At 60.1% G+C, this 56,015-nt stretch carries 57 protein-coding genes (2 of these 57 running past the window's edge); 26 read left to right on the top strand and 31 right to left on the bottom strand.

Annotated elements, in window-relative coordinates:
* On the top strand, nt 1-256 hold the 3' end of the coding sequence (locus PMI11_RS31720) for a PAS domain-containing sensor histidine kinase (protein WP_007825685.1). 1,280 nt of this gene lie to the left of the window's left edge; 256 of the gene's 1,536 nt are visible here — the last part of the coding sequence; its start codon lies off the left edge, out of view; it ends in the stop codon at nt 254-256.
* Nucleotides 257-262: 6 nt separating this feature from the next.
* Here PMI11_RS31720 and PMI11_RS31725 read toward each other — a convergent pair whose 3' ends face one another.
* Both PMI11_RS31725 and PMI11_RS31730 read right to left on the bottom strand, forming a co-directional pair.
* Nucleotides 263-679, bottom strand: coding sequence for a response regulator transcription factor (locus PMI11_RS31725; protein WP_162137087.1), 417 nt, complete (start codon nt 677-679; stop codon nt 263-265).
* Between the two features lie 20 nt (nt 680-699).
* Nucleotides 700-1,347 carry a response regulator transcription factor gene (locus PMI11_RS31730; protein WP_037072576.1) on the bottom strand — a complete coding sequence of 216 codons (648 nt, stop codon included), beginning with the start codon at nt 1,345-1,347 and terminating at the stop codon, nt 700-702.
* Nucleotides 1,348-2,233: 886 nt separating this feature from the next.
* Here PMI11_RS31730 and PMI11_RS31740 point away from each other — a divergent pair.
* Both PMI11_RS31740 and PMI11_RS31745 read left to right on the top strand, forming a co-directional pair.
* Nucleotides 2,234-2,884, top strand: a complete 651-nt coding sequence (locus tag PMI11_RS31740) for a response regulator transcription factor (protein WP_007825693.1) — start codon at nt 2,234-2,236, stop codon at nt 2,882-2,884.
* Nucleotides 2,885-2,945: 61 nt separating this feature from the next.
* Nucleotides 2,946-5,225 (top strand): PAS domain-containing protein, encoded by a 2,280-nt coding sequence (locus PMI11_RS31745; protein ID WP_007825695.1) that lies wholly within the window; start codon nt 2,946-2,948, stop codon nt 5,223-5,225.
* A gap of 68 nt (nt 5,226-5,293) precedes the next feature.
* Here the strand turns inward: PMI11_RS31745 and PMI11_RS31750 are convergent, their stop codons facing one another.
* The 6 genes from PMI11_RS31750 to PMI11_RS31775 form a co-directional block, all read right to left on the bottom strand.
* Nucleotides 5,294-5,776 (bottom strand): helix-turn-helix domain-containing protein, encoded by a 483-nt coding sequence (locus PMI11_RS31750; RefSeq protein WP_157179717.1) that lies wholly within the window; start codon nt 5,774-5,776, stop codon nt 5,294-5,296.
* 115 nt (nt 5,777-5,891) lie between these two features.
* Nucleotides 5,892-6,881 (bottom strand): ABC transporter permease, encoded by a 990-nt coding sequence (locus tag PMI11_RS31755; RefSeq protein WP_007825703.1) that lies wholly within the window; start codon nt 6,879-6,881, stop codon nt 5,892-5,894.
* A 3-nt stretch (nt 6,882-6,884) separates the two neighbouring features.
* A complete protein-coding gene (locus tag PMI11_RS31760; protein ID WP_007825705.1) occupies nt 6,885-7,739 on the bottom strand; it encodes an ABC transporter permease in 855 nt (284 codons plus the stop codon).
* Nucleotides 7,736-9,544 (bottom strand): ABC transporter ATP-binding protein, encoded by a 1,809-nt coding sequence (locus PMI11_RS31765; RefSeq protein ID WP_007825707.1) that lies wholly within the window; start codon nt 9,542-9,544, stop codon nt 7,736-7,738. Before PMI11_RS31765 ends, PMI11_RS31760 begins: the two co-directional genes overlap by 4 nt.
* Before the next feature lie 34 nt (nt 9,545-9,578).
* Nucleotides 9,579-11,132: an ABC transporter substrate-binding protein gene (locus tag PMI11_RS31770; RefSeq protein WP_007825708.1), complete on the bottom strand. Its 1,554-nt coding sequence runs from the start codon at nt 11,130-11,132 to the stop codon at nt 9,579-9,581.
* A gap of 190 nt (nt 11,133-11,322) precedes the next feature.
* Nucleotides 11,323-12,837 carry an FAD-dependent oxidoreductase gene (locus PMI11_RS31775; protein ID WP_007825709.1) on the bottom strand — a complete coding sequence of 505 codons (1,515 nt, stop codon included), beginning with the start codon at nt 12,835-12,837 and terminating at the stop codon, nt 11,323-11,325.
* Between the two features lie 49 nt (nt 12,838-12,886).
* On the opposite strand from PMI11_RS31775, the gene PMI11_RS31780 reads away from it, so the two are divergent.
* Entirely contained in the window at nt 12,887-13,372 is a 486-nt protein-coding gene (locus PMI11_RS31780; protein WP_007825710.1) for a MarR family winged helix-turn-helix transcriptional regulator, read from the top strand.
* 89 nt (nt 13,373-13,461) lie between these two features.
* Here the strand turns inward: PMI11_RS31780 and PMI11_RS31785 are convergent, their stop codons facing one another.
* From PMI11_RS31785 to PMI11_RS31810, 6 genes are all read right to left on the bottom strand, one after another.
* A complete protein-coding gene (locus tag PMI11_RS31785; RefSeq protein ID WP_007825713.1) occupies nt 13,462-14,235 on the bottom strand; it encodes an SDR family NAD(P)-dependent oxidoreductase in 774 nt (257 codons plus the stop codon).
* 11 nt (nt 14,236-14,246) lie between these two features.
* Nucleotides 14,247-14,972 carry an SDR family oxidoreductase gene (locus PMI11_RS31790; protein WP_007825715.1) on the bottom strand — a complete coding sequence of 242 codons (726 nt, stop codon included), beginning with the start codon at nt 14,970-14,972 and terminating at the stop codon, nt 14,247-14,249.
* A 24-nt stretch (nt 14,973-14,996) separates the two neighbouring features.
* Nucleotides 14,997-16,271 carry a D-tagatose-bisphosphate aldolase, class II, non-catalytic subunit gene (locus PMI11_RS31795; RefSeq protein ID WP_007825717.1) on the bottom strand — a complete coding sequence of 425 codons (1,275 nt, stop codon included), beginning with the start codon at nt 16,269-16,271 and terminating at the stop codon, nt 14,997-14,999.
* Nucleotides 16,271-17,248 (bottom strand): tagatose kinase, encoded by a 978-nt coding sequence (locus PMI11_RS31800; RefSeq protein ID WP_007825718.1) that lies wholly within the window; start codon nt 17,246-17,248, stop codon nt 16,271-16,273. The genes PMI11_RS31795 and PMI11_RS31800 overlap by 1 nt, the downstream gene beginning before the upstream one ends.
* Before the next feature lie 26 nt (nt 17,249-17,274).
* Complete coding sequence (locus tag PMI11_RS31805; RefSeq protein ID WP_007825720.1) at nt 17,275-18,489, bottom strand: ROK family protein; 1,215 nt, start codon at nt 18,487-18,489, stop codon at nt 17,275-17,277.
* Between the two features lie 64 nt (nt 18,490-18,553).
* A complete protein-coding gene (locus PMI11_RS31810; RefSeq protein WP_007825726.1) occupies nt 18,554-19,438 on the bottom strand; it encodes a sugar phosphate isomerase/epimerase family protein in 885 nt (294 codons plus the stop codon).
* A gap of 294 nt (nt 19,439-19,732) precedes the next feature.
* Between PMI11_RS31810 and PMI11_RS31815 the strand changes: the two genes are divergently transcribed.
* From PMI11_RS31815 to PMI11_RS31840, 6 genes are all read left to right on the top strand, one after another.
* On the top strand, nt 19,733-21,166 hold the full coding sequence (locus PMI11_RS31815) for an extracellular solute-binding protein (protein ID WP_007825728.1): 1,434 nt from the start codon (nt 19,733-19,735) through the stop codon (nt 21,164-21,166).
* 97 nt (nt 21,167-21,263) lie between these two features.
* On the top strand, nt 21,264-22,139 hold the full coding sequence (locus tag PMI11_RS31820; RefSeq protein ID WP_007825729.1) for a carbohydrate ABC transporter permease: 876 nt from the start codon (nt 21,264-21,266) through the stop codon (nt 22,137-22,139).
* Between the two features lie 4 nt (nt 22,140-22,143).
* Entirely contained in the window at nt 22,144-22,980 is an 837-nt protein-coding gene (locus PMI11_RS31825) for a carbohydrate ABC transporter permease (protein ID WP_007825730.1), read from the top strand.
* Between the two features lie 4 nt (nt 22,981-22,984).
* Complete coding sequence (locus PMI11_RS31830; RefSeq protein ID WP_007825736.1) at nt 22,985-23,191, top strand: DUF2160 family membrane protein; 207 nt, start codon at nt 22,985-22,987, stop codon at nt 23,189-23,191.
* Nucleotides 23,192-23,252: 61 nt separating this feature from the next.
* Nucleotides 23,253-24,314 (top strand): ABC transporter ATP-binding protein, encoded by a 1,062-nt coding sequence (gene ugpC, locus PMI11_RS31835; RefSeq protein ID WP_007825739.1) that lies wholly within the window; start codon nt 23,253-23,255, stop codon nt 24,312-24,314.
* A gap of 12 nt (nt 24,315-24,326) precedes the next feature.
* Nucleotides 24,327-25,052, top strand: a complete 726-nt coding sequence (locus PMI11_RS31840) for an SDR family oxidoreductase (protein ID WP_007825741.1) — start codon at nt 24,327-24,329, stop codon at nt 25,050-25,052.
* A 20-nt stretch (nt 25,053-25,072) separates the two neighbouring features.
* On the opposite strand, the gene PMI11_RS31845 is transcribed toward PMI11_RS31840, so the two are convergent.
* From PMI11_RS31845 to pobA, 4 genes are all read right to left on the bottom strand, one after another.
* The gene (locus PMI11_RS31845; RefSeq protein WP_007825742.1) at nt 25,073-25,867 is read right to left on the bottom strand and encodes an HpcH/HpaI aldolase family protein; all 795 of its coding nucleotides are present in this window, start codon (nt 25,865-25,867) and stop codon (nt 25,073-25,075) included.
* Nucleotides 25,868-25,877: 10 nt separating this feature from the next.
* Nucleotides 25,878-27,356 carry an NAD-dependent succinate-semialdehyde dehydrogenase gene (locus tag PMI11_RS31850; protein ID WP_007825745.1) on the bottom strand — a complete coding sequence of 493 codons (1,479 nt, stop codon included), beginning with the start codon at nt 27,354-27,356 and terminating at the stop codon, nt 25,878-25,880.
* A gap of 36 nt (nt 27,357-27,392) precedes the next feature.
* A complete protein-coding gene (locus tag PMI11_RS31855) occupies nt 27,393-28,520 on the bottom strand; it encodes a tartrate dehydrogenase (protein ID WP_007825746.1) in 1,128 nt (375 codons plus the stop codon).
* 145 nt (nt 28,521-28,665) lie between these two features.
* A complete protein-coding gene (gene pobA / locus PMI11_RS31860; RefSeq protein WP_007825748.1) occupies nt 28,666-29,838 on the bottom strand; it encodes a 4-hydroxybenzoate 3-monooxygenase in 1,173 nt (390 codons plus the stop codon).
* Nucleotides 29,839-29,952: 114 nt separating this feature from the next.
* Between pobA and PMI11_RS31865 the strand changes: the two genes are divergently transcribed.
* The gene (locus PMI11_RS31865; protein WP_007825750.1) at nt 29,953-30,843 is read left to right on the top strand and encodes a helix-turn-helix domain-containing protein; all 891 of its coding nucleotides are present in this window, start codon (nt 29,953-29,955) and stop codon (nt 30,841-30,843) included.
* Here PMI11_RS31865 and PMI11_RS31870 read toward each other — a convergent pair.
* Both PMI11_RS31870 and PMI11_RS31875 read right to left on the bottom strand, forming a co-directional pair.
* Nucleotides 30,840-31,700: a sugar phosphate isomerase/epimerase family protein gene (locus tag PMI11_RS31870; RefSeq protein ID WP_007825752.1), complete on the bottom strand. Its 861-nt coding sequence runs from the start codon at nt 31,698-31,700 to the stop codon at nt 30,840-30,842. The two genes, PMI11_RS31865 and PMI11_RS31870, sit on opposite strands and share 4 nt — an antisense overlap.
* A 69-nt stretch (nt 31,701-31,769) precedes the next feature.
* Nucleotides 31,770-33,140 carry an amidase gene (locus PMI11_RS31875; protein WP_007825753.1) on the bottom strand — a complete coding sequence of 457 codons (1,371 nt, stop codon included), beginning with the start codon at nt 33,138-33,140 and terminating at the stop codon, nt 31,770-31,772.
* Between the two features lie 272 nt (nt 33,141-33,412).
* On the opposite strand from PMI11_RS31875, the gene PMI11_RS31880 reads away from it, so the two are divergent.
* Both PMI11_RS31880 and PMI11_RS31885 read left to right on the top strand, forming a co-directional pair.
* Nucleotides 33,413-33,706, top strand: coding sequence for a hypothetical protein (locus tag PMI11_RS31880; RefSeq protein WP_081493320.1), 294 nt, complete (start codon nt 33,413-33,415; stop codon nt 33,704-33,706).
* Between the two features lie 73 nt (nt 33,707-33,779).
* Nucleotides 33,780-34,220: a DUF1810 domain-containing protein gene (locus tag PMI11_RS31885; protein WP_007825755.1), complete on the top strand. Its 441-nt coding sequence runs from the start codon at nt 33,780-33,782 to the stop codon at nt 34,218-34,220.
* On the opposite strand, the gene PMI11_RS31890 is transcribed toward PMI11_RS31885, so the two are convergent.
* Nucleotides 34,217-34,402, bottom strand: coding sequence for a hypothetical protein (locus PMI11_RS31890; RefSeq protein ID WP_007825756.1), 186 nt, complete (start codon nt 34,400-34,402; stop codon nt 34,217-34,219). The genes PMI11_RS31885 and PMI11_RS31890 overlap by 4 nt on opposite strands.
* 84 nt (nt 34,403-34,486) lie before the next feature.
* Entirely contained in the window at nt 34,487-35,110 is a 624-nt protein-coding gene (locus PMI11_RS31895; RefSeq protein WP_007825757.1) for a TetR/AcrR family transcriptional regulator, read from the bottom strand.
* A 130-nt stretch (nt 35,111-35,240) separates the two neighbouring features.
* Here PMI11_RS31895 and PMI11_RS31900 point away from each other — a divergent pair, with 130 nt between their 5' ends.
* From PMI11_RS31900 to PMI11_RS31905, 3 genes are all read left to right on the top strand, one after another.
* The gene (locus PMI11_RS31900) at nt 35,241-35,456 is read left to right on the top strand and encodes a hypothetical protein (RefSeq protein WP_007825758.1); all 216 of its coding nucleotides are present in this window, start codon (nt 35,241-35,243) and stop codon (nt 35,454-35,456) included.
* Between the two features lie 181 nt (nt 35,457-35,637).
* Complete coding sequence (locus PMI11_RS37540) at nt 35,638-35,955, top strand: hypothetical protein (protein WP_157179718.1); 318 nt, start codon at nt 35,638-35,640, stop codon at nt 35,953-35,955.
* A gap of 39 nt (nt 35,956-35,994) precedes the next feature.
* A complete protein-coding gene (locus tag PMI11_RS31905; RefSeq protein ID WP_007825759.1) occupies nt 35,995-36,828 on the top strand; it encodes an IclR family transcriptional regulator in 834 nt (277 codons plus the stop codon).
* 39 nt (nt 36,829-36,867) lie between these two features.
* On the opposite strand, the gene PMI11_RS31910 is transcribed toward PMI11_RS31905, so the two are convergent.
* The 7 genes from PMI11_RS31910 to PMI11_RS31940 form a co-directional block, all read right to left on the bottom strand.
* Entirely contained in the window at nt 36,868-37,680 is an 813-nt protein-coding gene (locus tag PMI11_RS31910) for a c-type cytochrome (protein WP_007825760.1), read from the bottom strand.
* A complete protein-coding gene (locus PMI11_RS31915; RefSeq protein ID WP_007825761.1) occupies nt 37,680-39,302 on the bottom strand; it encodes a b(o/a)3-type cytochrome-c oxidase subunit 1 in 1,623 nt (540 codons plus the stop codon). Before PMI11_RS31915 ends, PMI11_RS31910 begins: the two co-directional genes overlap by 1 nt.
* Entirely contained in the window at nt 39,292-39,849 is a 558-nt protein-coding gene (locus PMI11_RS31920) for a cytochrome c oxidase subunit II (protein WP_007825763.1), read from the bottom strand. Before PMI11_RS31920 ends, PMI11_RS31915 begins: the two co-directional genes overlap by 11 nt.
* Complete coding sequence (locus tag PMI11_RS37830; RefSeq protein WP_007825765.1) at nt 39,849-40,016, bottom strand: hypothetical protein; 168 nt, start codon at nt 40,014-40,016, stop codon at nt 39,849-39,851. The genes PMI11_RS31920 and PMI11_RS37830 overlap by 1 nt, the downstream gene beginning before the upstream one ends.
* Before the next feature lie 7 nt (nt 40,017-40,023).
* On the bottom strand, nt 40,024-41,277 hold the full coding sequence (locus PMI11_RS31930) for a cytochrome c (protein WP_037072581.1): 1,254 nt from the start codon (nt 41,275-41,277) through the stop codon (nt 40,024-40,026).
* Between the two features lie 8 nt (nt 41,278-41,285).
* Nucleotides 41,286-41,909 (bottom strand): c-type cytochrome, encoded by a 624-nt coding sequence (locus tag PMI11_RS31935; protein ID WP_081493321.1) that lies wholly within the window; start codon nt 41,907-41,909, stop codon nt 41,286-41,288.
* Nucleotides 41,910-42,281: 372 nt separating this feature from the next.
* A complete protein-coding gene (locus PMI11_RS31940; protein ID WP_007825771.1) occupies nt 42,282-43,151 on the bottom strand; it encodes a sigma-70 family RNA polymerase sigma factor in 870 nt (289 codons plus the stop codon).
* A 165-nt stretch (nt 43,152-43,316) separates the two neighbouring features.
* Here PMI11_RS31940 and PMI11_RS31945 point away from each other — a divergent pair, with 165 nt between their 5' ends.
* The 4 genes from PMI11_RS31945 (at nt 43,317) to PMI11_RS31960 (ending at nt 46,605) form a co-directional block, all read left to right on the top strand.
* Nucleotides 43,317-43,979, top strand: a complete 663-nt coding sequence (locus tag PMI11_RS31945) for an HAD family hydrolase (protein WP_007825773.1) — start codon at nt 43,317-43,319, stop codon at nt 43,977-43,979.
* A 32-nt stretch (nt 43,980-44,011) separates the two neighbouring features.
* Nucleotides 44,012-44,701: a RibD family protein gene (locus PMI11_RS31950; RefSeq protein ID WP_007825775.1), complete on the top strand. Its 690-nt coding sequence runs from the start codon at nt 44,012-44,014 to the stop codon at nt 44,699-44,701.
* Nucleotides 44,702-44,747: 46 nt separating this feature from the next.
* Nucleotides 44,748-46,016, top strand: coding sequence for a flavin monoamine oxidase family protein (locus PMI11_RS31955; RefSeq protein ID WP_007825777.1), 1,269 nt, complete (start codon nt 44,748-44,750; stop codon nt 46,014-46,016).
* Nucleotides 46,017-46,146: 130 nt separating this feature from the next.
* Nucleotides 46,147-46,605 (top strand): carboxymuconolactone decarboxylase family protein, encoded by a 459-nt coding sequence (locus PMI11_RS31960; protein WP_007825779.1) that lies wholly within the window; start codon nt 46,147-46,149, stop codon nt 46,603-46,605.
* 18 nt (nt 46,606-46,623) lie between these two features.
* On the opposite strand, the gene rhaI is transcribed toward PMI11_RS31960, so the two are convergent.
* The gene (rhaI, locus tag PMI11_RS31965; protein ID WP_007825781.1) at nt 46,624-47,916 is read right to left on the bottom strand and encodes an L-rhamnose catabolism isomerase; all 1,293 of its coding nucleotides are present in this window, start codon (nt 47,914-47,916) and stop codon (nt 46,624-46,626) included.
* Between the two features lie 50 nt (nt 47,917-47,966).
* Nucleotides 47,967-50,063 carry a bifunctional rhamnulose-1-phosphate aldolase/short-chain dehydrogenase gene (locus PMI11_RS31970; RefSeq protein WP_007825783.1) on the bottom strand — a complete coding sequence of 699 codons (2,097 nt, stop codon included), beginning with the start codon at nt 50,061-50,063 and terminating at the stop codon, nt 47,967-47,969.
* A gap of 209 nt (nt 50,064-50,272) precedes the next feature.
* Here PMI11_RS31970 and PMI11_RS31975 point away from each other — a divergent pair, with 209 nt between their 5' ends.
* The 6 genes from PMI11_RS31975 to rhaM all read left to right on the top strand — a co-directional run.
* Entirely contained in the window at nt 50,273-51,085 is an 813-nt protein-coding gene (locus tag PMI11_RS31975) for a DeoR/GlpR family DNA-binding transcription regulator (protein WP_007825784.1), read from the top strand.
* A 47-nt stretch (nt 51,086-51,132) separates the two neighbouring features.
* Nucleotides 51,133-52,128: a rhamnose ABC transporter substrate-binding protein gene (rhaS, locus tag PMI11_RS31980; protein ID WP_007825786.1), complete on the top strand. Its 996-nt coding sequence runs from the start codon at nt 51,133-51,135 to the stop codon at nt 52,126-52,128.
* A 72-nt stretch (nt 52,129-52,200) separates the two neighbouring features.
* On the top strand, nt 52,201-53,736 hold the full coding sequence (locus PMI11_RS31985) for a sugar ABC transporter ATP-binding protein (protein WP_037072583.1): 1,536 nt from the start codon (nt 52,201-52,203) through the stop codon (nt 53,734-53,736).
* Between the two features lie 10 nt (nt 53,737-53,746).
* A complete protein-coding gene (locus PMI11_RS31990; protein WP_007825791.1) occupies nt 53,747-54,736 on the top strand; it encodes an ABC transporter permease in 990 nt (329 codons plus the stop codon).
* Entirely contained in the window at nt 54,733-55,758 is a 1,026-nt protein-coding gene (locus PMI11_RS31995; RefSeq protein WP_007825792.1) for an ABC transporter permease, read from the top strand. Before PMI11_RS31990 ends, PMI11_RS31995 begins: the two co-directional genes overlap by 4 nt.
* A protein-coding gene (gene rhaM / locus PMI11_RS32000; RefSeq protein ID WP_007825794.1) for an L-rhamnose mutarotase crosses the window boundary here: on the top strand, nt 55,755-56,015 show its 5' portion. Its footprint extends 60 nt past the window's final position; only the first 261 of its 321 coding nucleotides appear in the window; it begins with the start codon at nt 55,755-55,757; its stop codon lies beyond the right edge, outside the window. The genes PMI11_RS31995 and rhaM overlap by 4 nt, the downstream gene beginning before the upstream one ends.

Here is a 56,015-nt window from a genome sequence, read left to right on the forward strand (position 1 = left end):
GCACATTCGCGCCCGCCGTGCGACAGATACCGTGCAGATAGAGATCAGCGATCGCGGCCCGGGCGTCGAATTCCCCGATAGAATATTCGAGCCCTTCTTCACGACAAAAGGCCAAGGAATGGGAATGGGGCTGGCAATCAGCCGCTCCATCGTCGAATCTCACGGCGGGCGGTTAAGCGTTGAGCAAGCCGACCCGCACGGAGCGAAGTTCGTCTTTACCCTGCCGGTTGAAGTGGAACAGGCCGCTCACGCATGATGACGACTAGCCTGCGCGATACTCGCTGATCGCGCGCTCCAGCCACGACATGAGCAAGTCGGCATTGACGGGTTTTTTTAGAAAGGCGATTGCGCCCGCCTGAAAGACAGCGGCCTCGACGTCTTTGTCCCCGTGCGCAGTCATGATGATGACCGGCGGGTGGGATGGCATCCTGCTCAATGCCTGGAGCATCTCGACGCCGGACATTCCCGGCATTCTGACGTCGGCAAGAATACAATCAACGAGCGAATAACCTTTTTCGTTCAGGAATCTCTCGGCCGACTCGTAGAGCTCGCATTCATAACCGGCCGCTTCGAGCAGGTCCTTGAGGGATTCCCTGAGATAGCGATGGTCATCAACGACAGCGACAGTCTGATTGGAGGAACTTGCCATTGCGTCAGTACAATTCTTCTTTTCGGGCAATGAGCTAGGCGCCGCGCAGGTTACTGATACAGTTTGAGATCCGGTTTCAACATGTCAAATTTGCGGACAAGCTCCGCAAGGGAGCCTGCCTGCATCTTTTTCATCATTCGTCCCCGATGCAGTTTCACCATGATTTCGCTGATCTGCATCTCATGTGCAATCTGCTTGTTCATCAATCCGGCTGCGACATAATGCAAGACTTCCCGCTCGCGCGGAGTAAGCCTGGCTTCACAGCTTTGCACCTGGGCGCGGATAGCGGCCTCTTTCCGGTTCTCTGCATCCCGCCTGATCGCTTCGCCAACTGCGGCGATGACGGCGCTGCCGGCGAACGGCTTGATCAGGAAATCCGTTGCTCCCGCCTTCATCGCCTTTACGGTCAGGGGGATACTTCCGTGACCCGACATGAAGATAATGGGCATGGTGTTGCCGGCGGCGGCGAGTTGGTCTTGGAAGTCAAGGCCACTGATGCCGGGCATCCGCACGTCCAAAAGAATGCAGCCCGCCTGCCCCATATCGCAGCGCTCCAGAAAATCCGAAGCGCTCTCGAATGCGATGGCCTTCATCGCCACCGACTCGAAAAGGTCTACCAGCGAGGCCCTGACAGGGCCTTCGTCGTCAACGATACAGACAACCGGTTCGTCCCTCGTGCTGACTTGATCGATCGTCATGGCTTTCTGCGCCTCCAAACGACGGCTTTGCATATCTCCCCTACTGCCGCATCGCGGCCAATTTGACACTGCCTCGTTCGGCAGCATTCATGAAGGGATTCCCGTCCGCCAAAGGCCCACGTCGGACTTGCGCTTCGCGACGCGGTAACCTGCCTGTCACACTACCACGCGGGGCCCATCACAAAAATACGCCAAGGGTCTAGGTTGGGCGGAAAGATCGATCCAAAGGTCTGTCAAATTCTCTCGTAATTGCAAACAGGTAGTTCCGACAGATGCGTCGGGCGACCCAAGCTCGATACACCCGTGCAGAACTATCACAAGACACACCTTCGTTGTCCCTGCGCACACCTTGGTATAGCTCCCCGGCCCGCAAACCGCCTGTAAGCTGATCATGTCGAAGATCGATCAAAGGCGATGATCATGAGGCATGACCCAAGCTCTCCGTACAGGCCTCTCGAGATGCCGAGGTTTCCGCTTTTGGTCATCGGCGGCCTGATCATCGGGATACTGGTGTATCTCGGCTATGGAGCGATATCGGCGCCCAAGGCGTCCGCGAAAATCTACGTGCCGCTCGCGACATCCTCCTCATCGCAAGCCGAACCGAAGGTCGCATATTTTGTCGTGAATGGTGAAACGCTGGCCGTATCGCTCCAGCATCGGCCGACGGCATTCAGGGTTGCATCTCGCTAGCTGAACTGAGGCGCGTTTCAGCAAGGCTTCACTCCCTCAAAGGTAGAAAGAGAAGCCACAAGAAACCAGAAGTATAAAAATGCACTTCGACATATATATTTGGTTTAGTCACCCCCTCCTTCAATTTCCTCGCCTGTAACTGTATCCTCATGCGGTTCAGGGAAGCGGCATGTCTGCTGGCAATGGAGGATCATGCATGGGGGTGACCACCTCCAAGGGGTCGAAAAGTCCGATCGCGATTTTGGTTGATGACGATGCGACCGTTTGCGCGGCTCTGGAGAACCTGCTGAATTCGGTCGGCATCGACGCGATGACATTTTTATCGGGCCGGGAATTTCTCGAAGCAAAGCTGCCCGACCGCCCGAGCTGCGTCGTGCTGGATGTCCGTATGCCCGGCATCAGCGGTCTGGACCTGCAGCATCATCTGACCCGAAATGGCGTCACGACACCCGTCCTGTTTCTGACGGCGCATGGCGATATCGCGATGAGCGTGCAGGCGATGAAGGCCGGGGCGCAGGATTTCCTGACCAAACCTGTGCGAGACCAGACCTTTCTCGATGCCGTGTCCAAAGCCATTGCCACCGATGTCAGCCGCAGGAACGCGCTGTCTGCAGCCGATCGATACGTTTCCCTGTTTGAAACCCTCACCATACGCGAGCGCCAGGTTCTGAAACTGGTCGTCTCCGGCGCGGTCAACAAACAGATAGCCTTCTCCCTCGGGATCAGCGAATTTACCGTGAAGCTTCACCGCAGCAATATGATGAAGAAAATGCAGGTCAGTTCGGTGGCGCAGCTTTTCAATGTCTGGCAGGCGCTGCCTTCGCATGTTCGAACGAGCGATGGCTGAAATTACCCACCAGCGCTAGGTCACGGAAAGAGTAACGACAGAAAAAGCAAAGAGGACTTCCATGCAGTTGACATCGTCAAAAGAACGGATCGTCACGGCCATGGCTATTGGCGGCAGCGGCATCCTGCTGGCAGGGCTTTTCGCGGATCCCTCCGGCATTCTCGTCGCAATGGTCGCCATCTGGCTCTATACAAGCTGGCGCACAGGTCTGGCCGTGCTGCTCATCGGCTGTTTGCTGACAGCGGCTGTCGTTCTCTCCCCCGCCAATTTCGGCAATAACGAACAGACCCGGGTCGTCATGTTCGCCTGCTGCGCCACCGCGCTCTGGTTTTTCATCAACGTTTTCAAGCCGCAGAGCCTCTTCGACCGCGTTTACAAGAATATCCAGCCCAATATCGAAGACATTCCCGGCTTCGGCTGGTCGGCCTATCCCGACGGCCGACTGCGCTTCCTGAATCCGAAAGCGCTCGATTTTGTCGGCGTGAGTGCCGAGGAAATGAGCAGGATCGCCAAGCTCGACAACCATTCATGGTGGAGCCTTTTCGTCCATCCCGACGAAGTCAAAGGATGCATGGCAAGATGGGAGCACAGTCTCAGGACCGGAGAGCCGATCTTCGAAGAACAGCGGGTCCGGCGCGCCGATGGAACCTACCGATGGCTGCGCGATTCCGCTATCGCGTCGCGTGACGAACAAGGCCGCATCACCGCCTGGTTCGCGACCTCGGTCGACATCGACGATCAACGAAAGGCGGAAGCTGCCCTCAGGGAGAGCCAGCAGCAACTGCAGCAGATGATCGATACGGTGCCAGCCCTCATCTGGTGCGCAAACTCCGCCGGCGAGACCTCTTATATCAACAAGCCGCTTATGCGCTGGACCGGGATTTCGCTTGCGAGCAACGATCCCGCGGACACAAAGAGGCTCGCAACGGCGATCATCGAGGCCATTCACCCCGAAGACCGAGTACTATTCCAGAGGAGCCTGTCGCAGGCCTTTGAAACCGGCGAACGCTTCGCGCTTAAATACCGGCAGCGGCGGTTCGATGGCGTCTATCGCTGGATCGACGGCAAGGCGGAGCCACTGCGCGACGCTGACGGTCAGATCATTCAGTGGTACGGCGTCTGCCTCGACATCCATGACGAAATGGAAGCGCATGAAGCTGCGCGTGAGCGTGAAGCAGAATTGCGTCTGATCGTCGATACGGTGCCGTCACTGATCTGGCTGATGACGCCCGAGGGGCTCCCCTGCTATTTCAACAAACGCTTCTCCGAATGGGCTGGCCTCGATGAAGGCGCGATTCACTCGAAGACTCCGAAAGACGTCGCCGCCCGGGGGGAGCTGGTCCACCCCGAAGACCGCGCCGCGGTCACAGAGGCATTCAGAAACGCCATTGCGACGGGCCAGCCTCTCAACCACAAAGGCCGGCTTCGCCATAGGGATGGTCAATACCGCTGGATGGATTCGCGCGTTGAACCCCTGCGCGACGAAAACGGCAAGATCATCCGCTGGTATGGCGTTAATCTCGACATCGATGATGAGGTTCGTGCGCAGGAGGCGCTGCGCCAGTCCGACGAGAGACTGGCAAGGGCATTGCGCGCCGCCAGCATGTCCGAACTTTCCGTCTCGATTGCGCATGAGCTCAATCAACCGCTGCAGGCGGTGGTCGCGAATGCGAACGCGTTCCGCCGATGGCTGAGCGCGGAACCGCCGAACCTCGAACGCGCCCTACGTTCCGCCGACTGGATCGTGCGCGATGCTGATGCGGCCGCCGAAGTGGTCAGCCGCATCAGGGCGCTGTTCGGCAAGACCGCCTATCCCAGAACCGCCGTAGATCTGAACAATCTGATCAATGATGCCTGCGAATTGATCGCCGACAAGCTCACCTCCAACAAGGTGAAGCTCGATATCAATCTCGACCCTTGTCTACCTGTCACCAGCGCGGACCATGTCCAGCTAGAGCAGGTAATACTCAACCTCATCCGCAACGGCATCGAAGCGATGCACGATATCGAGCCCAGAGCCCGTACCCTGAAAATCGAGTCCAGGCTGCGGGACGACGCTACGGTCGAGGTGGAGGTGAGCGACCGGGGTACCGGGATCAGCGACACCGAGAAAATTTTCGAGGCGTTTTATACGACAAAGCAGGACGGAATGGGCATGGGCCTTGCGATTTGCCGCTCCATCATCGAATCCCACGGGGGACGACTGTGGGCCGAGGATGGCGTTCGCGGCGGCGCATCGATCACGTTCAGCCTGCCGTTGCGGGACCTTCAGGCCAAGCCGGCACCGCGCGAATTCCACATCAGGCCGCCGATCAGGGAACTCGAATCCCTGTCAGCATGACCGGTAGCGACGCCAGCAGCACGACTGGTTCTCGCGGATCGGTTGATCGTGGCGAAAGGTGATCCGGACTACCGGATGCCGTCTTGAGAGGCGCTTTGCCTCGCGAGTTGATGCCGCCATTGGCTGGGTGTCGTTCCGACGAAACGCCGGAACAGCCGGCTGAAATGCGCATGGTCCGACAAGCCGCAAGCAAAGGCGATATCACCCATTTCGCGCTCGGAGGCGAGCAGCAATGTCCGGGCGCGTTCGATCCGCTGCTGCATGACGAAGGCGTAGGGCGACATGCCGAAACTGATCGAAAAGGCGCGGCGGAAATGGCCAGGGCTAAGCTTTGCCGCAGCCGCCAGATCGTCGACGCGAACTGGCCCTTCCAGCCTTGCATCGACATAGTCGGTGACGCGTTTGACCTGCCAGTTGCTGAGCCCAGTCCTGCGGCCGCTCTTCTCCGGAATATTTACCTCTGAGGCCTGCGACCGAACACGCGATTCGGACGAATGACAGCATTGGGATACCACCGAAACGCCTTGCTTCAACCTGATCTCATCATCCATCAGACCGCCCCATGCAGCTGGCGGGATCGCCATATCCAGATGAACTCTGATCGTCCGGGAAATCCATAAGATTGAGGTCTAGCGCACTACGCCGAAGGGATAGGTTTCAGGCGTGTTAGAGCTCGATACGCGGATCGGCGAGCGTCTGCAGGATTTCGACGATGATGTTCACGAGGATATAGAAGGTTCCAAGAACGATGGTGACGCCGAGAACGGCCGGAAGATCGGCGCTGGTTAGGGACTGGACCATATAGAACCCGAGGCCGGGCCACCCGAAGACAAGCTCGACGATCAGCAGGTTGCCGAACAGAAGCCGGATCTGCAGACCGATCATCGCCAGAGTCGGCGAGGCGGCGTTGCGAAGACCATGGCGCAAGACCACCGCTGTCTCTCGAAGCCCCTTCCCCCGCGCAGTCCCGATATAGGCCTGCTGCATTACCTCGCGCAGCGCGCTGTTGAGACTTCTCCCCACCGCGACGGCGATCGGCAGTGCCAAAGCGCAAGCAGGCAGAAGCAGATGCCGGATTGCATCCAGGCTGAGGTCGCCGCTGCCGCTGATCAGCGTATCGATGAGATTGAAGCCGGTTGGGCCGGCGAAATCAGCATCACTCATCCTGCCCGACCCGGGCAGCCAGCCGAGACGGAACCAGAAGACATAGACCAGAAGCAAGGCGGACATAAAAATCGGCACCGAACCTGCCGCAATGAAGAGAAGCCGCAGCCCGCCGGAGCCACCGACAATATGAGGCAGCACCGCGAGAATACCTACCAACAAAAGCCCGATGCAGAGAGCCGCGAATAACAATTCGAGCGATGCAGGCAAATATTGCCTGATGTCGGCGGCCACCGGCTGACGGGTCCGGACCGAGGCCCCGAGATCGCCCTGCGCAAGCCGCGACAGGAACCGCCCATACTGAACGACGATGGGATCATCGAGGCCGAACTGCTGGCGAAGCGCATCCACTTTTGACAGAGGTGTGAGCGGCCCGGCGATGGCGCGAGCGGGGTCGGCGGGAATGATGCTTTGCAGGCAGAATACCGCAAAACTCATCGTCAGGAGAACGGCAGCCAGACCCAGTATGCGCCTGAGGAAATAGACCAGCATATTCTAGGCCCCTCGCAATGCAGTCCGCAGACCATCTCCTGCGAGATTGGCGAAGAGGCAGATGAGGAAAATGACCGCCGCCGGCAACATCGGAAGCCACCAATAGGCAGAGAGGCTATCGAGCGCACGGGATGTCATTGCCCCCAGTTCGGGTGCCGGCGCCGGCTGGCCGAGCCCGATGAAGGACATCAGCGACATCGTCATGATCACGTTGGCGACATCAAGCGTCGCGGCGACCAGCAGCGCCGGAATGGCACCGGGAAGGATATAGCGCAGCAGCAGGCGTGGGCCGCCGATGCCGGCAATTCTTGCAGCCTCCACATGCGGGCGGGCGTTCAGTCGGCGCAATTCGTCGCGGGATATACGCGCGTACCAGGGCCACCAGGCGATGCCGATCGCTATCATCGTATTGGTCAGCCCCGCGCCGAGCGTTGCGATCACCGCCAGAGCCACAAGTGTAGACGGCAAGACGAGGAAAAAGTCGACCAGCCATTGCGCCAGCATGTCGAGCCTACGGCTGACAAGGCCGGGGATCATGCCGATGCATCCACCGACGATCAGGCTGACGAGAATGAGGACAATTGCAGGCAGCCATGTATATTGGATACCGAGGACAATGCGCGAAAAAAGATCGCGCCCGATCTCATCCGTCCCGAACCAGTGTTCCCACGAAGGCGGCAGATAAGCGGCGGCAACGCGAAGCTGTGGATTGAACGGCGTCAGCCACGTCGCGAACAGGGCGATGATCGTGATAGCAATCGCTCCGAACACCCCGATCCGATCGATCCAGCCGATGCGCCCAAGGATGACGGGCCAGCGGACGAGCCGCTCCTCGGGGAGGAGTTCCGGAACGTTCATGTGTCCTGCCCGCCCGTGCTCGCATGCATTCTCGATATCGAGGCAACAACGGCGTTCATCGACAGAGGATTGAAGCCGGCAGTTATTGTGTCGGGATCTCCTTCCTGCGCCACCCTGCCCTCTCCCAGCACGGCGATACGATCGGCGATTATTCTGGCGGCGGCCAGATCATGGGTAACGAACAGCACCGCCATGCCGAGCCGCCGCCTGATCTCTCCGAGAAGGTTCAGCGTGGTGGCAGCAAGCGATACGTCGAGCGCGCTGATCGGCTCGTCGCAGAGCAAGAGTTTCGGCGGCACGACGATCGCGCGGGCAAGCACGGCGCGCTGACATTGACCGACGGAGAGGCTGGCGGGCAGCGAAGACATCAGGCCCTCATCGAGGCCGACCAACTCAAACGCTTCGACGACCCTGTCGAGACGCTCTTTCTTGCCGAGACCGAGAGGCCGCAACCGATCGCCGATCTGCTCACCGATCGTCAGCCAGGGTGTAAGCGAGGCAACCGTATCCTGAAAAACAACCTGTGGGGCATCGTCGATCCGGACAATCTCGCCACTGTCGGGCGACAGAAGCCCGGCCGCGAGCCTGAGGATCGTCGATTTGCCCGCGCCGCTCTCGCCGAGCAGAGCGACGCATTCACCAAGCCCGACCGATAGATTGACCGAGTCCAGCACCTTCCGCTGCCGGCGCCGGCCGAACAGACCGACAGTCGACGTGAAGCTTTTGCTGACATCGGACAGTCGCAGCACCTCCACCGGTTTTGCTGTTGCCACGGTTGGCCAGACTTCCGTGGAGCGATACTCACGTGCGCTGGATTGCGCCAAGTCAGGGAAGAAGCAGGCGGCAGTGTGTCCGGTAGCCGAAAGTGACATGAGTTCGGGCCGACTGGTTATGCACTTGTCCCTGATGACGGGACACCGGGAGGCATAGCAGCAAACATGCTCAGGATCGGCAAGGCTCAGTCGCTCCGCCGGCAGAGTGGGCAAGGAGCGCTGGCGATCCGCATCACAATCGAGCTGGATCGCAAGCAGGCCGGCCAGATAGGGATGGCCGGGATGGGTCAGGGCATCGCCGGTTCTGCCGATCTCCAGGATGCGCCCCCGGTAGAGCACGAGTACGCGATCGGCGAGCGATGCTGCAGCGGTCAGATTATGCGTGATGAAAAGTATTGTGGCCTGCTGCTCCCGCGCCACCTTGCGCAGCAGTTCGAGAACCTTGCTTTGCAGGGCGAAGTCGAGCGCCGTGATCGATTCATCGGCAATCAGGACCTGCGGCTGCGCCATCAGCGCCATTGCGATCAGGATGCGCTGGCGCTGCCCGCCCGATAGGCGATGCGGGAATGCATCGAGTATGGCGTCCGCATCCAAAAGTCCGACCCGGCTCAGCCAATCCCTGATGAATCTGTCGTCTCCGTCGGCCGATTCTCGCAGCTGATGGCGAATCGTCATCGTCGGGTTGAGCGCACCCATCGGATCCTGCGGAATGGCGCGAACGAGCCCGTGACGGGCAGCCCGCAGCGTCCCCGGCGCTGCACCCACGATCTCGGTACCGGCAACACGAATGGAGCCGATGACGTCAGGTTCGCTGGAAGCCGGCAGCAGGCCCTGGATTGCCGCTCCGAGGGTGGTTTTGCCGGAACCACTTTCGCCGACGACCGCAATGATCTCGCCCGGCATCGCCTCGAAGCTGATGTCGTCGAGCACCAGATGGTCGCGACCATTTCGCCGAAGGACGACACTGAGATCGGCGATGGAAAGCGCAGCCCCGGTCACGGCCTCCGCAGCTCCCCGCAGGTTGAATTGCAACCATGAATCCTACCGAGAGTCCCGCGCTCAACCATCAACGCCTCACACTTGAAAAGTCGACGCTGCCTCTCGGGAAGACTGGACGAAGACCGAGATCCTTCAGACCCTTGCGATGGACAACTACATCGTCGACATCGACGAGTGGGACGAAATGGCCGGCATCGAAATACATCTGCCCGGCCTTTTCATAAAGCGCATTTCGCTTGGAGACATCCGTCACGGAAGCGGCCTCCGCAACAACTGCATCCGCTTCGGGAAGGACAATACCATAAAGGTTCAACGGCGCGTCCTTGGTGAAGAATGCCTTTGCCTGATTATCAGGATGAGCCGCATCCGGAGAGGCGATGATCAACAACATATCCGGAGCCGTCGGATCGCCCTTCATGGCATAGGCTGCCCCCGGCGGCATGATATGGGAGGTCGCCTTAACTCCGATCATCGATAGCTGCGCGATCATCAGGTCGGCGATACGCCCATAGCTCGGATTGGCGCTATAAAGCCCGATGTCGAGCGTGACAGGGCCGTGCTTGGCGATAGCGGACTTCGCAGCATCGAAATCGGTCGGAAACTGGACCGGTTGCGCCGCTTCCAGCATGATGTTCGGAAAGAGCGATTTCGAGACATGGGCATATTGCCCGAAGGCATCGCTTACCCAAAAATTCGGATTGATTGCGGTCAGAACCGCCTTGCGTACCTCGGCATCTTCAAGCGGTGATCCCGGCTTAACGAAAGCCTCGAACTGCGTCATGCTGGGGGCGGATGTTATTTCCAGATCGGCCGGCAGGCTGCCGAGCTGTGCGAAGGGGTAATTGGTCGGCACGCCATCGATTTCGCCAGCCTTCAGCTTGAGAATTTGCTGGCCGATGTCGGGGATGACGGGCAGTTCCACCCTGCTGAAATAGGGTTTAGCGCCCCAATAATCTTCGTTGCGTGCGAGCACATAATGTTCGCCACGCTTGAACTCGACCAATTTGAACGGCCCGGTCCCAGCTGTATGGTCGGTCAGCCATCCCGTCGCAAGATCGCCCTTGGCATGATCAGATATTGCGGCCGGGCTAATGATTTTCGGCCCCCAAGGGCTTGCAAGGCCATCCAGGAAAGAGGGCTGCGCGTGCCGGAGCGTGACGACGACGGTGGAACTGTCTGACGCTGCGATATCCGCCATGTTGGCGAGCGTGTAATTCTGCACAAAACCGCCGTCGCGGCGGCGCTTGAACGAGGTGACGACGGCATCGGCGTTCAAGGCTGTGCCGTCGTGGAACTTGACGCCCTCAACGAGGTGGAAGGTGTAGGTCAAGCCATCGCCGGAGATCTCCCAGCTCTTTGCCAGCGATCCGACAATCCTGGTCGAGCCTGCCTCGTATTTGACAAGGCCCTCATAGATGTTGTCCAGCGCGGTCAATCCGGCGACTTCGAAACCATTATCCGGATCCAGGGTGCCGATATCAGACGAATAGGGAATTCGCAGGATATCTTCTGCATGACCGGCCGCGACGCAGATCAGCGATCCAAGCAAGAATGCAAGCAGTCGAAGACTGATAACCTGGTTGAAACGTGAGAATATCGAAGCGAACAAGATTATCGGCATTGCGTGATCCGTGATTGCGTCATACCGGCCGCGGATGGCGGAAGCGCAAGGCAGCTATTGCCCAGCGCGCAATCGTCATCGAACGCCCATCATCATCACAATCATAGCGGCGTGTGACTGAAAAGCTTTGAAGATTCCGCGCCATAAATATTTCTGCTTTCGCTGGCGAGGCGATGCCGCGGTGGCGTTTTCATCGCTTGGCGGTCGTCCTCGTTTTCAGCCCGACATCATGAAGATAGGCTTCCAATGCCGCCACGTCGCCCTGCGAGACGATCGCGCCGACATAGCCATCCGGACGGACAAGAATCCGGTCACCTGGGGCAACTTCGTAAGTGTCGCGGAATCGGTGCTCGTTATCGCTAAGGTCGCCACCTTGCCCGATGCTATGGATATGCAGTCCTTTGCGTGACTTGACGGGAACCGTCTCCACTTCAAATTCCAGCAACGTCCAGTGAGGGCCTTTAAAGAGGTCGAACAACCGCGCGGGTTGCCCTGCGGCGCCCTTCAGCAGCGCGTCGGGAGCGCGGTTGCCGGCAAGGATGCGAGTCTGACGCTGGGGTTCTTCGAGCGACAGGCTCGAACCGGGATAGCCGATGTCCAGTTGCCGTACCTCACGGCCACGCCGAAGGTCGCCACGCTTCATATCTTCGAGCAGTCTGGTGGCAAGTCCGAGCATGCTCGCCGCGATCGGACGGCGCTCTTCTTCATAGCTATCGAGAAGCGTCTCCGGGGCGCCCGATAGGACGGCTGCCAGCTTCCAGCCGAGATTGTAGGCGTCCTGAACACTGGTGTTCAGACCCTGGCCGCCCGTCGGCGGATGGGTATGGGCGGCGTCTCCGGCGAGAAAGACACGGCCGACACGATAGCTGTCGGCAAGCCGGGCATTCATGTTGAATGCCGAGGCCCAGGAGACGGACTGGATAATGATGTCCGTGCGGCCGGTGCGTTCGGCAGTCAGCGCCGTAAGCCCTTCGGCCGACAGGTCGATGTCGCCTTCGAGAGGCACTGGTCCCTGCAGTTGGAAAGACCCTTCTTCGACCAAGGGACAAAAGGATATCTGCGTCTCCATCGACCCCTCGTTGAAGCGATGCCAGACATCGCGGCTGAGGCCTGTCAGTGTCACGTCGGCAACGATGGCGCGAACGCCGAGCGTCTTTCCGGGAAAGCCGATGGCGAGCGCCTGGCGCACAAAGCTTCGGCCGCCGTCGGTGCCGACGAGATATGATGCGCGGATCGTCTGTTCTTCACCGCCACTGGCAAGCCTTGCTGTTACACCCTGCCCATCCTGTTCGAAGCCGACCAACGCGCAGCCGAGCTCCGGAGCATGGCCGAGTTCGGCAAGGCGCTCCCGCATCGCTCCCTCCGTCAGGAATTGAGGCACGAGCAGAGGCATTCCGTAGGGTTCCGATGGGACCGGCTCACAGGCCTCGACAAGCGCGACATCTTTCACGCTGCCGTCGCCGTGATATTCGCGCTGATGCGGATAGTAACCGCCGGATGCGGCAATCTTGTCGACAATGCCAAGGTCCTCGAACACTTCCAGGGTTCGAGGCTGTATCCCCTTGCCGCGCGAACCTCGGAACGGATCATCCATCTTCTCGATCAGCCGGAAAGATACACCCCGCCGGGCGAGATCGATCGCCAGGGTCAGGCCAGCCGCGCCGGCACCACAAATCAATACATCGATTGCATCATCTTCTGTCATTGCTGCTGCTCCTATTTATGTGTATTATGCACATAACAGGAGAGCAGAATTGCCGTCAACAAAAAATGTGCAAAATACACATATCTCAAAACGCATCCATGAACTTCATGGATCGCTGCTTGAGATCGTCAGCGTCATGAACCGGCCGCAACGGGATGAGGCAATGGTCAAGGAGGCAGGGATTTCGCTCGACCGCGCCCTCTTCCCCTTGCTGGTAGGCATTGAAAGATTGGGGCCGATTGGCGTGGTCGATCTGGCCGACCGCGCCGGCCGGGACTACACGACGGTCAGCCGTCAGGTCGCCAAGCTGGAGAGCCTCGGCCTCATTCAACGCCAGCCGAGCGCGACGGACCGGCGCGTCAGCGAAGCAGTCGTCACCGCGAAGGGAAAATCGATGACAGATCGCGTCGATGCGGCGCGTGAGAGGATAGGGATCGAGATATTCAAGACATGGGATCCCGATGATCTGGACAATCTGGTCCGCCTGATGCGGAAGTTTGCCGATGCCGTGAAGGATGATCCGGCCAAGCGCTGACTAGCCACGATATAGATGGGCAGGCGAACGGACGGAAGTGAGGCGCCGGCGGGATCGCATGCGCCTCGACACTCTCAACCGAAGCCGGCCTACCAGCAGGTGAATCCTGCATCGACGTTGACAATTGCCCCCGTCATCAGGCTTGCCGCACCGGATGCGAGGAAGAGAACCGCGCTTGCGACCTCTTCCGGCGTACCCATTCGCCCCATGGGCGTATCGGCGAGCCAGATCGGAATCCGCTCGCGATTGGCTTCGACTGCCGCGACCATCGGCGTCTCGATATAGGTTGGCGCGACAGCATTGATCCTTACACCGTGCTGAGCCCATTCGGCGGCCATGGAACGGGTGAGGTGGTGAACGGCAGCCTTGGAAACGTTATAGGCCGTCTGCGGCTGCGGCCGGTTGCAGATGATGCCGGACATCGAGCCGAGATTGACAATCGCCCCGCGTTTCATCGCCACCATATGGCGGCCGAAGGAGCGCGAGCACCAGAAGACGCCATTGACGTTGACATTCATCATCCGCAGCCAATCGGCGTCCGTGACATCTTCTGCTGCAATCCCGTTCTGGCCGATCCCGGCATTGTTCACCAGGATCGTCGCCGGGCGGCCACTGTCGGCGAGTTCATTGGCGATCGCCTCCATGCGGGTGGAATCGGTCACGTCACCGAGACGCAGCTCGACGTCGTATCCCTTGTCTTTGAGCGCCAGCGCCTGCTCGGCGTCGGATTCATTGCGCTCGATGACGACGACGGCTGCACCGGCTTCGGCGAGTGCGTGAGCGCAGCAAAGCCCGATGGCCCGCCCGCCGCCGGTGACGACCGCGCGTTCGCCATCGAGACGGAACTTTTCCTGATAGCTCATGGTTCAGCTCCTCAGATATCGAACGCGCTGGGCAGAACGACGATGTCGCGGATCGTCACGTTGCGCGGACGCGTCAGCATGAACATGATCGCGTCAGCCACCTCCTTGGGTTCGATCAGGGCGCCGGCCTCCTTCGCCTTGCGCAGGTTCTCCTCCGGCCAGTCGGCCAGCAGCGCGCTGATGACCGGTCCCGGCGAAACCGAGCCGACACGAATGCCGCTTTTCAGCAGCTGGCGGCGCATCGTCTGGACAAAGCACGTCATCGCCCATTTCGACGGTGAATAGACGGGCTCCCATGGAACCGGCGAATGGCCCGCGACCGAACTCGTGACGACGATGTCGCCTGTGCCGCGTTCGACCATGTGCGGAATGACGGTCCGCACGTTCTTGATCACCACATTGACGTTGAGGTTGAGCATCCGGTCGATGGCGTCGAGATTGGCATCCGCGAGGTCGCCGCCGATGTAGGTGCCCGCATTGGCATGCAAAATGTCGAGCTGCCCTACCTTCGACAGCACGCGGTCAAGAAGCTTAGCGCATGCCTCCGGATCCAGCAGGTCCAGAGCGAGAGGTATCGCCTGCTCCCCGAGACGTTCGCAGGCTGCTTTTAACGCCTTCTCGTCGCGGTCAACGAGAACGACCGTGGCGCCTGCCGCAATCATCGCCTCCGTCGACGCCATTCCGATACCCGACGCCGCGCCGGTGATCGCAGCGATCTTCCCTTTCAACTCGTTCATTCTTTCCTCCTCGGTTAGGCGGCCTCATCTCGCTCCGCCGCATGCTGCATGATATTCCGCAAGGCTCTTCGTCACCCGCCAGATCAAGACCTCCTCAGGATCGAGCGGCCTGTCGGAAAACCGCTCGGCCGCCGGCATATGCTGCCAGAACAGCGGAAGCGGTACGAACTTTCCGGCAAGCGCGTCGCATAGACGCGCGACGGCAGATTGAGCCTGTTCAGCCGTCCAATAGTACCGGATGCGATCGGACAGCGAATAATGCCGAAGCCAGCGCTGCTCGCCCTCCGTACCGTGATAGTGACGGCTCCAATGCTCCCGATGCGCCAGCATCAAAGCCTCCATCGCAGCGTACAGGGGACGCTCCCCATAATCAGGCACGAGGTCGGATGCGATCAGGTCCAGCCCATAGAGGGCCTCGCGCAGGACGAAAGTTAGTTCCGGTCCGACCTTGAGGATCGGAAAACCGTCTTCAACGAGCGCGGTCAGCGGACCAGTGCCCTGATAATCGGTGGAATGTGCCTCGAACACGAACTGCGGCTCGTCCTCGAGCACTTGCTTCAACGCGTCGATCTTGCTGCGATCGTACCTGATGACATTGTGGTTGCCGAACTCGACGCCCGGCTGCACCACCAGGCCGATGGCACGCGCAAACGCCTCCGTGAGGCCGGCCTCGGCGAAGATACGGCGATGGACATCGATCGTCCGCCTGGCGGCCGAAGCCGCAGTCGGCTCGATCGTGGTCAGCGCGTGATCCGCGCCACCGGGAGGAGGAACCTCCGTACCGATCACATAGACCGGCATGGCGCCCCCTGCCCACCTTGCCGAGGTCTCTGCGACAGCGGCAAGCCGTGCAGCGCGATGAGCGGTCGTCTCGTCGTCCAATGCGGCGGGTTCACCCATGCAGCCCATCGATGCGTCCAGATGGATCTTGCGGAACCCGGCATCGACATAGGCCGCAACCATCCTCTCAGCCTCCGCTATGGCCTCTTCGGCCGCACGGTCCCGCCAGGGATTCGGTCCGAGATGGTCGCCGCCGAGCACGATGAGGTTTTCCGGGCAGCCCTCCTCTTTGGCGATGCGCAGCACGAGAGCCGCAAAGTCCGCAGGGGTCATTCCGGTATAGCCGCCCAGATGATTGACCTGGTTGCAGGTGGCTTCGATCAGAACCGTGCTCGAATGGTCACGCCCGTGACGCAGCGCTGCCCTCAGGACGATCGGATGGGCCGAGCAGACCGAGGTGATCCCTGCAGGGTGGCCCAGAGCCCTGAGCGCAGCCAGTTCGTTCAGCTTTATCTGCATCAGGAGCGCCTTTCCGTCGAGGCGATGAACGCGTCGAGCTCCTGGCGCGTGCCGGCACCCTCCATCGGACCGCGGATCGCCACATTGCGCGCACCTGCGGCCGAACCATAGGTGAGAGCCTCGCCTGGAGACATTCCGAGCCGCCGGCAGGTGAGGTAGGCCCCGCCGAAGCAGTCGCCGGCGCCGGTGGGATCGACCTCTTCGACGAGAAACGCAGGAGCGTCGATGCGGTCTCCGTCCCTGCCGAAATAGGTCGCGCCCTCCGCTCCACGCTTCAGCACGATCTCCTTCACGCCTATTTCGAAAAGACGGCGGATCGCCTCGGCTTCGCCCGAGATGCCAGCCGCCCGCTCAAGCTCTTCCCCTGACGGCAATAGAAGATCGGCGGCGGCGACAAGCCTGGCAAATCGGCGCTCGGTATCCTCATCGAGCTGCAATTCCTTGCGGATATTCGGATCGACCGAGAGCGTTCCGCCTCGCGCCTTCACGATGTCCACAGCCTTGTCGATTACTTCCCGAGCGCTCGGAACGGAGAGAGCCGAACCCATCACATGGAGATGTCCGCTGCGGTTGATGAGATCGCTGACGCCCTGAGACCAGCCGAAGCGGGCGGCCGCGGACTTCGCGATATTGTAGACGAAGTCGCGGGAGCCGTCCTTGCGGTAGCGGACGAAGGCGCTTCCGGTCGGATAATCTGGGTCGATGGAAATGGTCGACACATCGACGCCATCACGCCTGAGGCGGTCAACATTGACGTGACCGAAGTCGTCGTTGCCGACGGCCCCGACCATCGCCGCCGCTCCGCCGAGCCGGCCGCATTGCGAGATAAAGATCGCCGGTGCCCCGCTGGCAAACGGACCGACGAGCGGCTGAGCCTCACGGAAGCCGTCTCCCACCGTCGTGGCAACGATCTCCACGAGGATCTCGCCGACGCAAACCGTGGGACCGAGATGGTCCGGAGCCAGCACTGAAGCCATTGCAATCCTGCTTTCGATAGGTGTCGCTAAATCGCTGTTGATCGTTGTATTGCACCGTCTTCGCCACCGAATTCCTCGTTTTCGAGAGAGAGGAAGCGCTGGTGCAGCATGCACGCCGCCCCGAAGGCGGAACCAAACTCCGCGTCGCCATCGACGACGATCTCGGGGGTCGGAAAAGGAATGTTCTGGCCTTCCGACATGTGGACCGCCACGCGGGCCGCTACCATCGGATAGAGCGACGCTACGGAACCGCCGAGCACGATCCTGTCAGGATCGAGCAGACGACAGGCCTGCAGCAGCGCGTAGGCAAGATGCCGCGACCAGATCTCCGCTATGTTCACAGCATCAGGAACACGATCGCGAACATCGGTGAGGAAATCCTGCAGATCGACGTCGGTGCGACCGGTCGCCTCCCGGTACTGCCTGATCAGCACCTCGCGGCCGATCAGTTGCTCGAATCTCTGTCCGCCGCTTCCCGGCACGAGGGTATGGCCGATTTCGCCGGCAAGCCCATGACCGCCGCGAAACAGCTTTCCATCAATCATGATCCCGCCACCGACGCCGGTCTCCATGAGCAGAAAGAGCGTCACGCCGGAAACGCCATGACGATAGCTGTCACCGATCGCGAAAGCATTGGCGTCGTTTTCCACCGCGATCGGCACCTCGGCCGGAAAAGCACTGCGGCCGATCTCTTTCAACGGCACCTCTCGCCAGCCAATGATCGGCGCAAGCGTGACAATCCCTTCCGGCCGGATATGCGCCGGCGCGGATATGCCAAGCCCCTTGCAGCGCTGGATCATGTCTTTCGCCATGGCACCGATGATGAGCTCGACGCCGCATGCCACGGCATCCTCCACTGTCGAGGACTGCGCGTGGAAGGCCAGCCTGCGACAGGCCCGGACATCGGCGGAAAAGTCCACAACGACAGCAGATATATGCTCAACGCCAAGTTCGATCCCGACGAAGAATGCGGCATCCGGAACCAGTTCGAGCATGATCCCCGGACGGCCGGCACGGGATTGCTCCGAGCGCTGTTTGCTGCTCTCTTCCGACTCCTGGACAAAGCCGCTTTCCGTCAGTTCGGCAACGATCTCCCCTGATGATGAACGGTTCATCCCGAGCTTCCGCGCCAGATCGGCCCGGCTCAGGCGGCGATGGCTGTAGATCGTCTGCAGGGCTGCGACGATGTTGTTCTGCCTGATCCTGCGCGGCGAGCTTCCTATGGAAACGGTGTCGTTCATGTTCATTTCTCTTCAAATCGACTGCTCCAGCCTACACTTACGAAGCAGATCGGCAGAAGGATTATCAGGGGCGTGCGTTCGTGACGCGGCGCCGTTTCGCTTCTTCATATTTCAGTTCGATATAGCGTTTGGCATGGGCCGCCAACGGGTCGTTATCGGTCCACGTGTCGCGCCAGATTGCGCAGGCGAGTGACAGGCCTTCATCGACAACAGTGGTCGAAAAGCTTTCGAACACGATGTCGCGCTTGTAGTCGACATCGAGCAAGGCATCGAAGATGAGATCGAAGTTGATGACGCCGTCGCCGAGATAGCCGCGGTTGCTCTCGCCGATGTGGAAGTAGCCAATCTTGTCGCCGGCAAGCCGGATCGCGGCAGCCGGATTTGCTTCCTCGATGTTCATGTGAAAGGTGTCGAGATGCAGTCGGACATGGTCCGATCCGGTCTCGGAGATGAACTTCAATCCCTGGGCCGCCGTGTTCAGAAGGTTTGTTTCGAAGCGGTTCACGATCTCCAGGACGAGATCGACCCTCGCATCCTTCGCGACATCAGCAGTCGCAGCGATAGTGGCGACGCTGTTGTCCCAGCCCTTCTTCGTCGGCTGCCGGTTGTACTTGGTGTGCGCGGAATAGAGGATGCCGCCGAGCTTGTTTCCGCCGATGTCGCGGACTGCACGCACGGCATCGGCCAGCGTCTGTCTGCCGGCGGAGACGGCCGCCGTATCCTCGCTCGAAATATCCTTGTCGATCGGCAGGCCCATCGTCACGCCGATCTCGACATCAAGCGATTGCGCGAGCTTCGCCAGACGGTCGAGATTGAACTTTTCAGGGCGCAGATAAGCGAATTCGATTGTGCGATATCCGTGCTCGGCCGTTTTGTTAAGGGCCATTTCGAGGCCCTCCTGCGTTTGGCCGCCCGTCCATACAAATGAATGGATACCCAATCGACGCATAGCCGTTTTCCTCCGCTGAATGCCTTTTGTTGCGCAACAGTTATGTCAGTTAGTATGGCAAAGCAACAAATAAATTCGCAGATCGTAATTTTGCTCCTGCGAAAAACTCGTTGCATCGCAGCAATTTATTCTCGACTTTCGGATATGACCACACTGATGGAAATTACTTTCCATCGAAATCAACGACATAGTTCTCATATTTGCAGGTTTAGACAACAAATATTGCGCGGATAGCATTATTCCTCTACACAATGGCCCGGCGAAATGATCTCGCCGCTATCTGGGAGGATTGAAATGAATTACGCTTTGAAAGCCAGCGCGCTTGCGCTGACGCTCAGCCTTGCCACCACCGCTTCACCGGCATGGGCAGACTTCTGGTCCGACGCCGGCGCCAAGTTCAAAGGCGTGACCCTGCACGGCGTGACCGAAAGCACGCCGCCATCGAACTACATCAAGAACGTGCTCGCGCCGGAATTCGAGAAGAAGACCGGCATCAAGGTCGAAATCGAGACGACGTCCTGGGATCAGATGTACGACAAGGCCATCAAGGACATGGAGGCCAAGACCGGCATCTATGACATGGTCTACATCGAACAGGACATCATCTATTCGTATCTGTCCCGGAATTTTCTCGTCAACATCACCCAGACGCTCAAAGATCAGGCGGGTCTGAAAGCGCCGGCCTACGACGACGCGAACTTCACCAGCTTCGCCGACTACTTCAAGGACAAGAAGGGCGATCTCTTCGGCGTACCGATGGAAGCCTTCCTGAAGACCTACCTTTATCGCAAGGACCTTTTCGACGATCCGAAGATCAAGGAGGCCTTCAAGAAAGAAACCGGCAAGGACCTCAAGCCGGCGACTACACATGAGGACTACACGCAGATCGCCGAATTCTTCACCAAATACGGCAAGGATAACGGCATCGAGCTTTGGGGCACCACCGCTCAGGCCCATACAGGTCACGCCGCGTCCTGGTACGAATATTTCGAATCCATCGCGCCGACTTTCGGCGTCTACAACTGGGGCATCGACGCCAGCAACAACTACGCAGCGACGGTCGAGCATGGCGGCGCAATGAACAGCGACAAGGCGAAGGCCGCGCTGAAATACTGGCTGCATCTGCGCGACATCGCCCCGCCGGAATCGACCCAATCGACCTGGACGGAAACTGCAACGACCTTCGCTGCCGGCCGTGTCGCTCAAGGATTGATCTACGGTGAGAACGCCGCATGGATCGCGAGCGATCCTGCACAGTCGAAAGTGGTCGACAAAGTAGGTTTTGCCCTGCCGCCACTTGAGCCGGGTGTCCTGGAGGATGCGAAATCCGGAAAGGGCTACATCGGCTACTATGACGGCGGCGCCTTCGGCCTGCCGATTACATCCAAGAACAAGGAAGCAGCTCTGCTGTTCCTCGAATTCATGGGTCAGAACGACGTGCAGCCCGACTGGGCCATCGCCGCTCCGCGCATCACCAACAAGGCGACCTTCGACGATCCGAAGGTCAAGGCGATGGATGTCAAGCTCGGCGGCTTCTACACGATGCTGAAGGACGAGGGCAAGCTGTTCGCCGGCGCGCCCCCGTACCCGTTCCACGCTCAGGTGCGTGAAGCGACCACGCCGATCTTCTTCGATATCCTGACCGGCAAGATCGCGCCCGACGAAGGTCTCGACCAGATGGCTGCCAAGACCGAAGAAGAACTCACGTCACTCGGCTATCGCAAATAAATCATCCTCCCCACCTTGGCGGGTCGTCTTCGCTTGGCGACCCGCTTCTTTCCCGGCTCTATAGGCCGCCCCAGGGGGTGCCAAAGAGGATGATGCAATGCATTCACAAAAGCTTGGATGGCTGTTGCTGTCACCGACGATCCTGATCCTCGGGCTCTTCGGCATCTTTCCTTTCATCTACGTCGTCTGGGTCTCGTTTCACCAGTGGAACCCTTTCGCCGCTAATCCACTGATGGTCTTCAACTGGGCATCGAATTATCGAACCCTCGTCTTCGACCCACAATTCCTGGCCTCTCTTGGCATCACCATTGCATTCGTCTTTTTCGCGGTCGTGTCCGAACTCGTGCTCGGATACGTGCTCGCGCAGGCGCTGATGAAAGACTTTCCGGGAAAAGCCTTCTTCCGCACCATCCATACCCTTCCTCTGATCATGGCACCCATCATCGTCGGGTCTGTGTGGAAGCTGATGACGACGCCGTCGATCGGCATCATCCCATATCTCCTGCGAAGCTGGTTCGGATACGACCTGAACATCGGCCAGAGCGCCACCGCGGCCTTCATCATCACCATCATCATGGACGTCTGGCACTGGACGCCGCTGGTCACCCTCTCTCTGATCGCCGCCCTGGTCTCGCTTCCGCCTGACCCCTTCGAACAGGCTCAGATCGATGGCGCCGGCAAGAGCCAGATCTTCTGGCACATCACGCTCCCGCTGATCCGCCCTGCCCTCCTGGCCACGGTGTTCATCAGGCTCATGGACGCGCTGCGCACCGTCGACGAAGTCCTGATGCTGACCGGCGGCGGTCCGGGGTCGGCGACGCGCTACCTCGGTGTCCACATCTTCAAGGAAGTCTTCCCCAAGACCAACTACGGCTACGGTTCGGCGATCTCCGTCGTCGTGCTCTACCTCACCATCGTCGTCTGCTGGCTGCTCTATGTCGGCCTGATTGCTCCCCGCGCGAAGAGAGGCTGAGGCGATGAAGCGACATAATCCCTGGCTTTCGGTCCTCATGTGGACGCTGATCAGTTTCGCAACCCTTTTTCCTATCTACTGGCTCTTCGTCATATCGGTAAAGCAGCCCTTCGACCTGTTCTCGACACCGGATGTCGTGCTTCGCAGCTTCTTCTGGAAGAATTACCAGGACGTGCTGACAAACGAGACTTTGCGGCGATACATGCTCAACTCGCTGATCATCTCGTCGGGCAACGCGCTCCTGGTGACGACCCTCGGCTTTCTTGCCTGCTACGCGCTGACACGGTTCGATCTCGCGGGCAAGGAAAGCATCTTCTTCTGGACGATCACCAACCGCATGGCGCCCCCGGCGGTCTTCCTGCTGCCGCTCTTCCTGCTGCTGACGCAGGTCTACAGGATCGGCGACTTCTCGCTTGCGGATTCCAGGCTCGGCATGATCCTGGTCTACTGCTCCTTCAACCTCCCCTTCGCCATCTGGACCCTGCGTCCGACGGTGGAGAGCATTCCGAAGGAGCTGGATGAGGCTGCCTATATGGATGGCGCAAGCCCCTGGATGGTCCTCTACGACATCGTCTTTCCCTTGGCGCGACCGGGACTTGCGGTGACGCTCATCCTCACCTGGGTCTTTGCGTGGAACGAATATCTGCTTGCCGCGACACTCACCAACTTCAACGCCCGCACGCTCACAACCGGCCTGTCGGAATACGTAACGACGACAGGGACGGCGTGGGGCATCATGGCGGCGATCTCGATGCTGACATTGATCCCGGCACTTATCGTCTTCTCGGTGGTGCAGCGTCACATCGTTGCCGGCCTGACCTTCGGCGCGGTGAAAGGATAGCAAAATGGCTTCGGATTCTCAGAATAACGAAAAACAGCCGGGCTTCCTGCCGATCGAAACGAACTGGTTCGACCGGCTGTTCATCTCCGTCGTGATCTGGGTCGCTCTCTCCCTGTTCTGGATGCGGTTCATCGAACCGTTTGGGCTTTCGGTATGGTTCGCCGTGGCAATCTCCGCCGTGCTTGGCGCCTACATCGTCTGGAAGGGGTGAGCCGGTGAATTCCATCAACACTATCAAGACGCAAGCCGTGCTGGGTTAGGGAGAAAAGACATTGGCAAACGTACAGGTCAGCGACGTCACCAAGAGATATGGCGCTCTTCAGGTCATGCACGGCGTCAGCGTCGATATCGAGGATGGCGAGTTCGTCGTGCTGGTCGGCCCTTCGGGATGCGGCAAGTCAACACTGCTGCGCATGATCGCCGGTCTCGAGACCGTCAGCAGCGGCGATATCCGCATCGGCGGCCGCGTGGTCACCAACGCCCCGCCGAAGGAGCGCGACATCGCCATGGTCTTCCAGAGCTACGCGCTCTACCCGCACAAGACGGTCGCCGAGAACATGGGCTTTCCGCTGAAGATGGCGAAACGCCCGAAATCGGAGATCGACGAGAAGGTCGGCAAGGCAGCCGCAATCCTCGACCTGACGCGTTATCTCGACCGCTATCCGAAGCAGCTGTCGGGCGGACAGCGGCAGCGCGTTGCCATGGGCCGAGCCATCGTCCGCGACCCGCAGGTCTTCCTGTTCGACGAGCCGCTGTCGAACCTCGATGCCAAGCTTCGCGTCACCATGCGCGTCGAGATCAAGGAACTGCACCAGCGGCTGAAGACGACCACCGTCTACGTCACCCACGACCAGATCGAGGCCATGACGATGGCCAACAAGATCGTCGTCATGCGCGACGGAAGGGTGGAACAGGTCGGCAAGCCGCTTGATCTCTATGACTTTCCGGCAAACCTCTTCGTCGCCGGTTTCATCGGCAGCCCGTCGATGAACTTTCTACAGGGCAAGATCGCAACTCGTGACGGAAAGCAGGTTGTCATCACCGATCAGGGCGTTACCCTCCCAGTAGACCGCGTGAACGCAGAGGAGGGCAAGGCCGTAACCTATGGCATTCGCCCGGAACACATAACCATCAGCGATGACGGTATTCCGGTGGAAGTGTCGGTATACGAGCCGACCGGCTCAGAAACATTGATCTTCGGCCGTGTCGGCGGAGTGCCGATCGATGCCCTGATCCGTGAGCGCATCGAGGTCGAGCCCGGTCGGACGCTGCATTTTCATATTGATCCGCGCCGTGTTCACATCTTTGATCAGGCAACGGGTCAGCGACTGTAAGGTGAGGAACAAATGAATTTCGAAGGAAAAAAAGTGATCGTCACCGGTGCCGGCAAGGGCATCGGCCGCGTTGTCGCAGAGATACTGGTGAAGCGTGGTGCCAAGGTTACGGCACTCACCAGAAGTGCTGCCGATGTCGTTTCGCTACGCGAAGATCTTGGTTGCGAGGCCATTCAGGTCGATCTTGCCGATGCAAAGGCGACGCGAGAGGCCGCGCGCGCCGCACTTCCGGCAGATTTGCTTATCAACTGCGCTGGAACGACCGAGCTGCAGCCCTTTCTCGAAACCACAGTCGAAGCCTTTGACCACCTGATTGCGGTCAACACGCGCGCCCCGATGATCGTCGCGCAGGAATATGCACGGTCCCTGATCGAAGACGGCCGCCACGGCGCCATCGTCAACGTCTCCTCCGTTGCCGCTTTCGTCGGCATCCCGGATCATGCAGCCTATTGCGCTTCGAAGGGCGGTCTGGACGGCCTGACGCGCGTCATGGCCAAGGAACTGGCGCCGCAGGGCATCCGGGTAAATGGCGTGCATCCGACGGTGACGCTGACGCCGATGGCGATCAAGGCCTGGAGCGATCCGGAGAAGGCGGCCGGAATGCAAAAGCGCATCCCGGTCGGCAGGTTCGCAGAGCCCGAGGACGTGGCAGAGGTGATCCTCTTCCTGCTCTCGGACGAAGCTGCGATGGTCAACGGCATCTCCATGCCTATCGATGGCGGCTACATGATTGCGTGAGACCCTATATTGCCTGTGGATCAGCCGCCGAAAGCAACCTTCCTGGCGGCGTTGATCTGTTTGCGGGCACCGGATCGCAAGTGCGCGGTTTCCGCTCCGGCAATGACGAAAGCGAAGCCGAATTTCAGAAGCTCGCCGGCACGCTCGCCGTCACCGGCAAAGGCGCAGGCGAATTTTCCGTGCGCGCTGCAACGCGCGACGGCATGCTGCATGGCACTGTCGATCTCGGCGGCATTCGGCGCCACCTGATCGCCGTTCGACAGGGCGATGGAGAGATCCGACGGGCCGATGAAGATACCGTCGATGCCGGGGACTCCGAGGATATCGTCGATCGCTTCGAGCGCCGCGCGCGTCTCGATCATGGCGATTGCGACCGTCAAATCATTGGCGGTCTTGAGATAATCGTCAGCCGAAAGGCCGGTGTGATTGAGCGCCAGAGACGGACCCCAGCTGCGCTCGCCGACCGGCGGATATTTTGTGGTCTTCACGAAGGCCTTCGCATCCTCGGCCGAATTGATCATCGGCGCGATGATGCCTGACGCACCGGCATCGAGCAGGCGCGAGGCAGAGGCGAAATCGCCGACCGGAATGCGGGCGAGCGCCGGCTTGCCGGCGATACGCACATGGCCGACGGCGGCAGCTGCCGACGGCAGGTCCCACATACCGTGCTGCATGTCGAGCACAACGGCATCGAAGGCTTCCTGAGCCAGATGATTGACCAGCAGCGGATCGGGAATGCCCACCCAAGCGGAGATCATCCGGCTTTCGTGGTTCCGGATCCGGGCTGCAAAGCCGTCGATATCAGCTGCACTCATGGCATTCTCCTCAGTTCGCCAGGCCATCAATGGCCATGTATTTGACCTCGAGGAACTCTTCGATGCCGTATTTCGAACCTTCCCGGCCGATGCCGGACTGCTTCATGCCGCCAAAAGGAGCGACCGCCGTCGAGATGAGTCCCTCGTTGATACCGACAATGCCGAATTCGAGAGCCTCGGCAACCCGGAAGATGCGGCCGACGTCACGAGCGTAGAAATAGGCAGCAAGACCGAACGGCGTGTCATTGGCCATTTCGATCGCCTCTTCCTCCGTCTTGAAGCGGAAAAGCGGGGCAACCGGACCGAAGGTTTCATCCGAGAAGATTTCCGCCTCGCGGGAGACATCCGAGAGAATGGTGGGCAGGTAGAAATTGCCGCCACGCTGATCACGCTTGCCGCCGGAGACGATCTTCGCGCCATGCCTGACGGCATCCTCGACATGCGTCTCGACCTTCTTGAGCGCAGCTTCGTCGATCAACGGGCCGAGGGTGACGCCCTCCTCCATGCCGTCGCCGAGCTTCAGTTTGGCAACGGCGGCTGCGAGCTTTTCGGCAAAGGCGTCATGCACCCTGTCCTGTACGAGAATGCGGTTGGCGCAGACGCATGTCTGCCCGGTATTGCGGAACTTCGAGCCCATGGCGCCCTTGACCGCCTCGTCGAGATCGGCGTCGTCGAAGACGATGAAAGGCGCATTGCCGCCAAGCTCCATACTGGTCTTCTTGATGGTCGGCGCGCATTCGGCGAGCAGCTTGGCGCCGACCGCCGTGCTGCCGGTGAAGGTGAGCTTGCGCACCTTCGGACTGGCGGTGATCGCAGGGCCGGTTTCCGACGAGGGGCCGGTGATGACGTTGCAGACACCGGCCGGAAAGCCCGCCTCTTCGGCCATGACGGCAAGCGCCAGCGCCGAATAGGGCGTCTGGCTTGCCGGACGGATGACGCCGGTGCAGCCTGCGGCCCAGCCGGGACCGGCCTTGCGGGTGATCATCGCCGAAGGAAAATTCCAAGGTGTGATTGCCGCAAAGACGCCAACCGGTTGCTTCTGCACAATCAGACGTCGACCCGGAACCGGCGAAGGGATCGTGTCGCCATAGACGCGCCTCGCCTCTTCAGCGAACCACTCGATGAAGCTTGCGGAATAGACGACCTCGCCGCGGCTTTCGGAGAGCGGTTTGCCCTGCTCTATCGTCATGATCGCCGCCAGATCCTCGAGATTCTCGTGCATCAGCTCTGCCAGCTTCCAGAGATGATTGGCGCGCTGCTCGGCAGTCAGTGTCGCCCATGCCTTTTGCGCCTTGTAGGCGGCATCGATCGCGCGGTTCGTCTCGACAGCACTCATGGCCGGCACGGTTCCGATCACCTCACCGGTTGCAGGATTGGTCACGTCGTAGGTACGGCCGCTATCGGCCTGCACCCATTGGCCGCCAATATAATTCGCTTCGCGAAAAAGCTCCGGACGGCGGAGCTTGTAGCCCGAAAGTCTATTGCTCATGACTGGATACCTTCCTTGAAACGCGGTTGTCGGGGATCAGACGGTCGGAATATTCTCGTCATCGGGGGCGAAGCTCGATCCCCGCAGCGCTTCGCAAACAGCCCGTGTCACATCCGCCGTAGTCGCCTCACCGCCGAGATCTGGAGTGAGAATGCCGGCAGCGCAGACCTGTTCCACCGCTGAAATCAGTATCTTTGCCGCAACTGCCTCGCCCAGATGTTCCAGCATCAGCGATGCCGTCCAGAAACTTGCGACGGGGTTGGCGATGCCCTTGCCGGTAATATCGAAAGCCGAACCATGGATCGGCTCGAACATCGAGGGGAAACGGCGTTCGGGATCGACATTGCCCGTCGGCGCGATGCCGAGCGAGCCGGCGAGCGCAGCCGCGAGGTCAGAGAGAATATCGGCATGCAGGTTGGTCGCAACGACCGTGTCGATGCTCTTTGGTTTTGCGACCATGCGGAAGGTCATGGCATCGACCAGTTCCTTGTCCCAGGTCACATCGGGAAAGTCCTTGGCGACCTCGGCGGCAATCTCATCCCACAGCACGAGGCCGTGGCGCTGCGCGTTGGACTTGGTGACGACCGTCAGCAGCTTACGAGGGCGTTTCTGCGCCTCGCCGAAGGCAAAGCGCATGATGCGCTCGACGCCGCGCCGCGTGAAGATCGAGGTTTCGGTCGCCACTTCCTCCGGCAGGCCGACATGGGCGCGGCCGCCATGGCCGGAATATTCGCCCTCGGAATTTTCGCGCACGATCAGCCAGTCGAGATCGCCTTCCTCGACGCCCCTCAGCGGGCTTTTCACACCGGGGAAGATACGGGTCGGGCGGATATTGGCGTATTGGTCGAGACGCTGGCAGATCGGCAGACGCAGGCCCCAGAGTGTCACGTGATCGGGCACGTCAGGTGCGCCGACGGCGCCGAAATAGATGGCGTCGGCTTGCCTCAGCAGAGACAGGGCATTCTCCGGCATGAAGGCACCGGTCTTGCGGTAGCGCTCGCTGCCCCAGTCATAGTGATCGACGTCGAGCACAAAGGCGCCGCTGCGGGCGGCCAGCACTTCGAGCACTTCGAGGCCGGCGGCGATGACTTCGGGGCCAATGCCGTCGCCAGGAACGGAGGCGATGCGATAGCGGCGGAGCGGCGTATTGGTATTGGCGTTCATGGGACCCCCTTAATAGTCAGATGAGGCCGCCATTGATCAGCAGCATCTGCTCGGTCATCATGCGGCTGTCGTCGAAGGCAAGCAACAGGCATTGGCCACGTCCTCGACCTTGAACTCCTCGGGAATGGTCAGCCGGCACATGCCGTCAGAACGGCAATCCGACGTAGTTTTCCGCAAGCGCCGTCGAGGCGGCGTGGGAATGGGTGAGATAGTCGAGTTCTGCTTCCTGGATCTTCTGGTCGAAATCACCGGTATCGGGAAAACGATGCATCATCGTCGTCATCCACCAGGAAAAGCGCACGGCCTTCCAGACACGGGCAAGCGCCTTTCGCGAATAGGCGTCGATGCCGGCGCGCGAGCGATCACCGTAGAATTCCCTCAGGCCCTCGAACAGGTAGTGCACGTCGCTCGCAGCAAGATTCAACCCCTTGGCACCGGTCGGCGGCACGATATGGGCGGCATCGCCGACAAGGAACAGGCGGCCGAAGCGCATCGGCTCGGCCACGAACGAACGCAGCGGTGCGATTGATTTTTCGAAGGATGGTGCGGTCTCAAGGGCTTCCGCATGATGGGCCGGCAGGCGGCGGCGCAACTCGTCCCAGAAGCGGTCATCGCTCCAGTCTTCGACCTTCTCGTCTAGTGAACACTGGATGTAATAGCGGCTGCGGGTCGCAGAGCGCATGGAACAGAGTGCAAAGCCACGCGGATGATTGGCGTAGATGAGCTCATGATTGACCGGAGCAACATCGGCCAGGAGGCCGAGCCAGCCGAAGGGATAGATCTTCTCGAAGGTTCTGATCGCCTTTTTCGGAACCGCCTTGCGGCTTGCTCCATGGAAGCCGTCACAGCCGGCGATGAAATCGCAGTCGATACGGTAAGTAACGCCATCCCTCTCGTAACTCACGAAGGGAGAGCGGCCATCGAAATCATGCGGCGTCACATTGCCGGCATCATAGATGGTCAATGCACCACTTGCCTCACGCCGTTCCATCAGATCACGCGTCACCTCTGTCTGGCCGTAAACCGTGACGCGCTTGCCACCGGTCAGGCCGTAGAGATCAATGCGATGATCGCGCCCGTCGAATGCCAGTGAAAAGCCATTGTGCGGCAGGCCTTCATTGTGCAGCCGGGCAGCCGACCGCGCCTCATCCAAAAGACGAACGGTGCCCTCTTCCAGGACGCCAGCGCGAACTCGGCCGAGAATGTAGTCCTTTCCCACCCGATCGAGAATGACGTTGTCAACGCCAGCTTCTGTCAGAAGTTGGCCGAGCAGCAGGCCCGACGGGCCTGAGCCAATGATGGCGATTTGCGTGCGCAATTGCTTCCTCCCTGCAATTTGCTTTGCCAAATTCTGACCCTTAGCCCTTCAAGCGGCAATGGACTTTCCCACCGAAAAATTGCACAAAACGAACATGAGAACGGGAGGAAGCCCATGACGAGGCATGTGCCAACCTATGAGCTCTACGGCGAGACATCGGGGAAGGAACCCGATTTCTGGCTGCACTGCGAAACAATTCCCTCGCGTAGCAGCCTACACCATTGGGAGATCAAGCTGCATCGGCACGCGAGCTTCTTTCAGATATTGTACATCGATGCCGGCGCAGGTGATGCCATTTTCAGCGAGCGGAGCCACGCCATCCAGCCGCCAGCGGTTGTCACGATTCCTCCCGGGCTCGATCACGGCTTTCGTTTTTCGCGGGATGTCGACGGCCTCGTCATCACCATGCTGAGCGCCAATCTCAACCACCTTCCCGGCGACCGCAGCCGGCTCGGTGAGTGGCTTGCAGCCCCGCATCTCACCGCACTCGATCCTGATGATCCCGACGCCGCCTATCTCATGCAGAGCCTGAGGCGGCTCGGCGATGAATATCGGTACAACCGCAGCGGCCGCAGCGAGCTTCTCACCTCCTATGCCGCATTGGCGCTGCGGCTGACGGCGAGAATTTCCCATCAGGAGGATATCAGCCAGTTCCCTGCCGATGAAAACGAACGGCGGATGGAGCAGCTGACTGGCCTCATCGAGCAGCATTTCCGTTCGCACAGACCCGCTTCATTCTATGCTAGAGAAATCGGCATTTCGCCGACCCATCTCAATCGCATCGTCCGCTCGATGACCGGAAAGACGACTCACGACCTGATCGCCGGCAAACTCGTCGACGCGGCCAAGCGTGAGCTCATCTTCACGCTCGCGAGCGTTCAGGAGGTCAGCCATCGGCTTGGCTTTGCCGACCCGGCCTATTTCTCCCGCTTCTTCCTCAAGCACGCGGGCGAGACGCCCAAGGATTGGCGCAAACGGGAGAAGAACAGGCTGGAACGAACCTAGGCTGTGCGACGCGCCGGGGCATCCTCAAGGAAGTCCTCGATGAAGCGTTTCTGCAGCAGGATGCCATCCCACTCGTCCGCAAAGAACGGCGAGTCGTAGATCAGCGTGTAGGGTCCGGCGTAACCAGCCTTTTCGCACATTTCCAAGCAATGACGGTAATCTGCGGCATCAAGCCCTGAGGCATTGTAATCGGCCTTGGTATGGCAGATTTCGGCCCTATGCATGATATTCGCCAGCCCTTCATATTTCGCCGGTGCCGCCCAGTTTCCGAGATCGCCATTGAGCCCGATCTTGCCGTCGAGCTCGTCGAGCAGCCAGTTCATTTCCTTCGGCGAGGGCAGCAGGGCGAACCAGTTTTCGGTGACGACACGCACGCCGCTTCCCTCCGCCTGCCCGGCGAGCCATTTCAGATGCCGCGCGGAACGCGCAAGGTTCTCCTCATTCGGCGCCTGCTTGCCGGCAATGACGCGGATGCGCTCGGCACCGAGCTTCTTTGCGATATCGATCCAGCCGGCAATCCAGCCTATGTCACGCTCCGCCGTCTCGGCATTGCTGGGATCGCCATCCTCGACGAGCAGCGTCTGGAAAAGGATGCTGGAGGCCTCCAGCGCATCGCGAAATTCGGCGAGATAAGAGGCGTCCAGGCTCGGCAGGTGGAACGAGCAAACCTCCAGCCGGCCAAGTCCGCGTTCGGCGAGCATGCCCGGCACTTCGAGCAGGCTCACGGTGCCTGCCCCATAGGGCTCCTGGCGTGCCGCGCTTTTCTGCGGATCGGGACTATAGGGGTAGGTTGCACCCAGCATCCGGTGAAGCGACCATGTGGAAACCGCAAACCGGCCGTTCTGCAAAGCCTGCATCTTTCATCTCCTCCCGTTTCCTCGCGAGGACTTTGGCAAGAATGACGCGCCGCATCAAGCCCGCAACGCCTAGATCCGGTCACCGCGAATGACTGCTTCTGCCGTCAGCGAAACGGCAAGCAATGCCTCATCACGGTTTGCCGGCGCCGATAGAAGGAAACCGACCGGCATATCCGCCTCGCCCTTGCCGCAGGGAATGGAAACACCGCACCAGTCCAGGAAATTGCCGAGCGCTGTGTTGCGCAGCGTCTTGACGTTCGCGGCGAAGAAAAGCTCGTCATCGCGCTGAAGGGTCGCGATCGGCGGCGCCACATGGGCGACCGAAGGAAAGGCGAGGAAGCGGTTGCCGACAAGCCGATCGACTTCGGCGATCAGCCGCGTGCGCCCGGCAAGAATGGCGATGTAATCGGCCATGCTGGTCTTCTCGCCGAGCCGCGTGCGCAGGACGACACGATGATCCATCCGCACAGCCTCCGGCCCTGCAAGCCGTTCGCGGTGGAGAGCGAAGGCTTCGGCAGTGACGAGAGCACCGTGTTTTGCCATCAGCGCCAGGATTTCCTCAAAGGCTGGAATGTTGATCGGACTGATATGCGCGCCAGCGCTACGCAGCCGCTCCACGCCGCCTTCGAAGGCTTCGGCGACGCCCGAACCCAGGCCGTCGAACACGATATTACGGGGGATGACGATTTCCACGCCCTTCAGCGACTGCCGGGTGACTGTCGGCGCCGTCAACCCGCGCATGACAGCATCGACCCAGACGGCGTCTTGCACGGAACGGCAGAGGGGACCGAGCGAGTCGAGGCTCGCAGCCAGCGGATAGACGCCTTCCATGGCATAGCGCCCGCGCGTCGCCTTGTAGCCGACGATGCCGTTCAGAGCGGCGGGAATACGCACCGAGCCGCCGGTATCCGTGCCCATCGCAACCGGCACGAGGCCGGCGGCAACCGCCACGCCGGCGCCGGAGGACGACCCACCGGGAATGCGTGGCTCGTCCTTGCTGTGAGGGTTTTCCGGCGTGCCGTAATGCGGATTGATGCCGAGGCCGGAGAAAGCAAATTCGCTCATATTGGTACGGCCGATAGCCAGCATGCCGGCATTCTTGAGCGTTGCGACGATCGCAGCGTCCTGTTCAGCAGGCGCATCGCCCGCCAGAACCACCGAACCGGCCGTGGTTGCCATGCCCTCGATGTCGAAAAGATCTTTCCAGGCGATCGGAATGCCGTCGAGCGCACCGAGCGAACGGCCGTCGCGGATACGCTTCGAGGAAGCGTGAGCCTCCTGCATCGCCCGCTCGCGCAACAACAGGGTGAAGACCGCCTTGTCGGCATATTGCTCGATGCCGTCGAAGATCGCCTCCGCGACATCAACCGGATCGGCCTTGCCGCTCTGGATGAGGAGGGAAAGCTGAGCGATAGACATCGCGCCGAAAGTAAAGGCCATGGGGAGAGTCCTGTGGATATCACACAGGATTTACCGCCTATCATTTCGCAGGACCAGCCCTTGCACGGCTTTTCACGATGATTGGTACGATTTTGTGAACACTGAGTTTGCTTTAGCCCTCTTCAATTTACCGCAGTTAAGACACACATGCGGTGCTGCACGCGTGAGGCGGATAGGCACGCCATTAGCTTGCCTTCCCAAGCCGCATCCCGGTGCATTGCAGGAGACTTGAAATGACACAATCTGAAACTTGGACCTCCGGTCACCAGGATATGGTGCACCAGCATGTGAAGGAGGACGTGAGCTACGGCGAAGCTGAACGCGACTACGCCGACCACGTCAGCGCACAGAAGCTGTCGGTCCTGGAGCGGATCGTGGTCGTAGGCGCCCTCGTACTGCTGAGCTTTGTAGGCTTCACAGCACCGTCGGCACAGACATCAGCGACCGATCCGATGACGACCTCGGCTATTGAAGAGCAGGCACCTCCGGGTGATAGTCTGGTGCCGCACCACCAGCGCTACGGCCATTGCCGTGAAACGAGCCCCTACGCAGACAAGGTCTGCTAAGAGCCAGCAATTTTCGCCGGGCATGGAATTTTTCGTCTGACGTGCATGAGAAGCATAGGAACGGGAAAGAGCCATGGCCGGTGACGTAGACTATGACCTCCACCGCTTCATCGAAGCGCAGAACGGTATATACAAACAGGCTCTTGCGGAGCTGGAAGCTGGCCGCAAGCGCTCTCACTGGATGTGGTTCATCTTCCCCCAAATCGCTGGTCTCGGAACGTCTTCCATGGCGGAGAAATATGCCATTCGCTCCGCGGAGGAAGCCTCAGCCTATCTCGCTGATCCGATCCTCGGCAGCCGCCTTTTGCGCTGTGTCGAGGCAATCCTCTCCGTCAATGACCGCAGCGCTCATGATATCATGGGCTCCCCGGATGATCTGAAGCTGCGCTCGTCCATGACGCTGTTTGCCGCGGTCAGCGATCACGGCTCGCCCTTTCACAAAACGATCGATCATTTTTACGACGGGAAATTCGACGAACGGACAATTTCCATCCTGAGCGCCGGCAACGACTAGCCAGGAGAATACTCCAGCGCCGCAATCTCCTCGGAGATTTCCTGGATGCGCTGTTTCAGATCGTTTTCCGTCCCGTCGTCTACTTCCTCTTCGCCAAAGCAATAACGTGCGTCGTGCAATTCGAGCTTGGCTTCAAGCTCGGCACGTCTCGCATACAGGCGTCGGAGATAAGTGTAATTCATCTCTGCCTCCAGATTGCTCCCAGATCAGCAGAAACGGCTATACCACTCCAAGGTTCCAGCCTGGGTTCCCTGGCCGCGTCAATATCAGCCGAAGGCGGAAATCGCCACGTTGCAAGCTTTTTCGAAATGGCAGGAACAGCCCCCGTCCGTCATGGCCTGGCGGGTAACGCGCGCGCCTTCGAGCAGGAGCGTCAGCGTGTCGGCAAGAAGTTCCGGCTCGCGCGCGCCGGCAGCCACGCAAAGTGCCGCAAGACGGTTGCGCTGCATCGCCTTGTGGCGCTCGATCAACTCGTGCGCCGGATGGCCTTCGCCCTTCAATTCGATCGCGGCATTGGCGAGATCGCAACCTGCGGGCTCGCCGCTCAGACAGTGAGCCCGATCCTCGACCCAGGCAAGCAGCTGGCCGCGCGCGTCGCCGGGATGGGCGGCTTCGAGATCGCGCCAGATCTTCTCGGCCTTTTCGGAGGCGCGGCGCAGCGTCTCGCAGACCAGTTCATCCTTGGAGCCAAAATGCCGATAGAGGGTCATCTTGTTGGTGGCAGCCGCATCCGCAATGGCATCGACGCCGATGCCACGAATGCCGCGTTCACGGAAAAGCTCCGAAGCGGTCGAGACAATACGCTCCCGCGGGGGGATTCGATCGTCTGAAGCAGCTGCGGAGATTTCATTCAATGATTCTGATTTTTTCGCGGACGAAGTCCTTGACATCGATGTGACCGATCGGTAACAAATGCATTGTTACTTACCGGTAACACCACTCCTTGCAGAAGTCAATGCCAAGAGCGCTTGGCAGCAGGAGTGGAACACGGGCGACCGCCCACGAAAGGAGGACCGTACCATGAGAAAGACCAGAGAAGATTTGACCATTTCCGAAGCCCTTCGCGACCCGCTGATCGCCATGGTGCTCCGCGCCGATGGCGTGAAGCTTGAAGACTTCAAGCAACTCCTTGAGACCGCCGCACACAAACGCGAGCCGCGTCCCTCCACGGTGAGCGAAATGATCGGGTCCTTTGCCAGCCGCGCCAATCTGCCGGCGATGCCCTGCTTCGGCTGATCTGACCGCTGGCCCTACAAGGCCCGATCGGCACTGGGGATAAGCCCTGTTCCCAGACGGGCTGCCGCTGTCAACAGGCGGCAGCCCTTGCGACGTGACGAGCGCGCACGTCCACATTAATTTCCCGAATATATATTCTTGCGACCAAGAGACGCTCGCCGCCGCCGGCGACGCCGTCTTCATGACGACACGCACCGGCGGTGGCTTCGGCAAGCCGCAAAAGGGGCTCGCCACCGCTGACCGCAATGTCTGGCAGGAGACTTGGCCCACATCCGATCAGTCGGTATCGCTGATGGGACGAAAACTCGGGCTGCGGCTTGTTGTTCCGGTTCTCGCATCGACGATGCAGGATAAGGTGCCCGCAAATAGATTTGTCGCCTGCAATCGCAGCATATCTGGCGACACCACTCGCCGCCCTTCAAGAATTATCTGCGGCAGCTACCAAAGGTTTTTATATCCAAAGATTTTGCGATTTGCTTCGCAAACGGCTATGCCATAGTAATGTAACAGGTTCGCATGATATCAGAGGTATGTTGAATTGGACGGAAAGACATCACCCGCAATCCACTCCGAAGATGAAGGCCCGGCCGAAGAGACCGGCGCCAAGGGCGCGCGCCGTGCACGCGTCAGCGGTATTGACCGCGCGCTGCAGGTGATCGACCATCTTTACGAGACGGGATCGCCGGCCGGCGTCTATGCCATCGCCAAGGCCGTAAAGGCACCGCTTTCAACCGTCTATGTCATCGTTGACGACCTCGTCGAAAAGAACATGCTGACGCGCCAATCCGACGGTTCGATCTGGCTCGGCTCGCGGCTCTATCACTATGGCCTCGCCTATGCGCGATCGCTCGATTTCATGAGCGTCGCGACGCACGAAATGCACGACCTCTGCCGGCAGGCCGGCGAGACTGTTCAGGTCTGCGGCCGTGACGGCGATTTCATGCTGGTTCTCGCCATGGCCGATGGCCCCAGCCATTTCCAGGTCGCCTCCCGCGTCGGCACCCGTGTGCCGCTCAACTGGACAGCGTCTGGCCGCTTGCTGGTCGGACATCTGCAAGAAGACGAACGTGTCGAACTCTTCAAGCGCTGCGCCCGCTCATCACCGACGGGACGCGCGGAAATCGATCCCGCCACTCTCTCGGAAGCCGCCGGAAAGGCCTTTGAATCGCGCCTATCGATCCAGGCTGGCGAATCCGATTATGCGGTTGCCTGCATCGCCTCGCCGATCTGCGATCGTGAGGGCCAGTGTGTCGCCACCATTTCCATCGTTCTGCCGGAGCAAAAGGCCTTTTCGGATGAAGGCCATTATACAGCACAGGTGCGCAACTCGGCTGAGCGCATCGAAAAGCTGATGGGCTGGCGCAGCCATTAAGCGCCGGCCTCAGTCTCACGGCAAGTGCCGTCCGGACCGTCATTGGTTCGCGAGGAAGGGCGGCTCCTTGTTCGCATAGTATTTCGCTGCCTCATCGATCTCTTCCGGCGTCATCGCGCGGGCGACATTGCGCATTTGGCTGCTGATGTCGTTCTGCCGCGACCCGGATACGAAGGCCAGAAGCTGCGTCTTCAGGTACAATTCCGACTGGCCTTCGAGCCACGGACTGCCGAGCTTGTTCTCGATACTGCCGTGACACGAACCACAAGGCGCAATGCCGCGTGTCGGCGCGCCGCTGGCGACGATCCGCGGCACCGGATTGCTGCCAGGCGGATGGAAGCCAGGAAGTCGCGGCAGGTAGGAATAATAGGCAGCCAGATCCTGCATGTCCTGCTCGGTCAGCTTTACGGCAAATGGGCTCATGACGGCGTTGACACGCACACCGTCCTTGAAGTCACGAAGCTGCTTGTAGATGACGCTCGCATACTGCCCCGCGAGGTTGGGAGAGTCGGCACGGCTGATGCCCGTCGGGCCATGACAGATCGCACATTGCTGGGCCAGCGTTGCGCCCCGCCCGATCGCCTCCTCGTCCCGCTTTCTCGGCACCGCCGTCGCAACCTTGACCAGGGATGTCTTGTAGTCCGGTTTGATTGTTTCTGAAGGCGTTCCCGGCCGCGGCAATCCGGCGGCCCGGCAGATGGAATCCCAGATGCCCGCTACCCGCTCTCCTGCCTCCAGGCGCGGCAGCAGCACGAAGCCCAAACCTGCCGCTACGACGAAGATCCCCGCCGTGACAGTCACGCTCGTGACTGTCCAGCGATTGCGGAAGCTGATCATCTTTTCACGAGGCATCATCGCTCTCCCACATAGACTGCAGGCACAGATGTATCGTCGCGCACGGCGAGCTGAAGGATTGGATATCCGTAATTCGTGATGGTCAGCCCGATCATCAGGGCGATCCAGAGACTATAGCTGTTGAGCGCCGCGGGCACCCTGGTCGGCGGATGGACGGCGATTGCGAAGCGATATTCCTCAGGCTGCCTCGGTTCCGCAAACTGGGTGCGGACCAGGATGGCAATGAAGAGAATTCCCGCCGCGACGAGAATGAAGCCGCCGAAGACGGAGAACACGACAGATAGAGCCTCGTTGGCGAGGGCCGGATCCGTATAGTCGAAGAATGACATTCGGCGCGGCATGCCGAGGATACCGACATAGTGCCAGGGGAATGTCGTCACGATCATTCCGATGAACCAGAGCCAGAGCTGCAGCCTGACGAGCCCGAGGCTCACAATCGGGCGACCGGTCAAATGGGGCCAAAGATCGTAGGCGATCGCAAAATACATGATGACGATGGCGCCGCCGAAGATGAGATGGAAGTGCCCAGTTATCCACTGCGTGTTGTGGATCGACGTATCGAGCTGATAACTCATATTGATGAGGCCGCCCGCACCGCCGAAGCCGAGCATGATGAAGGAGAATGTCACCGCCAGCATCATCGGATTGCGCCACGGCAGCACCTTCAGCCAGCCGAAGATGCCCCGGCCACCGCGTGCGCGGGCGGCAATCTCCACCGAAGCGCAGATGGTAAAGACAGTGAGCAGGGTCGGAAGTGCCACAAGCGCGGTGAAAGCGGAGTGGATGAACTTGAAGCCGGCGCCGACCTGGGGATCGGCAAAGGCGTGATGGATGCCGATCGGCATTGCGACGACCAGGAACAGAATGAAGGAAATCCGTGCCATTGTATCGCTGTAGATCCGCCCGCCGATCGACCGCGGCACGATGGTGTAATAGGCGATATAGGTCGGCATCAGCCAGAAGTAGACGATGGCGTGCAATGTCCACGAGAAGAATATACGGGCAAGGCCTGCATCAATCGTCGACTTGAAGCCCAGCGCCACGGGAATGATCTGCAGCAGAAGCTCAAGCGCCGCGCCCACCGCGGTCCAGCCCCAAAGATAGGAGCCCGCGACGTTGGCAAACATCGGCAGCGGGACCGGAACGCCCGGATTGGCCTTTTTCCAGATGCCCAGATTGACGGACATCAACGCCACCCATATCCAGGAACCGACGACGACCATCACGACGCCGATATAGTAGAACGGACTGCCGATCAGCGGCGGGTAGAAAGTATAGAGGACGGAGGCCATGCCCAAGGCCACCGGGATCATCGCGATGACGGAGCCGACGGCGATCAGCCAGAACCCGGCCCACGCGCAGCGCACACCGACCAGGTTCTGCCTCAGGGAAGACTCGCTGATCGCATAACCGAAGGCCATCGCCACAAGGGTCGGGAACACATAGCCCATGACAGTGCCGTGCGCCGTCAGCGAACGGTAATACCATTCCGGATTGTTCACCCAGGGAGACAACGGGCTGCGGACATACATCTGCCACGCGCCGAGCAACAGAGCCAGCCCGAAAACCACAAAGGCGAGCCAGAAATGCGCAAGGATCAATCTGCGATTATGGAGCACAGGAAAGCCTCCTCTTGTCCGCCATTTCCGAGAGGAACTGTTGCTTATCCACGACCTTGACTCTCGCCCACATGCCTTCATGGCCGACGCTGCAGAACTCCTGGCAAGGCATCAGATGGTCGCCGGGCGCTGCAAAGCTCGCCTTCTGGATGGATATGTAGCCCGGCACGAGCATCGTATTGATATTGGTGCCCTGAATGAGGAAGCCATGCACGACGTCAGCACTGGTGGCCCGAAAGGTGATCGGCGTCGCGGCAGGTACGACGATGCAGGGCGGCGAGAAGGAATATTGCTGACCGATCGCCCGCACCGTCACCGAGCCGTCAGCTTCGATCGCGCTACCGAGATTCGATTCGATGAACTCACCCGCCAGGTGAATGGTCGTGGGATCAATCGTCTCGACACTCGTCTGCGGCATCGTGGCATTGTGAATGCCTGCGAAAGCCGCCATCCCTGCCAGAAAGACGATGATGAGGACTGCAACTGTCGCCCAGCGTCGCTCGACGCGCTCTGAAACTGCCGCTGCCTGGTTATGCATATCGGTCATCAGCCGCTCCTGGGCACGAACACGAGCAGATAGAAAAGGATCCACATGAGAACGACGACCGCGGTCGCTATCCCTGCGACAACGACAGCGCCGCGTGGTCCCTCTGCGACGATCTGTTCGACGAGGGCGTCGTCAGGCGCGTCTGCAAGATCTTCCGAATTGATCATGGCGTCCTCACTGAAGTGGAGCAGAACGAAGTTTGTTCGCCTCGGCCGCGGTGACCGGCGTGCCGCGATTGCCCCATGCGGTGCGGATGTAGGACACCACGGCAGCCACCTCGTCGTCCGAAAGCGTTACGGCAAAGGGCGGCATGCCGTGCGGCATGGGATTCTTTTCGGTCGCAGGCGGATAACCACCGTTGAGCACCATGCGTATGCCGTTCACGGCCGACTCCATCTGGATCGACTGGTTACCGGCGAGCAAGGGATAATGCGGCGGCCGGCCTTCCCCCTGCGCGCCATGACAGCTCGCGCACTGCTTGTCATAGACCGACTTGCCGAGACTGATGAGAAGACTTGCCTCTTCGGTTCTGACGGATGAGCGAGGCGGCGTCGGCTCGTCCTGCGCAATGCTTTTCAGGTAGACGGCCATCGCCCGGATGTCCTCATCGGTCATATACTGAAGGCTGTTGAAGACCACCTCCGCCATCGGGCCATAGACAGCGCCGCGCGTTGAAATACCCTTCTGCAGGAGGTCGGAAATCTCCTCGATTGACCAGTCGCCGAGCCCCGCCTCCTTGTTGGAAGTCAGCGATGGCGCATACCAGTCCTGCATCGGTATCAGCCCGCCCTGGAAGGCTTCCGATTCGCGGCTTCCGCCAAGTGCATTGATTGGCGTATGGCACATGCCGCAATGTCCGAGGCCCTCGACCAGATAGGCGCCCCGGTTCCATTCGTCGGATTGCTTGGCATCCTGCTTGAATTCGCCCTCGTTGAAGAAGAGCGTTCTCCATCCCAGAATGAGCGAGCGGTTGTTATAGGGAAAATCGAGCTCGTGCGGACGGTTCGGCTGATGCACCGGCGCGATCGTCTTCAGATAGGCGAAGATCGCGTCGCTGTCCTCGCGGGTGACCTTGGTATAGGAGGCGAACGGCATGGCGGGATAGAGCAGGCCACCATCCGGGTAACGGCCGTGATGCATCGTGTTATAGAAGTCGTCGGCGGACCATTTGCCGATGCCGGTCTCATCCGGCGTGATGTTCGATGTATAAAGCGTGCCGAACGGCGTGGGCATGGCACGCCCGCCTGAGAAGAGCTTTCCGTCGGGCGCCGTATGGCAGGCCACGCAGTCTCCGGCGCGCGCGAGATATTCTCCCTTTCTGACTACGTCGGAGGAGTCGTCCGGCTGCGGAGACTGCGCGGCAACAGGCGAAAGGGCTGCCACAAGCGCCACCATCGACGACAGGGCAAGGGCCGGCAAAATTTTCATATGCGCGCTCATGGCTTGTTGCCCTCCGGCTGGCTGCCGCAGGCAAAAGGCAGAGAGTACGATCCGGCAGGAGACGGAGCAGGGTCGGCAGGCTGCCGCTGATTGGCGAGATAGGCTGCGACGGCACGCACGTCGTCTTCCGTGAGGTGGCCGGCCACAAGCTGCATGCAGTCAGGTGCGATCGCCGTGCGCGTGCCATAGCGCCATCCGCCAAGCTGTGCGCTGATATAGCTCGCCCGCAGTCCGAGAAGTCCGGGGATTCCGGGCGACTGCCCCGTCAGCGCGCCGCCGTGACAGCTGACGCAAGCCGGGATCGAGCGATTGAGGTCGCCTTGCGTGACAAGCACATGCCCGTGATCGAGCGCCGCCTGACTGACGTCAGGTGGAGACTGTTCCGGCAGAGCCGGTCGCTGATCGGCGAAATATTCTGCAAACTGCCGCAGATAATCATCCGTCAAATAAGCGAGCAGATAGTTCATCGGCGGATATTTCCGCCTGCCCGATTTGAAGGCTTCCAACTGGTTGTAGAGATATCCGGCCGGCTTGCCCGCAAGCCGCGGGAAATAGGGGTCATTTGTGCCCTTCCCTTCCACACCGTGGCATGGAGTGCAGGCTTGAACACGCTCTCCCATATCGGCTGGGTAGGCCTTGGCTTCCTGGGCAGACGTCACGCTTGCGCCCAGGAAGAAAAGACAGCATGCCAGGAAGGCCTCTCGTATGAGCACTACGTTTCCTCCGAAGCACGATCACAGGACAGTGAAAAATCTCGATGGGCGGAAACCCAGAAAGGCACGATATCGACAGGGCAGAGATTCTATCCGGCCCGCGCCGAATAAGTAACCGTATTCGACAATCCTCGCCTTGACAAAAGTCAAGAAAGCGGGCGAACCAATTGATATTAGCGATTTTTGATAAGTCCGGAATTGCCCCCTTTTGATCTAGTTTCGGGGCCAGGCAACCCAATCGGAGGCCGCCTGTTTGAAAAAACTCACTGATTGTGATCGCTAGCCTTCGAGGATCGAATAGCCGATATCGCGCAGATGACCCGGATCGGCGATCGCATCGACCGTCGAGATCCTGTCGCCGTCAAAACTCAGCGCCAGGACGACGCGCAACTGCCCCTCGATAAACACAACGAGACCGATTTCGCCATCGACAAGCGCGACCTTTGCCGACGTTGCCCGTCCCTTGAAGCTCTCGGCGATCACACCGGCACCGCGAAGCGGAACAACATTGCCAAGACGGGTCGCGGCTGCATCCGGCAGGAAGACGGCATCCGGCGCAAGGACCGCAATCAACCCTTCCAGATCGCCGTTCCGGGAGGCGATGAGGAAGGCTTCGGCTATGCTCCGCTTGCGAGCGAGATCGACGTCCGGCGTTTCCGGTTGCCCCTGTACCCTGCGCCGGGCGCGGCTGGCAAGCTGCCGGGCGGCGGCGGCACTTCGCCCGATGACTGCGGCAATCTCTTCGAAGGGGAGATCGAACATGTCGTGCAGCACGAAGGCGACGCGTTCGGCCGGCGAAAGGGTTTGCAGGACGACGAGCAGCGCGATGCCGACCGAATCGGCGAAAGCTGCTTCGCGCTCCGGATTGCTGGCGATATCCACGATCGCGCCGTGCGCCGGCAAGTCGAGAGGCTCTTCGCGGCGTGTCTTGCGCGAACGCAGCATGTCCAGGCAGATGCGCGCCACGACCGTCGTCAACCAGCCGCCGAGATTATCGACGCTGCCTCTGTCCGACCTTGTCAGGCGCAGCCACGCCTCCTGCACCGCATCCTCAGCTTCTGCGCGGGAGCCGAGCATGCGGAAGGCGACGACCCGTAGATGCTCACGGTTCGCCTCGAATTCATCGGCCAGCCAATTTTTCTCGTCCATCGGTCCATTCCTCATCCTGTTGCGTCAAAGACCATGACGAACGGAAGCGAGACGATGTGACAGGAGCAGCATCGCATCAAGTCCCATGAAATTTTACTGGCGACTTGACCTGCCGCATTTTTCGTTGGCTGATGGCGCGCATATCCCTCCCTATGGTGTTCCCCGATGTCCTTCCGATCTGACAATTCAAAACAATATGCCGCCTTCCTGTTTGACATGGATGGTACGATCCTGAGCTCGACAGCGTCAGCAGAGCGCGTCTGGGGACGCTGGGCCGAGCGGCACGGGCTGGATGTGGAAAAATTCCTGCCGATCATGCACGGATCGCGCGGTATCGACACGATCCGGCGGCTGAACCTTCCGGGCGTCGATGCAGAAGCAGAAGCTGCACAGATCACCGAAGAGGAAATCCAGGATGTCGAAGGCGTCATCGCACTGCCGGGTGCCGCCGATTTCCTGGCGTCGCTTCCGCCAAACCGGTGGACCATCGTCACCTCTTCGCCGCGTCGCCTTGCGGAGCGGCGGCTCGAGGCAGCCGGGCTGCCAATGCCGCAGGCTATCGTGACAGCGGAAGACGTGACAATCGGCAAACCCGACCCGCAATGCTATATCCTCGGCGCTGAAAAGCTCGGCTTTGCGACGCATGAATGCCTGGTCTTTGAAGACGTCGAAGCCGGCGTGAAGGCGGGACTAGCAGCTGGAGCCGACGTCATGGTCATCACCGCTGCCGGCCACAAGCACTCGCTGCAGGGCTATCCCGAGATCGAACATTATGCCGACGCGACCGTTGTCATTGCTGACAGCGGCCACCTTTCGATCAAGTTCTGATTACCGGTCGCATCCGCCGGAAAGGAATTGCCATGAAACCGGAAATCGTCTGCATGATGATGTCGTCACTTGACGGCGGCCTGCACCCGAGCAAGTGGACGGAAAGCCCAGATGGCGGCCGCAGGGAATGGACGGCTCTCTATCAGAAGGCACATGAATATCTGCAGGGCGACGCCTGGATCGTCGGGCGCGTGACCATGGCTGAAATGGCCAAGGGAGAGCCGCATCCACCGCAATCTGCCAGCTCTGTCGAACGGCCGAACCATTTTGCTGATCGCAAGGCAAATAACTACGCGATCGCCCTCGACACATCGGGCAAACTGCATTTCACGCGGCCCGACATCGATGGCGACCATATCGTCGTCGTCCTCGGCAATAACGTGCCGGACACGCATCTTGCGGAACTCGCCGCCGATGGCATCTCCTACATCGTCTCGCCGTCAGTTGAGATCGACCTGCCCGCAGCGCTCGATGCGTTGAACAAGGAACTCGGCATCCGCAAACTGCTGCTCGAAGGCGGCGCCGCGATCAACGGCGCCTTCTTTGCTGCGGGGCTGATCGATGAGTTCTATCTGCTGGTCGCGCCGGCCCTGGACGCCAGCGGCGGCCAGCCTGTCGTCACCTTCGAAGGCGGACTGGCGGGCAAGATGCAGCTATCGCTGATCTCCGCCGAGACGAAAGACAACGGCGCTGTCGCCCTGCGCTATAAGGTCCATGCCTGACAGGGATGATGGACAGCTGCAGATACGAGGCGCTATATCCACGTCCATGACCACCTCTGATCCGGATATCGTTGTCGTCGGCGCAGGAGCTGCCGGGATCGGAGCGGCACGACGCCTCAGCGGCCACGGTTATTCCACCGTGATCATCGAGCAACTGCCGCGCGCAGGCGGAAGGGCTTGGACCTATGCCACGAGCGCCGGGCCGGTCGATCTCGGTTGCGGATGGCTGCATTCGGCAGATCGCAATCCCTGGACCGGGATCGCCGCTGAACTGGGTTTTGTCGTCGACCGCCGCGTCACGGCCTGGGGCGAGCAATTCAAGGAGCTCGGCTTCTCCAGCAAGGATCGCGCCGCAGCACGAAACGCCTTTGCGCTCTGGAACGAAGACATCCGCAAAAATCCGCCCGCGTCCGACCGCGCATCCGATGCGCTCAACCCGAACTCCCCCTGGACGCCCTATTTGCAGGCGCTGAGCGGCTATATCTCGGGAGACGAGCTGGAGCGCATTTCTGTGACGGATTACGTCGCCTATGACGATGCCTCCACGGAGAATAACTGGCGTGTCGCTGACGGTTACGGGCATCTGATTACCTCGGCGCTTCCAGCCGAGGTGGAGTTGCGGCTCGGCTCGCCTCTGGAAGGCCTTGACCTGAGCGAACGAAAGATCGTCCTGCAGACCTCCGCCGGGACGATTAGGACGAGTGCCGTCATCTTCACCATCTCTTCGAATGTTCTCGCGGGCGGTGCGATCAAGCTTCCGGGGGCGCTCGATCCATGGCGGCAGGCAGCGTCGCTTCTGCCGCTCGGCAACAATGAAAAATTCTATTTCGAGGTCCTTGACGGCGGTCCTTTCGAGGACGAGACCCATGTGCTCGGCGATCCGCATGACAGTATGACCGGCGCCTATTATATCCGACCCTTCGGCCAGCCGGTGCTCGAATGTTTCCTCGGGGGAGCCGGCGCCCGGGCTGCTTTCACGATGGGCCGCGAAGCCGCCTTCGACCAAGCGATCAACCAGCTTGCCGGTCTCTTCGGCTCGGACACGCGGAAATATCTCAAGCCGCTTGCGGCTTCGAACTGGGCGGGCACGCTTTCCATCGGCGGCGGCTACAGCCATGCCCTGCCCGGCCACGCAAACACACGCCTGCAACTCGCCCAATCCTTTGACGGCAGGGTTTTCTTCGCTGGCGAAGCAACGCATACGACCGATTTTTCGACGGCTCATGGCGCCTATCAGAGCGGGCAACGCGCGGCCGACGAGGCGATGGCATCACGAGTGGTTCGCGTCAAAGCCTCGCGCGCCGACCGCCGCTAGATCCGGCCGCAAGCATTTTTCTTGCCGTTCGGTCACACTCCCCGATCCTGATCCGTCAAGCCTATGACGAACGAAAACCGGCAACCAGCCGGCGCTGCGTCAAACGGAACACGTCATCAGGAGATTGAACATGCAAGAGAGAATGGGAAACCCAGCCCTCGTCATCCCGGAAGCCATGCAGGCACTGAATGCTCTTGGCAAACTGCCGGCCACGGCCGGGCTTGCGCCAGGATTCCTGGAGATCATCTATCTGCGCGCCAGCCAGATCAACGGCTGCAGCGTTTGCATCGACGGCCATTGGCGCATTGCCCGCAAACACGGTGAGACCGACGAGCGGCTCTTTGCCGTCGCCGGCTGGCGCGAAGCCCCTTACTACAGCTATGCCGAACGCGCAGCACTGGCGCTGACGGAGGACGTTACCCGCCTCAGCGACCGCGCCGATCCGGTGCCGGATGAGGTCTGGGAGGAATGCACCCGTCACTACGACGGCAAGAGCCTTGCGGCCCTCGTCATCGCAATTGCCAATATCAATGTCTGGAACCGGCTGAACGTCGCCACCCGGCAAGTTGCAGGCCAATGGAAGCCGTGATCAACGGCTTCCATTCATTCAGATGATACCCCCGCCGCCGGAGACGGAGGCGGGGCGCTCGGCGGCTACTTTTTTGCGGTAGCCGCTGGCGCGGTAGGCGGCGATCGGGTCGATCGCACCGCCGGCGCGGCGACGGGCTTCGGCCAGGATCGGCTCGACATCGGCGCGATAGGCGCGCTTCAGCGTTTCGGACGCCATCAACGCGTCATTGTCATGCTGGTAGCCATCGAGCGCCTTGCGGTCGACGATCAGCGCCTGCGCGTAGGCGCGACGGATTTCGTTGGCGCTGTTGATCAGGCTTTCGATCGGATCTGTCACATTGTGCGACTGGTCGATCATATGGGCCGGATGGAAATCGTTGACGCCACGGGCTTCGGCATCCACGAGCTCGTTGAAGACGAGGAACAGGCGGTAGGGCTCGATCGAACCGGCGTCAAGGTCATCGTCGCCATACTTCGAATCGTTGAAATGGAAGCCGCCGAGCTTGCCGAACTGGATCAGCCGGGCGACGATCATCTCGATATTAGTGTTCGGCGCATGGTGGCCGAGGTCGACAAGGCAGTAGGCCTTGGGACCGAGCGTCTGGGCGATCATATAGTTGCTGCCCCAGTCCTGTACGACCGTCGAATAGAAGGCCGGCTCGTACATCTTGTGCTCGGAAAAGAGCCGCCAATCGTCAGGCAGCGCCTTGTAGATATCCGCCATCGAGGCAAGGTAACGCTCGAAGGCCTTGGTGAAATTGCTCTGGCCGGGGAAGTTGGAGCCGTCACCGATCCAGACGGTCAGCGCCTTGGAGCCGATCGCCTTGCCGATCTCGATGCATTCCAGATTATGCTCGATCGCCTGCTGACGGGTCGCCGCGTCCGTGTGGCTGAGCGAACCGTATTTATAGGTCAGCTTCTGGCCGGGCGCGTCAGAGAAGGTGTTGGAGTTCATTGCGTCAAAGCTAAGGCCGAGCGCATTACCCCTCGCCTTCAGCTCCTTCACATCGGTCTTGTCCCAGGGAATATGCAGGGAAACGGTCGGCGTTGCCTGCGTCAGCTGGTTGATCACGGCGCAATCATCGAGCTTGTCGAAGATACCGCGCGGCTCGCCGGTGCCCGGGAAGCGGGCAAAGCGCGTACCGCCGGTGCCGACACCCCAGGAGGGGACCGCGACGGTGAATTCGGACACCTTACGTGTAATCGCCTCGATCTCGACACCGCGGCGGGCGAGTGTGGCGCCGAGCGCTTCGTAGTCAGCCTTCAGCGCAGCAGCGCGCTTGTCATTTTCCGTTGCGACCAGATCCGGCGCAATCCTGAATTCAGCCATGTCTTCCTCCCAGAGATTTTGCGGCGGCGGGCAGTGCCCGCCGCTCGCTATCAGCGCGTGAAGCTTTGAACGTTGCCGGCATCGACATTGATGATATTGCCGGTCGACTTGGCCGACAGATCCGACGCCAGGAAGTAGACGGCTTCGGCGATGTCTTCCGGGAACACGTTGAGCTTCAACATGGAACGCTTGCGGTAATGTTCTTCCAGATCATCCACTTCGATCTTCGAAGAGGCCGCGCGCTGTTCACGCCACTCGCCGCTCCAGATCTTCGAGCCGCGAAGGACGGCATCCGGATTGACCGTGTTGACGCGGATGCCCGCCTCTGCGCCTTCGAGCGCCAGGCAACGGGCAAGATGGATTTCGGCAGCTTTTGCCGTGCAATAGGCTGCCGCATTCGGCGAAGCGGCAAGACCATTCTTCGATGCAATGAAGACGACATTGCCACCCAGCGCCTGACGGCGGAACAGACGGAAGGCCTCACGCGAAACGAGGAAATAGCCGGTCGCCAGAATGTCGATGTTGCGGTTCCACGTCGACAATTCGGTCGTTTCGATCGGCGCCGAAGAAGCGATGCCGGCATTCGAAACGAGGATATCGATGCCGCCGAATTCGATGCAGGATTCGGCGAAGGAGGCGATGACGCCGTCTTCCTTGGTAACGTCGAGCTTCAAAGTACGCACTGCATCGGCGCCGTACTTCTTCACGAATTCGGCTTCGGTTTTTTCAAGTGCTTCCTGGTCGATATCGGCAAGCACCACACAGGCACCCTCGCCGACGAGACGGGCGGCCGTTGCGCGGCCGATGCCGCCGGCGCCACCGGTAACGAAGGCAACTTTGCCTGCCAGGCTCTTCGGCTTCGGCATGCGCTGCAGCTTGGCTTCTTCGAGCAGCCAATATTCGATGTCGAAGGCTTCCTGCTCAGGCAGGCCCTGATATTCCGAGACCGTCGAGGAACCGCGCATCACGTTGATGGCGTTGACGTAGAATTCGCTGGCAATACGCGCCGTCGCCTTGTCACGGGCGAAGGAGAGCATGCCGACGCCCGGCACCAGGAAGATGACCGGATTGGCGTCACGCATGGCAGGCGAGTTGTCATGCTTGCAGGCGTTATAATAGCGGGCGTAGTCGGCGCGGTAGTCTTCAAGCGCCTTGTCGAGGCCGGCGATGATCGCATCGACATCGGGCTTTGCCGGATCGAGATCGACGATCAGCGGGCGGATCTTGGTGCGCAGGAAGTGGTCAGGGCAGCTGGTGCCGAGCGCACCGAGCGGGCGCAGATTTTTCGAATTGACGAATTCCAGAACCGCATCCTGATCGTCGAAATGGCCGAGCTTGCGCTCCTGCTTGCCGATACGGCCGCGAATTTCGGGCATCAGCCGGGCGGCGATGGCACGGCGTTCGGCCGCCGGCAGGCTTTCAACGACAGCGCCACCGAAGATCGTCTTGCCTTCAGTCTGGCCGGCAAACCATTCGATCGCCTTGTTGATGATATCGAGCGTCAGCTCGTAGCAGGCCTTGGCATCGTTGTCCCAGGTGAAGAGGCCGTGGCTTTCGAGCACGACGCCCTTTGCGTCAGGGTTCGCCTTGACGAAGGCTTCGAGATCGAGGCCGAGCTGGAAGCCCGGACGGCGCCAGGGCAGCCAGCCGATCGCGTCACCGAAGACCTGCTTGGTCAATTCCCTGGAGTTCTTGGAGGCGGCGATCGCGATGATGGCGTCCGGATGCATGTGGTCGACATGCGTATAGGGCACGAAGCCGTGCAGCGGCGTATCGATCGAGGCGGCGCGGGCATTCAGGTTGAAGGTGCAATGCGGCAGGAAGCCGACCATGCGGTCCTCGTCCTCGACACCCTTGTAGATGCCCTTCAGCGATTCCAGCTTATCCTGATAGAGGGTCGCGAACCCGTCGAGCTTGATCGTCCCGACGTCGCCGCCCGAGCCCTTGACCCAGAGCACCTTGACCTTGCTACCATCAAGCGGGTCGGTCTCCATGACCTTGGCCGAGGTATTGCCGCCACCATAATTGGTGATGCGCTTGTCGGCGCCGAGGAGATTCGAGCGATAGAGAAGCTTGCCGGGTTCATCGAGGCCCGCCGCATAAGCATCATCCCACCGGTTCTCGAGAAGTCGAACCTTTGCCGCCATGTCATCCTCCCATATAGGCTTGTGTATAGGCCTGTGGGGCGCCGCGATCAGGACGCCCTTTCGCTCACGGTATCGCGCATCAAAATGGCGCTTGTCAATCGAAAACGATCAAATTCGATTATGTTGCATCGCAGTATGAAAATTTATGATCGTTTCTGATTGACAGGCTTTAACGGATACGAAATAAATATGACAAGAGGAGGAGCCCAATGCACGAACGCGAACGCCATCGCATTATCTTAAGCGCCGTTCAGGAAAAGTCCGTCGTTACGATTCAGGACATTTCCGAGCTGACGGACGCTTCTGAAGCGACGATCAGGCGCGACATTGCGGCTCTTCACGTGCAGGGCAAGATCCGGCGCGTTCGTGGCGGCGCGGAAGCCGTGCACCCCCCGCAGCTCGGAAATCTTGCGGGCCGTCCCTTCCGAGTATCAGAATCGGTCAATATCGATAAAAAGCGCTCAATCGCACGCGCGGCCGTCGATCTCTGTGAAGCGGGCGATGCGATTATCATCAACGGCGGCACGACCACCTTCCAGATGGTGCATTACATGGCCGGCCATCGCATGCAGGTCATGACCAATTCCTTCGCTATTGCCGAACATCTGGTGAAGCACTCCAAGAACACGGTGACGGTGCCGGGCGGCGCGATTTATCGCGAACAGAGCCTGATCCTGTCGCCCTTCGACAATGACGCGATCCGCAATTTCTATGCGCGGCGCATGTTCATCGGCGCCCAGGGCGTCGGCCCGCTCGGCATCATGGAAGCGGATGCCCTCATCATTCAGAGCGAGCAGAAACTTATGCACCAGGCCGATGAACTCATCGTCATGGTCGATTCAAGCAAATTCAATCGCCGGTCGAGCCTCATTCTTTGCCCGCTCGACCGCGTATCTGTGGTCATCACCGATGACGGCATCTCGGAGGAAGCGTCTCGCATGATCGAGAATGCCGGAGTCCGGCTCGTGGTGGCGAGCCCGGTGGCCCAGGCCGTGAAGGAGGATTCCTCGTCGGTCGCATGAGGCGTCGGCGAGGTGTGGAAGTCTAAATCTTAGTGGGAGGACATGACATGAAACTTGCAAAGACACTTGCAATCGGTGTGGCTTTTGCCGTCGCCATGATGGCTGGCGCCGCAAGCGCCAAGGACATCAAGATCGGCCTGGTCGTAAAGTCGCTCGGTAACGGCTTCTTCGACGCCGCCAACAAGGGCGCCCAGGAAGCGGCCAAGGAACTCGGCGGCGTGGAAGTCATCTACACCGGTCCGACGAGCACGACGGCCGAAGGCCAGATCGAAGTGATCAACTCGCTGATTGCTCAGGGCGTTGACGCCATCGCGATCTCGGCAAATGACCCGGATGCCGTCGTTCCTGCGCTGAAGAAGGCTACCCAGCGCGGTATCAAGGTTATTTCCTGGGACTCCGGCGTTGCCCCTGAAGGCCGCATCCTGCAGCTCAACCCGTCGTCGAACGAACTGATCGGCAAGATGTGCCTGACGCTCGCCAAGGATCATCTTGATGGCGGCAAGGGTGACTTCGCCATCCTGTCGGCAACGACGACCTCGACGAACCAGAACATCTGGATCGACCAGATGAAGAAGCAGCTCAAGGACTTCCCGGGCCTCAACCTCGTCACCACCGTCTACGGCGACGACCTGTCGGACAAGTCCTACCGTGAAGCCGAAGGCCTCTTGAAGTCCAACCCGAACGTCAAGGTCATCGTCGCTCCGACGACGGTCGGCGTTCTGGCTGCTTCAAAGGTCGTCGAAGACAAGGGTCTGGTCGGCAAGGTCTACGTCACCGGTCTCGGCCTGCCCTCTGAAATGGCTGGTGCGATCAAGTCGGGTGCTACGAAGGAATTCGCGATTTGGAACCCGATCGACCTCGGCTATTCTGCAACGCAGATCGCCTATCACCTTGCAAAGGGTGATGCCGATGGCAAGCCGGGCAGCGAAATCGAAGCCGGCCGCATGGGCAAGATCAAGATTGGCGACAATGGCGAAGCCGCTATGGCCGATCCCTTCGTCTACAATGCCTCGAACATCGACCAGTTCTCCAAGGTCTTCTGATTTCAGAGATCATGAACGGACACCCGGCGGCTCTGCCGCCGGGCTTCTCTTTCGATGGTGGTAAGCTTGCTGATGACCCCTGCCCTTCAACACCCCGTCTCGGACCCAAAACCCGATGACGCAACCGCCATTCTGGAAATGCGCGGCATCTCGCAGATCTTTCCGGGCGTGAAGGCGCTCGATAATGTCAGCATCGCGCTCTATCCCGGCAAGGTGACGGCACTGATCGGCGAAAACGGCGCCGGCAAGTCGACGCTCGTCAAGATCCTGACGGGTATCTATCGTCCGAATGAGGGCGAGATCATCGTCGACGGCAAACCGGTGCACTTTGCAACGGCACAAGCCGCGATCGATGCAGGTGTGACCGCCATTCACCAGGAAACCGTGCTTTTCGACGAGCTTTCGGTCGCCGAGAATATCTTCCTCGGTCATGCGCCGCGTACACGCTGGCGCACCATCGACTGGAGCGAGATGAACAGCCGCGCCAGAGCACTGCTGACCTCGCTCGAAAGCAATATCGATCCGACGATCCGCCTGAAGGATCTCTCGATTGCGCAGCGCCATCTCGTGGCGATTGCCCGCGCCTTATCGATCGAGGCCCGGATCGTCATAATGGACGAACCGACGGCTGCGCTTTCGCGCAAGGAGATCGACGATCTTTTCCGTATCGTCGAGGGCTTGAAGGCAAGCGGCAAGGCCATCCTCTTCATCAGCCACAAGTTCGACGAGCTCTACGAGATCGCCGACAATTACGTCGTCTTCCGCGACGGACGCGACGTCGGCCACGGCAAGCTCAAGGAAACGCCGCAGGACGAAATCGTCCGCATGATGGTCGGCCGCGACGTCGAAAACGCTTTCCCAAAGATCGATGTGGCGATCGGCGGCCCGGTCCTCGAAGTCGCGAAATATAGCCATCGCACCGAATTCCGCGATATTTCGCTGACGCTGCGCAAGGGCGAGATCCTTGGCATCTACGGACTGATCGGCGCCGGCCGCTCGGAACTGGCGCAATCGCTTTTCGGCATCACCAAACCGCTCTCCGGCAGGCTTGTTCTCGAAGGCCGGGAGATTTCGATCAATTCCCCGCATGACGCCATCCGCGCCGGCATCGTCTACGTACCGGAAGAGCGCGGCCGCCACGGCCTGGCGCTGCCGATGCCGATCTATCAGAACATGACGCTGCCCTCGCTAACCCGCACCTCGCGCAAGGGCTTCCTGCAGGCGGCGGAAGAATTCGCGCTTGCCCGCAAATATGCCGAGCGCCTGGACCTGCGTGCCGCCGCACTTTCCGTGCCGGTTGGTACGCTATCGGGCGGCAACCAGCAGAAGGTCGTCATCGGCAAGTGGCTGGCCACCATGCCCAAGGTCATCATTCTCGATGAGCCGACCAAGGGCATCGATATCGGTTCGAAGGCTGCCGTCCACGGCTTTATCAGCGAGCTTGCGGCCGAAGGCCTCTCCATCATCATGATCTCCTCTGAACTGCCGGAGATCATCGGCATGTCAGACCGGGTGCTCGTCATGAAGGAGGGCCTGTCGGCCGGGCTCTTCGAGCGCGATCAGCTTTCGCCTGAGGCGCTGGTGCGCGCAGCGACCGGAAATGCATGAGGTGACGGGCATGATGAGACTGATCAGAAAACGCGAAACCTTGCTTTTTGCCATCATCGTGGTGATGATCGCCGTCTTCTCGACGCGCGCGGCCGATTTCGCGACACCGGATAATCTCGCCGGCATCTTCAACGATACGGCAATCCTCATCATCCTGGCGCTTGCCCAGATGACGGTCATCCTGACGAAATCGATCGACCTTTCGGTCGCAGCCAATCTCGCCTTCACCGGCATGGCGATTGCGATGATGAATGCCGCCTTTCCCGGACTGCCGCTCATCGTGCTGATCCTTGCCGCAGTCGTGATTGGCGCAGCCCTCGGTTCGATCAACGGCTTTCTTGTCTGGCGCCTGGAAATCCCGCCGATTGTCGTCACCCTCGGCACGCTCACCATCTATCGCGGCATGGCCTTCGTGTTGTCGGGCGGCGCCTGGGTGAACGCCCATCAGATGACGCCGATCTTCCTCTCTGTCCCCCGCACACCGATCCTTGGCCTGCCGGTGCTGAGCTGGGTCGCGATCATCATCGTCGCGCTGATGTACATGCTACTGCGCTACAGCCAGTTCGGCCGCTCGGCCTATGCGACCGGCGGCAACCCGACGGCCGCTGTCTATGCCGGTATCGATACGGGCAAGACGAAATTCCTTGCCTTCGTTCTCTCGGGTGCGCTCGCCGGTCTTTCCAGCTATCTCTGGGTCTCGCGTTATGCGGTCGCCTATGTCGATATCGCCAACGGTTTCGAGCTCGATAGCGTCGCGGCCTGCGTGATCGGCGGCATTTCGATCGCCGGCGGTGTCGGTTCGGTCGCCGGTACGGTGCTCGGCGCGCTCTTCCTCGGCGTCATCAAGAACGCCCTGCCCGTCATCGGCATTTCGCCCTTTACCCAGATGGCGATCTCGGGAACCGTCATCATCCTCGCCGTCGTCTTCAACGCAAGGCGCGAGCGCAATCGCGGCCGCATCATCCTGCGTGACCGCGCCGCAGCGGAGGTCGCAGCATGAGCATGGTTTCCTCTCCCCTCGAAACGCAAAAGCCCGAAAAGCGCGTCATCCCCGATCGGCTCGGCACGCCCTTCAAACGCGTCATGTCGAGCTGGGAAGTGCTGCTCTTCGGCGTCGCCGTCCTTATCTTCATCTTCAATTCCGTGGCTTCGCCTTACTTCCTCGATGCCTGGAACCTCTCGGACGCGACTTTCAACTTCACCGAAAAGGCAATGATTGCCTTTGCCATGGCGCTGCTCGTCATCGCCGGTGAAATTGACCTGTCGGTTGCAGCGATCATCGCGCTTGCCTCGACGGCCATGGGTGCTGCAGCGCAGGTCGGCGTCGGCACGCCGGGCCTCGTGCTGATCGGCATCGGCACCGGACTTCTCTGCGGTATCTTCAACGGTGTGCTCGTCTCGGTGCTTAAGCTGCCGTCGATCGTCGTCACCATCGGTACGATGAGCCTGTTCCGCGGCATTTCCTATATCGTGCTGGGAGACCAGGCCTATGGCAAATATCCGGCGGATTTCGCCTATTTCGGCCAGGGCTACGTCGTCTGGGTCTTCTCCTTCGAATTCGTGCTGTTCATCGTGCTGGCAATTCTCTTTGCGATCCTGCTGCATGCGACGAATTTCGGCCGGCAGGTCTATACGATCGGCAACAATGATTTCGCGGCCCGCTTCTCCGGCATTCCGGTCGAGCGCGTGAAATTCATCCTCTTCCTGCTGACCGGCGTGATGAGCGGTGTCGCTGCGGTCTGCCTGACCTCGCGCCTCGGCTCGACCCGCCCGTCGATCGCGCAAGGGTGGGAACTCGAAGTCGTCACCATGGTCGTGCTCGGCGGCATCTCGATCCTCGGCGGCTCCGGTACGATCGGCGGCGTCGTCATCGCCGCCTTCGTCATGGGCCTCGTGACTTTCGGTCTTGGCCTGTTGAACGTGCCAGGTATCGTCATGTCGATCTTCATCGGCCTGCTCCTGATCATCACCATCGCGATCCCGATCATCGCCCGCCGCATCAAAGCCATGAGCGCCAAATGACCCTGGAAAAACACGCCTTCAAGATGAAGCTCAATCCCGGCATGGAGGCCGAATACAGGAAGCGGCATGACGAGATCTGGCCGGAACTGGTCGATCTGCTGCACCAGTCCGGCGCCAGCGATTATTCCATCCATCTCGACCGAGAGACCAATACGCTTTTCGGCGTGCTGACCCGGCAGAAGGATCACACGATGGCAAGCCTGCCGGACCATCCCGTCATGAAGAAATGGTGGGCGCATATGGCCGATATCATGGCG

The organism is Rhizobium sp. CF142 (assembly GCF_000281145.1).
In the GTDB taxonomy this organism is placed as follows: Bacteria; Pseudomonadota; Alphaproteobacteria; order Rhizobiales; family Rhizobiaceae; genus Rhizobium.

Bases quoted from the DNA above. Each gene is read 5' to 3' on its own strand.
- PMI11_RS31855 (WP_007825746.1), bottom strand. From the start codon at position 28,520: ATGAACGCCAATACCAATACGCCGCTCCGCCGCTATCGCATCGCCTCC.
- PMI11_RS37540 (WP_157179718.1), top strand. From the start codon at position 35,638: ATGACGACACGCACCGGCGGTGGCTTCGGCAAGCCGCAAAAGGGGCTC.
- PMI11_RS31955 (WP_007825777.1), top strand. From the start codon at position 44,748: ATGACCACCTCTGATCCGGATATCGTTGTCGTCGGCGCAGGAGCTGCC.
- PMI11_RS31880 (WP_081493320.1), top strand. From the start codon at position 33,413: ATGGTGCACCAGCATGTGAAGGAGGACGTGAGCTACGGCGAAGCTGAA.
- PMI11_RS31890 (WP_007825756.1), bottom strand. From the start codon at position 34,402: ATGAATTACACTTATCTCCGACGCCTGTATGCGAGACGTGCCGAGCTT.
- PMI11_RS31985 (WP_037072583.1), top strand. From the start codon at position 52,201: ATGACCCCTGCCCTTCAACACCCCGTCTCGGACCCAAAACCCGATGAC.
- rhaS (WP_007825786.1), top strand. From the start codon at position 51,133: ATGAAACTTGCAAAGACACTTGCAATCGGTGTGGCTTTTGCCGTCGCC.
- PMI11_RS31750 (WP_157179717.1), bottom strand. From the start codon at position 5,776: ATGGATGATGAGATCAGGTTGAAGCAAGGCGTTTCGGTGGTATCCCAA.
- PMI11_RS31795 (WP_007825717.1), bottom strand. From the start codon at position 16,271: ATGCAGATAAAGCTGAACGAACTGGCTGCGCTCAGGGCTCTGGGCCAC.
- PMI11_RS31970 (WP_007825783.1), bottom strand. From the start codon at position 50,063: ATGGCGGCAAAGGTTCGACTTCTCGAGAACCGGTGGGATGATGCTTAT.
- PMI11_RS31995 (WP_007825792.1), top strand. From the start codon at position 54,733: ATGAGCATGGTTTCCTCTCCCCTCGAAACGCAAAAGCCCGAAAAGCGC.
- PMI11_RS31910 (WP_007825760.1), bottom strand. From the start codon at position 37,680: ATGCCTCGTGAAAAGATGATCAGCTTCCGCAATCGCTGGACAGTCACG.
- PMI11_RS31755 (WP_007825703.1), bottom strand. From the start codon at position 6,881: ATGCTGGTCTATTTCCTCAGGCGCATACTGGGTCTGGCTGCCGTTCTC.
- PMI11_RS31740 (WP_007825693.1), top strand. From the start codon at position 2,234: ATGGGGGTGACCACCTCCAAGGGGTCGAAAAGTCCGATCGCGATTTTG.
- PMI11_RS31875 (WP_007825753.1), bottom strand. From the start codon at position 33,140: ATGGCCTTTACTTTCGGCGCGATGTCTATCGCTCAGCTTTCCCTCCTC.
- PMI11_RS31850 (WP_007825745.1), bottom strand. From the start codon at position 27,356: ATGAGCAATAGACTTTCGGGCTACAAGCTCCGCCGTCCGGAGCTTTTT.
- PMI11_RS31770 (WP_007825708.1), bottom strand. From the start codon at position 11,132: ATGCCGATAATCTTGTTCGCTTCGATATTCTCACGTTTCAACCAGGTT.
- PMI11_RS31960 (WP_007825779.1), top strand. From the start codon at position 46,147: ATGCAAGAGAGAATGGGAAACCCAGCCCTCGTCATCCCGGAAGCCATG.
- PMI11_RS31775 (WP_007825709.1), bottom strand. From the start codon at position 12,837: ATGACAGAAGATGATGCAATCGATGTATTGATTTGTGGTGCCGGCGCG.
- PMI11_RS31760 (WP_007825705.1), bottom strand. From the start codon at position 7,739: ATGAACGTTCCGGAACTCCTCCCCGAGGAGCGGCTCGTCCGCTGGCCC.
- PMI11_RS31935 (WP_081493321.1), bottom strand. From the start codon at position 41,909: ATGGGAGAGCGTGTTCAAGCCTGCACTCCATGCCACGGTGTGGAAGGG.
- PMI11_RS31945 (WP_007825773.1), top strand. From the start codon at position 43,317: ATGTCCTTCCGATCTGACAATTCAAAACAATATGCCGCCTTCCTGTTT.
- PMI11_RS31840 (WP_007825741.1), top strand. From the start codon at position 24,327: ATGAATTTCGAAGGAAAAAAAGTGATCGTCACCGGTGCCGGCAAGGGC.
- PMI11_RS31745 (WP_007825695.1), top strand. From the start codon at position 2,946: ATGCAGTTGACATCGTCAAAAGAACGGATCGTCACGGCCATGGCTATT.
- PMI11_RS31800 (WP_007825718.1), bottom strand. From the start codon at position 17,248: ATGGCTTCAGTGCTGGCTCCGGACCATCTCGGTCCCACGGTTTGCGTC.
- PMI11_RS31990 (WP_007825791.1), top strand. From the start codon at position 53,747: ATGATGAGACTGATCAGAAAACGCGAAACCTTGCTTTTTGCCATCATC.
- PMI11_RS31825 (WP_007825730.1), top strand. From the start codon at position 22,144: ATGAAGCGACATAATCCCTGGCTTTCGGTCCTCATGTGGACGCTGATC.
- PMI11_RS31805 (WP_007825720.1), bottom strand. From the start codon at position 18,489: ATGAACGACACCGTTTCCATAGGAAGCTCGCCGCGCAGGATCAGGCAG.
- PMI11_RS31820 (WP_007825729.1), top strand. From the start codon at position 21,264: ATGCATTCACAAAAGCTTGGATGGCTGTTGCTGTCACCGACGATCCTG.
- PMI11_RS31845 (WP_007825742.1), bottom strand. From the start codon at position 25,867: ATGAGTGCAGCTGATATCGACGGCTTTGCAGCCCGGATCCGGAACCAC.
- PMI11_RS31865 (WP_007825750.1), top strand. From the start codon at position 29,953: ATGACGAGGCATGTGCCAACCTATGAGCTCTACGGCGAGACATCGGGG.
- PMI11_RS31730 (WP_037072576.1), bottom strand. From the start codon at position 1,347: ATGACGATCGATCAAGTCAGCACGAGGGACGAACCGGTTGTCTGTATC.
- PMI11_RS31975 (WP_007825784.1), top strand. From the start codon at position 50,273: ATGCACGAACGCGAACGCCATCGCATTATCTTAAGCGCCGTTCAGGAA.
- PMI11_RS31790 (WP_007825715.1), bottom strand. From the start codon at position 14,972: ATGAACGAGTTGAAAGGGAAGATCGCTGCGATCACCGGCGCGGCGTCG.
- PMI11_RS31785 (WP_007825713.1), bottom strand. From the start codon at position 14,235: ATGAGCTATCAGGAAAAGTTCCGTCTCGATGGCGAACGCGCGGTCGTC.
- PMI11_RS31870 (WP_007825752.1), bottom strand. From the start codon at position 31,700: ATGCAGGCTTTGCAGAACGGCCGGTTTGCGGTTTCCACATGGTCGCTT.
- PMI11_RS31950 (WP_007825775.1), top strand. From the start codon at position 44,012: ATGAAACCGGAAATCGTCTGCATGATGATGTCGTCACTTGACGGCGGC.
- PMI11_RS31930 (WP_037072581.1), bottom strand. From the start codon at position 41,277: ATGAAAATTTTGCCGGCCCTTGCCCTGTCGTCGATGGTGGCGCTTGTG.
- PMI11_RS31815 (WP_007825728.1), top strand. From the start codon at position 19,733: ATGAATTACGCTTTGAAAGCCAGCGCGCTTGCGCTGACGCTCAGCCTT.
- PMI11_RS31810 (WP_007825726.1), bottom strand. From the start codon at position 19,438: ATGCGTCGATTGGGTATCCATTCATTTGTATGGACGGGCGGCCAAACG.
- PMI11_RS31940 (WP_007825771.1), bottom strand. From the start codon at position 43,151: ATGGACGAGAAAAATTGGCTGGCCGATGAATTCGAGGCGAACCGTGAG.
- PMI11_RS31900 (WP_007825758.1), top strand. From the start codon at position 35,241: ATGAGAAAGACCAGAGAAGATTTGACCATTTCCGAAGCCCTTCGCGAC.
- PMI11_RS31920 (WP_007825763.1), bottom strand. From the start codon at position 39,849: ATGACCGATATGCATAACCAGGCAGCGGCAGTTTCAGAGCGCGTCGAG.
- PMI11_RS37830 (WP_007825765.1), bottom strand. From the start codon at position 40,016: ATGATCAATTCGGAAGATCTTGCAGACGCGCCTGACGACGCCCTCGTC.
- PMI11_RS31885 (WP_007825755.1), top strand. From the start codon at position 33,780: ATGGCCGGTGACGTAGACTATGACCTCCACCGCTTCATCGAAGCGCAG.
- rhaI (WP_007825781.1), bottom strand. From the start codon at position 47,916: ATGGCTGAATTCAGGATTGCGCCGGATCTGGTCGCAACGGAAAATGAC.
- PMI11_RS31895 (WP_007825757.1), bottom strand. From the start codon at position 35,110: ATGTCAAGGACTTCGTCCGCGAAAAAATCAGAATCATTGAATGAAATC.
- PMI11_RS31830 (WP_007825736.1), top strand. From the start codon at position 22,985: ATGGCTTCGGATTCTCAGAATAACGAAAAACAGCCGGGCTTCCTGCCG.